At 64.0% G+C, this 51,671-nt stretch carries 49 protein-coding genes and 8 pseudogenes; 21 read left to right on the forward strand and 36 right to left on the reverse strand.

Going from position 1 to position 51,671, the window contains the following annotated elements; all coding sequences use genetic code 11:
* Together WKW80_RS31670 and WKW80_RS31675 are read right to left on the reverse strand one after the other, a co-directional pair.
* Window positions 1–127 (reverse strand): helix-hairpin-helix domain-containing protein (locus tag WKW80_RS31670; RefSeq protein WP_340367614.1); only part of this gene is annotated, 127 nt, incomplete at its 3' end.
* 173 nt (window positions 128–300) lie between these two features.
* Window positions 301–1,227, reverse strand: a complete 927-nt coding sequence (locus WKW80_RS31675) for a histone deacetylase family protein (RefSeq protein ID WP_340367570.1) — start codon at window positions 1,225–1,227, stop codon at window positions 301–303.
* A gap of 132 nt (window positions 1,228–1,359) precedes the next feature.
* Between WKW80_RS31675 and WKW80_RS31680 the strand changes: the two genes are divergently transcribed.
* Both WKW80_RS31680 and WKW80_RS31685 read left to right on the forward strand, forming a co-directional pair.
* Window positions 1,360–2,202 (forward strand): universal stress protein, encoded by an 843-nt coding sequence (locus WKW80_RS31680; protein ID WP_340367571.1) that lies wholly within the window; start codon window positions 1,360–1,362, stop codon window positions 2,200–2,202.
* 4 nt (window positions 2,203–2,206) lie between these two features.
* Window positions 2,207–2,785, forward strand: coding sequence for an NAD(P)H-dependent oxidoreductase (locus WKW80_RS31685; RefSeq protein WP_340367572.1), 579 nt, complete (start codon window positions 2,207–2,209; stop codon window positions 2,783–2,785).
* A 40-nt stretch (window positions 2,786–2,825) separates the two neighbouring features.
* Here WKW80_RS31685 and WKW80_RS31690 read toward each other — a convergent pair whose 3' ends face one another.
* Together WKW80_RS31690 and WKW80_RS31695 are read right to left on the reverse strand one after the other, a co-directional pair.
* On the reverse strand, window positions 2,826–3,617 hold the full coding sequence (locus tag WKW80_RS31690; protein ID WP_340367573.1) for a YoaK family protein: 792 nt from the start codon (window positions 3,615–3,617) through the stop codon (window positions 2,826–2,828).
* A gap of 17 nt (window positions 3,618–3,634) precedes the next feature.
* The gene (locus WKW80_RS31695; protein ID WP_340367574.1) at window positions 3,635–4,096 is read right to left on the reverse strand and encodes a universal stress protein; all 462 of its coding nucleotides are present in this window, start codon (window positions 4,094–4,096) and stop codon (window positions 3,635–3,637) included.
* 158 nt (window positions 4,097–4,254) lie between these two features.
* Here WKW80_RS31695 and WKW80_RS31700 point away from each other — a divergent pair, with 158 nt between their 5' ends.
* From WKW80_RS31700 to WKW80_RS31720, 5 genes and pseudogenes are all read left to right on the forward strand, one after another.
* On the forward strand, window positions 4,255–6,777 hold the full coding sequence (locus WKW80_RS31700; RefSeq protein WP_340367575.1) for a cation-translocating P-type ATPase: 2,523 nt from the start codon (window positions 4,255–4,257) through the stop codon (window positions 6,775–6,777).
* Window positions 6,778–6,847: 70 nt separating this feature from the next.
* The gene (locus WKW80_RS31705) at window positions 6,848–7,213 is read left to right on the forward strand and encodes a c-type cytochrome (protein WP_340367576.1); all 366 of its coding nucleotides are present in this window, start codon (window positions 6,848–6,850) and stop codon (window positions 7,211–7,213) included.
* Between the two features lies 1 nt (window position 7,214).
* Window positions 7,215–7,538 (forward strand): annotated as a pseudogene (locus WKW80_RS31710) (FAD-binding oxidoreductase); the annotation flags it as partial.
* 136 nt (window positions 7,539–7,674) lie between these two features.
* On the forward strand, window positions 7,675–7,920 hold the full coding sequence (locus tag WKW80_RS31715) for an ElaB/YgaM/YqjD family protein (protein ID WP_340367577.1): 246 nt from the start codon (window positions 7,675–7,677) through the stop codon (window positions 7,918–7,920).
* 593 nt (window positions 7,921–8,513) lie between these two features.
* Window positions 8,514–8,876, forward strand: coding sequence for a carboxymuconolactone decarboxylase family protein (locus tag WKW80_RS31720; RefSeq protein ID WP_340367615.1), 363 nt, complete (start codon window positions 8,514–8,516; stop codon window positions 8,874–8,876).
* Window positions 8,877–9,225: 349 nt separating this feature from the next.
* Here the strand turns inward: WKW80_RS31720 and WKW80_RS31725 are convergent, their stop codons facing one another.
* A complete protein-coding gene (locus WKW80_RS31725; protein ID WP_340367578.1) occupies window positions 9,226–9,852 on the reverse strand; it encodes an exopolysaccharide biosynthesis protein in 627 nt (208 codons plus the stop codon).
* 125 nt (window positions 9,853–9,977) lie between these two features.
* A complete protein-coding gene (locus tag WKW80_RS31730) occupies window positions 9,978–10,409 on the reverse strand; it encodes a hypothetical protein (protein WP_340367579.1) in 432 nt (143 codons plus the stop codon).
* A 204-nt stretch (window positions 10,410–10,613) separates the two neighbouring features.
* On the opposite strand from WKW80_RS31730, the gene WKW80_RS31735 reads away from it, so the two are divergent.
* Together WKW80_RS31735 and ftsH are read left to right on the forward strand one after the other, a co-directional pair.
* Entirely contained in the window at window positions 10,614–10,955 is a 342-nt protein-coding gene (locus tag WKW80_RS31735; protein ID WP_340367580.1) for a cytochrome C, read from the forward strand.
* The gene (gene ftsH, locus WKW80_RS31740) at window positions 10,952–12,826 is read left to right on the forward strand and encodes an ATP-dependent zinc metalloprotease FtsH (protein WP_340367581.1); all 1,875 of its coding nucleotides are present in this window, start codon (window positions 10,952–10,954) and stop codon (window positions 12,824–12,826) included. Before WKW80_RS31735 ends, ftsH begins: the two co-directional genes overlap by 4 nt.
* Window positions 12,827–12,916: 90 nt before the next feature.
* Here the strand turns inward: ftsH and WKW80_RS31745 are convergent, their stop codons facing one another.
* The 5 genes from WKW80_RS31745 to WKW80_RS31765 form a co-directional block, all read right to left on the reverse strand.
* Window positions 12,917–13,339 (reverse strand): hypothetical protein, encoded by a 423-nt coding sequence (locus tag WKW80_RS31745; RefSeq protein ID WP_340367582.1) that lies wholly within the window; start codon window positions 13,337–13,339, stop codon window positions 12,917–12,919.
* A gap of 71 nt (window positions 13,340–13,410) precedes the next feature.
* Window positions 13,411–13,581, reverse strand: coding sequence for a DUF2188 domain-containing protein (locus tag WKW80_RS31750; protein ID WP_340367583.1), 171 nt, complete (start codon window positions 13,579–13,581; stop codon window positions 13,411–13,413).
* 40 nt (window positions 13,582–13,621) lie between these two features.
* Complete coding sequence (gene groL / locus WKW80_RS31755; protein ID WP_340367584.1) at window positions 13,622–15,250, reverse strand: chaperonin GroEL; 1,629 nt, start codon at window positions 15,248–15,250, stop codon at window positions 13,622–13,624.
* Between the two features lie 22 nt (window positions 15,251–15,272).
* Window positions 15,273–15,728, reverse strand: coding sequence for a universal stress protein (locus WKW80_RS31760; RefSeq protein WP_340367585.1), 456 nt, complete (start codon window positions 15,726–15,728; stop codon window positions 15,273–15,275).
* A 55-nt stretch (window positions 15,729–15,783) separates the two neighbouring features.
* Window positions 15,784–16,350 (reverse strand): hypothetical protein, encoded by a 567-nt coding sequence (locus WKW80_RS31765; protein ID WP_340367586.1) that lies wholly within the window; start codon window positions 16,348–16,350, stop codon window positions 15,784–15,786.
* 176 nt (window positions 16,351–16,526) lie between these two features.
* Between WKW80_RS31765 and WKW80_RS31770 the strand changes: the two genes are divergently transcribed.
* Window positions 16,527–16,760: a hypothetical protein gene (locus tag WKW80_RS31770; RefSeq protein ID WP_340367587.1), complete on the forward strand. Its 234-nt coding sequence runs from the start codon at window positions 16,527–16,529 to the stop codon at window positions 16,758–16,760.
* A gap of 151 nt (window positions 16,761–16,911) precedes the next feature.
* Here the strand turns inward: WKW80_RS31770 and WKW80_RS31775 are convergent, their stop codons facing one another.
* Entirely contained in the window at window positions 16,912–17,133 is a 222-nt protein-coding gene (locus tag WKW80_RS31775; protein WP_340367588.1) for a hypothetical protein, read from the reverse strand.
* A 215-nt stretch (window positions 17,134–17,348) separates the two neighbouring features.
* On the opposite strand from WKW80_RS31775, the pseudogene WKW80_RS31780 reads away from it, so the two are divergent.
* A pseudogene (locus WKW80_RS31780) lies at window positions 17,349–17,552 on the forward strand (hypothetical protein); the annotation flags it as partial.
* A gap of 201 nt (window positions 17,553–17,753) precedes the next feature.
* Here WKW80_RS31780 and WKW80_RS31785 read toward each other — a convergent pair.
* The 4 genes and pseudogenes from WKW80_RS31785 to WKW80_RS31800 form a co-directional block, all read right to left on the reverse strand.
* The gene (locus WKW80_RS31785; RefSeq protein ID WP_340367589.1) at window positions 17,754–18,179 is read right to left on the reverse strand and encodes a VOC family protein; all 426 of its coding nucleotides are present in this window, start codon (window positions 18,177–18,179) and stop codon (window positions 17,754–17,756) included.
* Between the two features lie 156 nt (window positions 18,180–18,335).
* Window positions 18,336–21,518, reverse strand: coding sequence for an AAA family ATPase (locus WKW80_RS31790; RefSeq protein WP_340367590.1), 3,183 nt, complete (start codon window positions 21,516–21,518; stop codon window positions 18,336–18,338).
* Between the two features lie 349 nt (window positions 21,519–21,867).
* Window positions 21,868–23,802 (reverse strand): PAS domain-containing protein, encoded by a 1,935-nt coding sequence (locus WKW80_RS31795; protein WP_340367591.1) that lies wholly within the window; start codon window positions 23,800–23,802, stop codon window positions 21,868–21,870.
* Between the two features lie 493 nt (window positions 23,803–24,295).
* Window positions 24,296–24,385 (reverse strand): annotated as a pseudogene (locus WKW80_RS31800) (tyrosine-type recombinase/integrase); the annotation flags it as partial.
* Between the two features lie 37 nt (window positions 24,386–24,422).
* Here WKW80_RS31800 and WKW80_RS31805 point away from each other — a divergent pair.
* Entirely contained in the window at window positions 24,423–24,779 is a 357-nt protein-coding gene (locus WKW80_RS31805; RefSeq protein ID WP_340367592.1) for a type 2 periplasmic-binding domain-containing protein, read from the forward strand.
* 4 nt (window positions 24,780–24,783) lie between these two features.
* Here the strand turns inward: WKW80_RS31805 and WKW80_RS31810 are convergent.
* The 4 genes and pseudogenes from WKW80_RS31810 to WKW80_RS31825 all read right to left on the reverse strand — a co-directional run bounded on the left by WKW80_RS31810 (window position 24,784) and on the right by WKW80_RS31825 (window position 27,956).
* A pseudogene (locus tag WKW80_RS31810) lies at window positions 24,784–26,212 on the reverse strand (FAD-binding oxidoreductase).
* Complete coding sequence (locus WKW80_RS31815) at window positions 26,209–27,096, reverse strand: amidase family protein (RefSeq protein ID WP_340367593.1); 888 nt, start codon at window positions 27,094–27,096, stop codon at window positions 26,209–26,211. Before WKW80_RS31815 ends, WKW80_RS31810 begins: the two are co-directional and overlap by 4 nt.
* On the reverse strand, window positions 26,985–27,548 hold the full coding sequence (locus tag WKW80_RS31820; RefSeq protein WP_340367594.1) for an amidase family protein: 564 nt from the start codon (window positions 27,546–27,548) through the stop codon (window positions 26,985–26,987). Before WKW80_RS31820 ends, WKW80_RS31815 begins: the two co-directional genes overlap by 112 nt.
* A 15-nt stretch (window positions 27,549–27,563) precedes the next feature.
* The gene (locus WKW80_RS31825; RefSeq protein ID WP_340367595.1) at window positions 27,564–27,956 is read right to left on the reverse strand and encodes an MFS transporter; all 393 of its coding nucleotides are present in this window, start codon (window positions 27,954–27,956) and stop codon (window positions 27,564–27,566) included.
* Between the two features lie 176 nt (window positions 27,957–28,132).
* On the opposite strand from WKW80_RS31825, the gene WKW80_RS31830 reads away from it, so the two are divergent.
* Together WKW80_RS31830 and WKW80_RS31835 are read left to right on the forward strand one after the other, a co-directional pair.
* Window positions 28,133–28,888 carry an antitoxin Xre/MbcA/ParS toxin-binding domain-containing protein gene (locus WKW80_RS31830; RefSeq protein WP_340367596.1) on the forward strand — a complete coding sequence of 252 codons (756 nt, stop codon included), beginning with the start codon at window positions 28,133–28,135 and terminating at the stop codon, window positions 28,886–28,888.
* Complete coding sequence (locus WKW80_RS31835) at window positions 28,885–29,091, forward strand: RES family NAD+ phosphorylase (RefSeq protein ID WP_340367597.1); 207 nt, start codon at window positions 28,885–28,887, stop codon at window positions 29,089–29,091. Before WKW80_RS31830 ends, WKW80_RS31835 begins: the two co-directional genes overlap by 4 nt.
* Here WKW80_RS31835 and WKW80_RS31840 read toward each other — a convergent pair.
* The 4 genes and pseudogenes from WKW80_RS31840 to WKW80_RS31855 form a co-directional block, all read right to left on the reverse strand.
* Window positions 29,038–29,697: pseudogene (locus WKW80_RS31840) on the reverse strand (Tn3 family transposase); the annotation flags it as partial. The gene WKW80_RS31835 and the pseudogene WKW80_RS31840 overlap by 54 nt on opposite strands.
* A 306-nt stretch (window positions 29,698–30,003) precedes the next feature.
* Window positions 30,004–31,542 (reverse strand): hybrid sensor histidine kinase/response regulator, encoded by a 1,539-nt coding sequence (locus WKW80_RS31845; protein WP_340367598.1) that lies wholly within the window; start codon window positions 31,540–31,542, stop codon window positions 30,004–30,006.
* On the reverse strand, window positions 31,539–33,041 hold the full coding sequence (locus tag WKW80_RS31850) for an ATPase domain-containing protein (protein WP_340367599.1): 1,503 nt from the start codon (window positions 33,039–33,041) through the stop codon (window positions 31,539–31,541). Before WKW80_RS31850 ends, WKW80_RS31845 begins: the two co-directional genes overlap by 4 nt.
* Window positions 33,038–33,271 carry a hypothetical protein gene (locus WKW80_RS31855; protein ID WP_340367600.1) on the reverse strand — a complete coding sequence of 78 codons (234 nt, stop codon included), beginning with the start codon at window positions 33,269–33,271 and terminating at the stop codon, window positions 33,038–33,040. Before WKW80_RS31855 ends, WKW80_RS31850 begins: the two co-directional genes overlap by 4 nt.
* Before the next feature lie 1,445 nt (window positions 33,272–34,716).
* Between WKW80_RS31855 and WKW80_RS31860 the strand changes: the two genes are divergently transcribed.
* Window positions 34,717–34,860, forward strand: a complete 144-nt coding sequence (locus WKW80_RS31860; RefSeq protein ID WP_340367601.1) for a hypothetical protein — start codon at window positions 34,717–34,719, stop codon at window positions 34,858–34,860.
* Window positions 34,861–35,276: 416 nt separating this feature from the next.
* Entirely contained in the window at window positions 35,277–35,609 is a 333-nt protein-coding gene (locus tag WKW80_RS31865; protein WP_340367602.1) for a PRC-barrel domain-containing protein, read from the forward strand.
* Between the two features lie 803 nt (window positions 35,610–36,412).
* Here WKW80_RS31865 and WKW80_RS31870 read toward each other — a convergent pair.
* The 4 genes from WKW80_RS31870 to WKW80_RS31885 form a co-directional block, all read right to left on the reverse strand.
* On the reverse strand, window positions 36,413–37,432 hold the full coding sequence (locus WKW80_RS31870; protein WP_340367603.1) for an extracellular catalytic domain type 1 short-chain-length polyhydroxyalkanoate depolymerase: 1,020 nt from the start codon (window positions 37,430–37,432) through the stop codon (window positions 36,413–36,415).
* A 1,299-nt stretch (window positions 37,433–38,731) separates the two neighbouring features.
* Window positions 38,732–39,262, reverse strand: coding sequence for a DUF421 domain-containing protein (locus WKW80_RS31875; protein ID WP_340367604.1), 531 nt, complete (start codon window positions 39,260–39,262; stop codon window positions 38,732–38,734).
* Window positions 39,259–39,495: a hypothetical protein gene (locus WKW80_RS31880; protein ID WP_340367605.1), complete on the reverse strand. Its 237-nt coding sequence runs from the start codon at window positions 39,493–39,495 to the stop codon at window positions 39,259–39,261. The genes WKW80_RS31875 and WKW80_RS31880 overlap by 4 nt, the downstream gene beginning before the upstream one ends.
* Window positions 39,496–39,504: 9 nt before the next feature.
* Entirely contained in the window at window positions 39,505–40,206 is a 702-nt protein-coding gene (locus WKW80_RS31885) for a glycosyltransferase family 2 protein (RefSeq protein WP_340367606.1), read from the reverse strand.
* 282 nt (window positions 40,207–40,488) lie between these two features.
* Between WKW80_RS31885 and WKW80_RS31890 the strand changes: the two are divergent.
* A pseudogene (locus WKW80_RS31890) lies at window positions 40,489–41,015 on the forward strand (catalase); the annotation flags it as partial.
* A gap of 15 nt (window positions 41,016–41,030) precedes the next feature.
* On the opposite strand, the gene WKW80_RS31895 reads toward WKW80_RS31890, so the two are convergent.
* Window positions 41,031–41,468 carry a hypothetical protein gene (locus WKW80_RS31895; protein WP_340367607.1) on the reverse strand — a complete coding sequence of 146 codons (438 nt, stop codon included), beginning with the start codon at window positions 41,466–41,468 and terminating at the stop codon, window positions 41,031–41,033.
* A gap of 775 nt (window positions 41,469–42,243) precedes the next feature.
* Between WKW80_RS31895 and WKW80_RS31900 the strand changes: the two are divergent.
* A pseudogene (locus WKW80_RS31900) lies at window positions 42,244–42,420 on the forward strand (IS6 family transposase); the annotation flags it as partial.
* 165 nt (window positions 42,421–42,585) lie between these two features.
* Here WKW80_RS31900 and WKW80_RS31905 read toward each other — a convergent pair.
* A complete protein-coding gene (locus WKW80_RS31905; protein WP_340367608.1) occupies window positions 42,586–44,394 on the reverse strand; it encodes an adenylate/guanylate cyclase domain-containing protein in 1,809 nt (602 codons plus the stop codon).
* Window positions 44,395–44,933: 539 nt separating this feature from the next.
* Between WKW80_RS31905 and WKW80_RS31910 the strand changes: the two genes are divergently transcribed.
* Window positions 44,934–45,413, forward strand: a complete 480-nt coding sequence (locus WKW80_RS31910) for an SgcJ/EcaC family oxidoreductase (protein ID WP_422823004.1) — start codon at window positions 44,934–44,936, stop codon at window positions 45,411–45,413.
* Between the two features lie 352 nt (window positions 45,414–45,765).
* Here the strand turns inward: WKW80_RS31910 and WKW80_RS31915 are convergent, their stop codons facing one another.
* From WKW80_RS31915 to WKW80_RS31930, 4 genes are all read right to left on the reverse strand, one after another.
* Window positions 45,766–46,053: a helix-turn-helix domain-containing protein gene (locus WKW80_RS31915; protein ID WP_340367617.1), complete on the reverse strand. Its 288-nt coding sequence runs from the start codon at window positions 46,051–46,053 to the stop codon at window positions 45,766–45,768.
* A 388-nt stretch (window positions 46,054–46,441) separates the two neighbouring features.
* A complete protein-coding gene (locus WKW80_RS31920; protein ID WP_340367609.1) occupies window positions 46,442–46,771 on the reverse strand; it encodes a cupin domain-containing protein in 330 nt (109 codons plus the stop codon).
* A gap of 300 nt (window positions 46,772–47,071) precedes the next feature.
* Window positions 47,072–48,271, reverse strand: coding sequence for an NO-inducible flavohemoprotein (hmpA, locus tag WKW80_RS31925; protein ID WP_340367610.1), 1,200 nt, complete (start codon window positions 48,269–48,271; stop codon window positions 47,072–47,074).
* Window positions 48,272–48,415: 144 nt separating this feature from the next.
* Window positions 48,416–49,606 (reverse strand): NnrS family protein, encoded by a 1,191-nt coding sequence (locus WKW80_RS31930; protein ID WP_340367611.1) that lies wholly within the window; start codon window positions 49,604–49,606, stop codon window positions 48,416–48,418.
* 69 nt (window positions 49,607–49,675) lie between these two features.
* Here WKW80_RS31930 and WKW80_RS31935 point away from each other — a divergent pair, with 69 nt between their 5' ends.
* Window positions 49,676–50,221 (forward strand): RrF2 family transcriptional regulator, encoded by a 546-nt coding sequence (locus tag WKW80_RS31935; protein WP_340367612.1) that lies wholly within the window; start codon window positions 49,676–49,678, stop codon window positions 50,219–50,221.
* A 285-nt stretch (window positions 50,222–50,506) separates the two neighbouring features.
* Here the strand turns inward: WKW80_RS31935 and WKW80_RS31940 are convergent, their stop codons facing one another.
* Both WKW80_RS31940 and WKW80_RS31945 read right to left on the reverse strand, forming a co-directional pair.
* Window positions 50,507–50,746, reverse strand: coding sequence for a hypothetical protein (locus tag WKW80_RS31940; protein ID WP_340367613.1), 240 nt, complete (start codon window positions 50,744–50,746; stop codon window positions 50,507–50,509).
* Between the two features lie 308 nt (window positions 50,747–51,054).
* Window positions 51,055–51,312 (reverse strand): annotated as a pseudogene (locus tag WKW80_RS31945) (IS6 family transposase); the annotation flags it as partial.
* 233 nt (window positions 51,313–51,545) lie between these two features.
* On the opposite strand from WKW80_RS31945, the gene WKW80_RS31950 reads away from it, so the two are divergent.
* On the forward strand, window positions 51,546–51,671 hold a 126-nt coding region (locus tag WKW80_RS31950; protein ID WP_340367618.1), incomplete at its 3' end, for a transposase.

Genomic DNA, 51,671 nt, shown 5'->3' on the forward strand with positions numbered 1-51,671 from the left:
CGAGCTCACCTAGCGTGTGCGCCGCATTGCGATAGGCGCGCACGCGAAAGCTGTTGGCGCCTTGCACTTCGAGCAGATCGGCGATCTCTGTGAAGATGCGCGCGACCTCTGCATTGACGATGGGCATGTGTCAAGGCAAAAGTGCCGGCGCACTCAATGTGGCGCCGGGACGCTAGCGCGCTGGCGGGAAGAGTCGGTCATCGCGTTCTCCTGCATGGCGGTGGATCGACTGTAGGAACCATGCGCGATGCCGGTCTTGTTCTGGCGCAACGGAACCACGTCCGCACATCGCTGTCAGGCTCAGTCGGCGCCCATGAGCACCCTGACATGGGCCGCGACGCTGCGGGCGAGAGGGTCCAGCGCATAGCCGCCCTCCAGGCACGAGACGACCCGGCCGCGGCAGTGCCGGTTCGCGACGTCCATGATCTGTCGCGTCACCCATGCGTAGTCGGCTTCGACCAACCCCAGGTTGCCCATGTCGTCGTCGCGATGTCCGTCGAAGCCCGCGGAGATATAGATCAATTGCGGCGCGAAGGCACCGAGCGCCGGCAGCCATTGCCGCGTCACGGCGTCGCGGAAGGCCGCGCCGCCCGATCGGGAAGGCAGCCCCACGTTCACCATGCCCGGGCCGCTGTCGTCTTCGCCGGTGAAAGGGTAGATGCCCTTCTCGAAGATGGAGCACATCAGCACGCGCGCATCGTTGCGGAAGATGTCCACGCTGCCGTTGCCGTGGTGCACATCGAAGTCGACCAGCGCGACACGTTCCAGGCCATGCACCTCCAGCGCGTGCCGGATGCCGACCGCCACATTGTTGAAGAAGCAGAAGCCCATGGCTGCATTGCGTTCCGCATGGTGCCCGGGCGGTCGCACGCAGCAGAAGGCCGAAGGCGCGTCGCCCGACAGGACCATGTCCGTGGCCAGCACCAGGGCGCCCGCTGCGCGAAGCGCCGCATCGATGGTGTGCGGATTCATGCAGGTGTCAGGGTCGACGCTGCGCAGGCCTTCCTTCGGCGACGCCGCGATCAGCGCCCGGACATGGGCCATCGAATGCGCGCGACCCAATTGCTGCGGCGTGGCGCGCGGCGCATCGCATTGCTGCATGCAGTCGAGCAGCCCCAGCCCGAGCAGGCGGTCGCGGATGCCCGAGAGCCGTTGCGGGCATTCGGGGTGATGCGGACCCATGTCGTGCAGGGCGCAGTCGGGATGCGTGATGAATGCGGTGAGCAATCGGATGCCTCGGCGAGTTCTTTGTGACAGTTGCAAGTCTGGCGGCGTGCCAATGCAATGCCTTGATCCCCGTCAAAGCCGTGCGAAGTGGGCTGAAAGAACATCGGCGCATCTCATCCACCACCCGATGCCGTGACCTACAAGACCATCCTCGTGCACCTGGACCGCACTGGCGCCTGCCGCGTGCGCATGGACTTGGCGGCACAGTGGGCGCGGGCTCATGGCGGCCATCTGGTCGGCCTCATGTCGACCGGGCTCATCGACGGGATCATCCCGGCCGAAGAGATCATGTCCGGTGCGACGGACTTCATCGCGGAAAGCGCGCAATACCTTCGCCTGCGCGCGGAAGCGATCAGCCATGAGTTCCGGGAACGCGTGTCGGCGGGCGGGCCGATCTCGTACGAGGTCCGGCTGATCGATGCGACGACCGTCGACGCGGTCGTGCAACACGGGCGCACGAGCGATCTGGTCGTGCTCGGGCAGCGCGACGACGACGAGGTCAAGGACATCACTACGCGCGAACTGCCGCAACGGGTCGTCATGGAAGTGGGCCGGCCGGTGCTGCTGGTGCCGTACGCAGGCCATTTCGAAGGGGTCGCGAAGAACGTCGTCGTGGCGTGGGACGGATCGAGGGAAGCCGCCGTGGCTTTGCGGGCCGCCGTACCAGCCATGCAGCATGCTTCGAAGATCACGCTGCATTCCTGTCGCGGTGTCCACGAGAACCTCGTCGAGGAGCGACTGCCGATGCCGGACATCGTCCGGTACCTGGAGCGGCACGGCATCCAGGCCACGGCCGAGAGCGACGTCACCGAGATCGACGTCGGGGATGCACTGCTGTCGCGCATTTCCGACCTCGGCGCCGACCTGCTGGTGATGGGCGGCTATGGGCATTCGCGCTTCCGCGAACTGATGCTGGGCGGCACCACCCGGCACATCCTGGCGCAGATGACGGTGCCGGTGCTGATGACGCATTGATGCCATGCGCATCCTGATCATCCAGGGGCATCCGGACCGCTGCGCATCGCACTTCTGCCATGCGCTGGCGGATTCGTATGCCGAAGGTGCAAGCAGTGCCGGCCACGCGGTCGAATGGATCGACCTGGGAATGCTGGATTTCGCATTGCTGCGAAGCCAGGACGAATGGGCACATGGGTCGCTGCCACCAGCGCTGGCCAGCGCACAAGCGGCCATTGCGCGCGCGGACCACCTCGTGATCGTCTATCCGCTGTGGCTGGGCGGCATGCCCGCGGTGCTGAAGGGATTCCTGGAGCAGGTCATGCGCCCGGGGTTCGCCGTGCCGGCGGACAAGCCGAGCCTGCGGGCGAAGATGCTCGCAGGCCGCAGCGCGCGCGTGGTCGTCACCATGGGTATGCCGGCACTGGTCTACCGCTGGTACTTCCTCGCGCATGGGTTGCGATCGCTCAAGCGCAACATCCTCGGCCTCATCGGTATCGCACCGGTGCGCGATGCGGTCGTTGGTTCGGTCGAAAACCTCACCGGCAAGCAACGCATCGTCTGGCTGCGCAGGTTGCGGGCCTGGGGCCGCGCAGCGGTTTGACCGCTGCATCGCCACCGGCCCTTCCTCGATGGTCCGCTGACTACCGCTTCGCCTCGCGCGTCGTGCGTGCGGACAACCGTCCCATCAAGGCCCTCGACCTTGGCAGGTCCCGAAGCAACGGCGGCACCGACAGGCCCAGCAGCAGGGCCGCGACCGGCACCACGAAGACGAAACCCATGTGCTTGAAACCGAGCGCGCCGGTGATGCCGCCCAGCACGAACATCGCGACCAGGCCACCGCAAACGGCCATGCGTTCGCGGCTGCGCCGCACCTGCAGCAAGGTCGGCGCCTTGCCGCTTCGAGACCAGTAGAACAGCTTGCCCAGTTCCATGCCGAGGTCGGTGACGTTGCCCGTCATGTGCGTGGTGCGCACGCTGCCGCCGGAAGTCTTGGAGCCGACGGCGTTCTGCAGTCCCATGATGAAGGACAGCAGCAGCACGGTGAGCGGAACGGCGAAGGGCGTCGACCAAGTGAGCGTGATCGCCCCGGCCAACCCGAACGGAAACATGAGCCCGGCCTCCAGCAGCAAGGGCAGGGCATAGACGCTGTGCAGGCGATGCGCGCGGCTCCAGTTCACCAGCACCGCGCAAGTGCCGGCACCGGAGATGAATGCAAGGATGGCCCCCAAGGCGTTCAGCACCAGCGTCATGTGGCCCAGGACCAGGCTGTCCGCCACCTGCGAGGCGAATCCGGTCATGTGCGAGGTGTACATGCCAAGCACCAGGAAGCCGCCCGCGTTGACCGCCCCGGCATTGAAGGCGAGCAGCAATCCGAGGCCGACGTTCGTCGAGGGCGCGCGATGTCGGTTGGTGAGCAGGAAGAGGCGGCGCATCGGGCTCGGCCGAGGCCTCAGGCGCCGGCCGCCGCTGCGCCGCGCACCAGCAGTACCGGCACTGGCGCCAGGCGCAACACGGCTTCCGCGCCGCTGCCGAGGAGCATGCGTCCGACGCCTTTGCGGCCGTGGGTGCCGAGCACGATGACGTCAGCGGGCCATACGCTGGCCTGCGCCGCGACCAGTTCCGCCATCTTGCCGGAGAAGCCGTCGTGCAGTACCGACTCGGCCTCGACACCCGCGGACTGCGCCTTGTCCTTTCCGTCCTTCAGCACCTTGGCGCCGTATTCGCGCATCGCCTCGACCCATCGGCCCTGGTGGCTGTCGTACGCGTCCATGGCATGTGCCATCGACATGTCGCCAATCGAATGAAACAGGCGCAGGCGTCCTTTGGTCAGGCCAGCGAGCTTGATGGCCTCTTCGAGGCCGCGCAGCGAGGTTTCGCTTCCGTCGAGCGGAACGAGTATGTTCTGGTACATGGCAGCTCCGTTCTGGTGCAAGGTTGCTTTGAGCCAGTGTGGCGGTGCACCCGGCCAGGCGCCTTGATGTGGCGCAAGCCGTTTCCTTTCCTTGCGCGATGTCAACGCGCCGGGGCAGGCGGTCGGCCATGCTGGGCGGATCGAGGAAGGCGTTTCGCATGAACCCCACTGAATGCACGCCGGTCGAATCCCGGCTGGCTCCGACCGGACTCACCGATGCGCAGGCGGCCAAGCGCTTGCGAAGCGCCGGTCCCAATGTCCTGCCGACCGCGGGCCGCAAGGGCCTGGCGCGCATCGCCTGGGAGGCGCTCACCCAGCCGATGTTCCTCCTGCTGCTGACCACCGCCGGCGTCTACGCGGTACTGGGTGCGCTGGGCGATGCGGCGATGTTGCTGGTGTCGGTGCTGCTGGTGGGCGGCTTGTCGATCTACCAGCAGCAGCGCACGGAACGCGCGATTGATGCGCTCAAGGACCTGTCGAGCCCGCGTTGCGCGGTGGTGCGCGAAGGCCGCACGCTGCGCATCGCCAGCCGGGACCTCGTGCCCGGAGACCGGCTCATCGTCAACGAGGGAGACCGGCTGGCCGCCGATGCGCAGGTGCTGGAATCCAACGCCATCCAGGTGGACGAATCGCTGCTCACCGGCGAATCGGTGCCGGTCGCGAAGTCGCCAGGGGGAGGCGATGCCAATGCGCTGCTGCATGCGGGCAGCCTGGTGGTGCAGGGCGACGGCGTCGCACTCGTGACGTCCACCGGCGCCTCCACGGCGTTGGGGCGCATCGGCGGCTCGCTGGCGCAGATCAAGGCGCGCCCCGGCCGCTTGCAGCAGGAACTCAAGCGCCTGGTGCAGAGCGTAGCCCTGCTGGCGATGTTCACCTGCATCTTTGCTGCCAGCCTGTTCGCCTGGCGCGAAGGCTCGTGGACCGCGGGGCTGCTGGTCGGCCTCACCCTGGCGATGTCACTGATTCCGGAGGAGTTCGCCGTGGTCTGGACCGTGATGCTTGCGCTCGGCGCGTGGCGGCTCGCAGGCTCGCAAGTGCTGACGCGGCAGCCGCAGGCCATCGAGGCGCTGGGCACCACCACGGTGCTGTGCGTGGACAAGACCGGCACGCTCACGCGCAATCAGATGGCGCTCGCGGCCTTGCACGACGGCACGGCGTCGCTGCGCCTGCGCACGGACGCAGACGCGCCGCCGCAATTCCATCGCCTGCTCGCGGGCGCCATGCAGGCCAGCGTACGCGACGGCGTGGAGCCGATGGACCGCGCGATATTCCGCTCCGCGGACCAGGCGGGGGTCCCCCCGGTCGCCGGATGGGAGGCGGGTGCGCGCCGGGGCGTGCGCGAGGGAGCGCCCTACGTGGTGCAGTGGTGGCGCGAATCCGGCGGATCTCAACGCCAGCGCGTTGCCGTGAAGGGCGCGGCGGAGGCATTGCTGGCGCGTTGCGATGCCGACGCGGATGTCCTGAAGGAATTGCATGCGCAGGCAGAGCGATGGAGTGCCTCGGGTTTGCGGGTCCTCGCCGTGGCCGAAGGATTCACCGATGCCAGGTGTGACGATGCGGCGCTCCCCGACGGCCTGCGCCTGGCGCCGCTGGGGCTGCTGGGCTTCATGGACCCGCTGCGCGACGAAGTGCCTCGGGCCGTCGAGGAATGCCGGCAGGCCGGCGTGCGCGTAATCATGATCACCGGCGATGCGCCGCGCACCGCGGATGCGATCGCACGGCTCGCGGGCCTGGTTGGCGGCGACGATCCGCCCGCCGTGACAGGGGCCGAACTGGCCCGCATGCGCGATGCGGAACTGCGCGAATGCCTGCGCCGCGTCCGCGTGTTCGCACGGATGGACCCGGCGCAGAAGCTGCGCATCGTGCATGCGTTGCAGGACGCCGGCGAGGTCGTCGCGATGACCGGCGACGGCGTCAATGACGCACCGGCGTTGCGGGCGGCCGATATCGGTGTGGCCATGGGGCAGCGCGGCACCGACGTCGCACGCGAGGCGGCCGCGCTGGTGCTGCTGGACGACAACTTCGCATCGCTGGTCGAGGCGGTGCAGGCGGGGCGGCGCATCTTCGTCAACCTGCGCAAGGCCCTGGGCTACCTGTTCGCGGTGCATGTCCCGATCGTCGGCGTGGCCTTGGTGCCGGTGGTGATGGGCGGGCCGGCGCTGCTGTTGCCCTTGCACGTGGTGCTGCTCGAACTGCTCATCGATCCGGCATGCTCGCTGGTGTTCGAGGCCGAGCCCGAGCCGGCGGACATCATGCGCGTGCCGCCGCGGGCGAGCGACGCGCGGCTCTTCGCGCCGGCGGCGGCCTTGCGCGCATTCGCGCTCGGCGGCGCCGCCTTCGCCGGCGTCGCACTGGTGCAATGGGTGTTGCATCGCCGGGGCGCATCTGCGGAGGACTTGCGGCTGGGGAGCCTGTCGTCGATCGTCCTGGGCAACCTGCTGATGCTGGCGTGGTTCCGCGGCTGGCAGCGCGTTGGCGTGCGGGAGAACGTTGCCTTCCACGCCCTCTTGGTGGGCGTGTGCGCGGTCGCGCTGCTGCTGCTTGGCGTGCCGGGCGTCGGCCCGCTCTTCGGGCTGCCTACCTTGCATGCCGGCTGGTTGGCCGGCATGGCCTTGCCGGGCATCTGGGCGGGATGGCACATCTTGCGGCGCAAGCGGCCGGTCGCCGTTGCCGCACATTGATGCAGCGCAAGATGTCCAACACGGTTTCGGCCGACGATGAGATCGCCTGTTTCGCAGGCAGGAGTCACGCATGAAACGGTCGAACACGGCAGCGCATCGATTGCTCGTTGCGGGCATGGCCGCCAGCCTGGCGTTGTGCATCGGTGACGCTGCCGCGCAGGCGCGCGGTGCAATGCTCTATTTCAACCACTGCATGCAGTGCCACGGCGCCGAGGTGCACTGGCGCGACCATCGCCTGGCGACCGACTGGCGGTCGCTGAAGGCCCAGGTGCGGCGCTGGCAGTCGGTCTCGTCCCTGAACTGGAGCGAGGAAGACGTCGACTACGTCACCCGCTACCTGAACACGCGCTACTACGACTTCTCGCCACCGAGCGCGGCGGGGCCGGTGGTGCCGGTCGAGGTCGCGCCTCGCCGCGCGAAGGTGCCGGCACATTGACATGGGCGACCTCTACGAGGCGCGCGTGCTTGGGCGTGGGCGGCACTGGACGGATCGCCTCTTTTCCTTCACCGCCAGCGCGACCCGGCCTTTCGCTTCCAGAGCGGCCAGTTCACATGATCGGCCTGATGGTCGACGGCCGGCCGCTGCTGCGCGCCTTCAGCATGGCCAGCGCGCACTACGAGACTACGCTCGAGTTCCTCAGCATCAAGGTGCAGGACGGGCCGTTGACCTCGCGCCTCCAGCACATCCGTGCGGGCGACACGGTGCTGGTGGGACTCTGCTGTTTCAGAACCTGCTGCCCGGACGCACGCTCTACTTGCTGTGTGGCCGCGCTTATGAAGACGCGATGATCCCCGCATCCCTTGATCCACGTCAAGCGACTGCAAATAAGGCGCACCTAGCATGACCCCGTTGCCATCTCATCCACCAACCCCGCAAGAAAGCCCCACATGAACGATATGACGACACCGAGCACGACCGAACTGCAAAAGTCCCCGTGCGCTTCCTCTCCCTCCGCCGAATGGCTGCAGGAAATGCTGCACAAGGTGCGGGCGCAACTCGACGACCTGCAGGCCAGTGCTCGCGACCAGGCCCGCACTACGGCGCGCAACACCGACCACCTGCTGCACAGCCATCCGTATCGCGCGGTGGGCATGGCCGCTGCCGCGGGCCTGCTCGTCGGCTTCCTGGCCTCGAGGCGCTGAAGCGCTTCGCACGCGCCGCCTGGCGTATCGCCATCTCACCGTTCTGCAGCTTGCGCCATGAATGGTTCCCCAACCTTGCCCAGCGACTTCGGCAATGCACTGCCGTCGGCGATCCGCATCTTTACAAGGCTTCGATGTTCCTACCGCGGTTCGCCTGTGGGATAACTCGGTACATGCGTTCGACGCCCTGGGCGCCGGCGTTCACGCTGGTGCTGCGCAACCCGGCACTGCTCAGACGGCTCGTGATGGAACGCAGCCCCTTGCTGCTCGCGGACGCGTACTTCCGCGGCGCCATCGATATCGAGGGGCGACCTCTACAGTGCACTGCGCCTGAAGGATCACTTTGCCTCGATGGTCCTGTCGTGGCGCGACAACGTGGTTGGCTCCAGTGGTAAGTGCGATTCGGCCCCGGTCGCTTCTTGAAGGTGAAAGGCCACAAGCCGAAGCTGCATTCTGGGAAGGACCACGTCGGCGTGCCTTGCGCTGCGTCAAGGAAGAGCCGGCTTGACGATGCGTGCCCCGCCATGCCGATCGGACTCGCGGCCTTGACCTCGATCAAGCCCGCCGGCGCGTCACGGGGCTATGGTGAGACGATGAACTCATCTCCTTCGTTCGAGACTCTCACCCAGGGCGTGTCCGTGCACCTGGCCTGGCTTCGCAAGGACACGCCTGCCGTCATGAAGGGCTTTGCAGAACTGTCGCGCGCCTCGATGCAGTCCGGCGCGCTCTCCGAGAAGCACAAGGAGCTTATCGCCCTGGCGCTGGGGGTTTCCGCGCATTGCGACGCATGCATCGGCTTTCACGCCAAGGCGCTCGTGCGGCTGGGCGCGACCCGGTCGGAGGTCGAGGAAGCGCTCGGCGTCGCCGTCTACATGGGCGGTGGGCCCTCGCTGATGTATGCCGCCAATGCGGTCGGCGCCTTCGTCGAGTTCTCTCAGGCCGGCGCCGGGGGCTGATGGCGAAGGAGCGGCGTGGCGCCCGGGTCGCTGAGCGCCTGGAGTCTTGCGAAGCCCGCGTCCAGCGCCTGGTCGTACTCCTTGAAATGCTCCAGCGACAGGAAACGCACTCCGCAGCAAAGCTGTTGCCGCGTCGCCGCAGTACGCTCCAGCAGTAACGCCCCGATCCAAGCTCTTGGGCGGTCACGCGCAACTCGCTGCGCGGAATCATCAGGCAAGTTCTTCGGGCGCGGTGCATCGAATCCATGTCGACGCGACTGGGGTCTCGCGGAGTCATGAACACGCCTTTTTCTCGGGTGCAAAACTTCATTGGAAGCTTTGGTTCAACGCGTGCGTCGCGCAGTCGATTTCAGAAGTGCAACGGCGCAACGACATGGCTGCCGATCTTCACCAGGCCGGCAATGACAATGGCCGAGAAAGCGAGCGAGCCGACGCCAGCCGTCATGCCCAGCGCCATCAGCAGGCCGTCCGCTCGCAAACCGCCCAGTGCCATCAGAACGAGCGCCACGCCGATCGGCACGTTGACCAGCGGTAGCGGCAGGATGAGCACCATCGAAAGTACGATGCCCAGGCCCCCCGCGAACCGGACGGCCCTGGCGCCGGCGAACGCACCCAGCCGGGGAGACGACAGCCCGTCGGCCAACGAGAACAACGCCCTCAGGCGCTCGACGATCACGGCGAAATCGGTACGACGCACCGATTGCCTTGCAATCCACCAGGGGACACGTGGCGTCATGTCGCGCGCGAGTTGCACCGTCAGGAAGAGCAGCGGCAAGCCGAGGATCGTGGAAGTCCCGGGCAATGCCGGCACGGCATTGGGCAATGCGAACAGCAAGGTCAGCATCAGCGTTCCGCCGTTCCCCATGGCGGCCATGATGTCGCCGACGGAGACCCTGCGCCGGGTCTGGTCGGCGGCGAGCCGCGCGATACGGTCGATGTCGATACCGTGCCTGTCGGCTTCACGGGGAATGTCCAAGACGGCTCCTTTGCTGCATGCATGCGGGCCGGCATCCAATCCGCAACCGCCCCGCGTGCACCAGCGAACCGTATGGCACGTCGCACCCTTTGGCACGTCTTCCTGGCGCGAGGGGTGCCGCAGCGTCAGGAGCGGGTTCCACCAAATCGTGCCGGTGCCTGCTCCGACCCCGCCGGCATACTGAGAACGGCGCCATCGAGACACTGGACCCAATCCTCATGCGCATACAGGAAATCGTCGATCTCCTGCAAGACATCCAGCAGGAGACTGTCGCCGCGGATGTTGCTCACGAGCCTGCCGCATTGATTGTCCTGGCGCAGATTCACGCTCAGGCAGGTCGAGTCCGCCCTCGCATGGATGCGGACTTCATGGCGGCCAAGATCGAAGGGCTCGAGGATTGCACGCAAGGACTTCAGGCAACGCTCGGCACCCAGTCGGCGTGCTTGTTCCAGCGACGAATCCATCTCCGCGGCAATGCCCGACAGGGCGGCGAGACATTGGGCGCGTCCATACGGAATGTGGGAATGGACATGGTTCGAAGCGGCCAGCGAATTCATGATTGGACCTCCTTCTTGACGTTGCACGTGCTGTGTCGTGGAAATTCTTGCAGCCGGCGAGCGCCACACCTTGCGCGGGATCAAACTCTGGCGACAGCGTTGGCGATTGCGCTGCATCAAGGTGCCGGCCGAGTGGCCGCGCGATGCTGTGCTCCTGTCGTCGGCGGCTTTCCGGTTGCGGCGATTTCAAAGAGGAGCCGTCGCATGTTCATTCGACCCCTGGCAGCCTGTGTTCTCGCCGCCTCGTTACTGTCCGGTGTTTCGGCAGGGGCCCAGTCGCGCGGCGAACTGCTGTACGAGACTCATTGCATCGCGTGCCATACGACGCAGGTGCACTGGCGCGAGCGCAGGCTCGCCACGGACTGGAACAGCCTGCAAGCGCAAGTCGTTCGCTGGCAGGCCGCGGCATCGCTCGAATGGAGCGACGAGGACATCGTGGCGGTGACACGGCACCTCAATGAAAGGTTCTATGGTTTCAGGTCGCCGTCCGGCCCGCCCGTGGTCCTGTTGCCGACGGCAAGCCGGCGTCCCGGGTCCCCGCCATGAATGACTGGGGGAAGCGCCACCTGGGGTCCATCCTGCTCGCGATCGGGCTGCTCGGGCTCGCGTGGCAGTACTGGGAACAGAGCCGCAGGATCGAGATGGTCCCTTACAGCGCCTTCGAGGAGCATTTGCGGGAGGGCAGGATCGCGGAGGTCACGGTCGACGACTCGGTCATCACCGGGCGCCTCAAGACACCCGACAGCGAGGGCAGGCAGACCGTCTTCGCGACAATGATGGAGCCGCAGGTCGCCGAGCGACTTGCTGGCTTCGGCGTTCCCTACCAGCGGGTGCGCAGTTCCGGCTGGCTGCAAGCCTTGCTGTCTTGGATCGTGCCCGGCCTGATGTTCTTCGGCCTGTGGACATTCATCGCGCGACGTGCCGGCGGCGGCATGGGCGGCGGGCTCCTGGGCATCGGCAGGAGCAAGGCGAAGATCTACATGGAGAAGAGCACCGGCGTGCGCTTCGACGACGTCGCAGGCGTCGACGAAGCGAAGGCGGAGCTCCGGGAAATCATCGACTTCCTCAAGAACCCGAAGGACCACGGGCGGCTGGGCGCACGCATTCCCAAAGGCGTGCTCCTGATGGGGCCCACAGGCACCGGCAAGACGCTGCTGGCGCGTGCCGTGGCCGGCGAGGCGAGCGTGGCCTTCTTCTCGATCAGTGGCTCGGAGTTCATCGAGATGTTCGTCGGCGTGGGGGCGGCGCGGGTGCGCGACCTGTTCGAGCAGGCCCGCGCCAACGCGCCCGCCATCATCTTCATCGACGAACTCGATGCGCTTGGCCGGGCTCGCACCGCCTTCCCGATGGCCGGGGGACAGGACGAGCGCGAGCAGACGCTCAACCAGCTGCTGGTGGAACTCGACGGCTTCGATCCCAGCGTGGGCGTCATCCTGCTCGCCGCGACCAACCGCCCGGAAACCCTGGACCCGGCGCTGCTGCGCGCCGGGCGCTTCGACCGCCAGGTGCTCGTCGACCGGCCGGACCGCATCGGCCGCTGCGCCATCCTGAAGGTGCATGCCAGGAAGATCCGCCTTGACGCCGGCACCGATCTCGACCAGGTTGCCGCGATCACCGTCGGCTTTGCCGGCGCCGACCTGGCGAACCTGGTGAACGAGGCCGCGCTGATCGCCACGCGGCGCAATGCGGACGGTGTGACCCTGTCCGATTTCACGCAGGCCATCGAGCGCATCGTGGCGGGTATCGAGAAGAAGAACCGCATCCTTGGTCCGCAGGAGCGCGAACTGGTGGCCACGCATGAACTCGGCCATGCGCTGACCGCGCTATCGCTGCCTGGCGCCGACAAGGTGCACAAGGTGTCGATCGTTCCGCACGGCATCGGCGCGCTGGGCTACACGCTGCAACGGCCTTCGGAAGACCGGCACCTGCTGCGGCGGGGGGAGCTGCTCGACAAGCTGGCGGTGCTTCTGGGTGGCCGCGCGGCCGAGATCCTCGTGTTCGGCGAGCCGTCCACGGGCGCTGCCGACGATCTGGTCAAGGCAACGAACCTGGCCCGCGACATGGTGCTGCGCTACGGAATGGACCTCGGCCTCGGCCCCGTCGTCTATGCGGGGCAGCACTCCCCGTTTCTGGAATCGCCGGCCGATGCGGCAGCCACTGTCACCTCCGGCACGCTCGGCGAAAAGACCGCGCAGCGCATCGACGACGCCGTGCAGGGGTTGATCGAGCAGGAGTCGAAACGCGCGACCCGGTTGCTGGGCGACCGGCGCGAGATCCTGGACCGGTGCGTGCGCGCCCTGGTCAGCAAGGAAACGCTGGAGGAGGCCGAGTTGCTGGCGCTCGTCGGCAGACCGGATGCGCCGCGCAATGCAGTCGCGGGCGATCGTCCGCGGGCGGATCTGGCGCTGGCGCAGTGAGTCGCGGTCGTGGGCGGCGAGTGCCGCGAACTCCCCACGGCGAGGCAACCCTCACTTTCTGCTTGGAGAGGACAGGCGCAAGGCGGGTCCTCAAGGCTCGCTTTCCGCAGGCCAATAAAGCGTCGCGTGCGCCGCGCCCGCGCCAACGCGAACGATGGTCGAGCGCGTGAGCCCGGCATAGTCCGCAGTGATGCGATAGACGCCGGGGCGCAGCGCGATGTACAGCAACGGACCGCAGTCGAGGAACGGCCCGAACGAAGCGCCATTGCGATCCACGGATTCGACCTTGACGGAAACGCCTGCGACAAACGCCCCGGTCCGCGCTTGCGCGAAGGTCAACCGCAGGTTGTAGAGGTCCCGCGTCACCTGCATCTCCTGCTGGCCCTCGGCGCTGATGCCGCCGCTCGCATAGCTGCCGGGCGCCAACACTGGCGTGACGGCAGCGCCGGATGCGCTTCTGAGAACGCTCATCGCCATGACAGCGAAGAGCAACACGGGCTTGCGGGGGTTCATGGCGATCCTCTTGGAGTGATTGGGTATCCGGTCGATGCGGCCAGGGCAAAGAGGCGCGCCATTGCATCGGGTCAAGCGTGCCGCAGTGCCCATTGCTTCGCCCTGGCGATCCCGATACGGATGGCCTTGCCATCGTCCAAACCTTCGGCGAGCAATGCATTGGCGATCTCGATGGCCTTCAGCCGCACCGCGAGCGGCAACCTGCGCATCGACACGGGGTAGCGATCGGGTGTCCAGGGCATGGGATGCTGCGCAGGGTTGACGGCTGCGGGATGCGATGGGTCAGTACGAATCAGGCTCGAGGCCGATCCGCTCGTGCGGCGTCGTCTTCTTCGGTGCGTTCGCGATCATGCAGTCGGTGGTCAGCACCAGGCTGGCGATCGAGGCGGCGTTCTGCAACGCCAGGCGCGTGACCTTGCCGGGGTCGATGACCCCCATCTCCAGCAGGTCGCCGTACTGGCGTGTCGCAGCGTTGTAGCCATAGCTGCGCTGTGTCGATGCGTCCACCCGTTCCAACACGATCGAAGGTTCGTCGGCCGCGTTGCTGACGATGCGTCGCAGTGGCTCCTCGAGCGCGCGTTGCACGATCTTGATGCCCGAGGCGTGGTCCAGGCCGAGCGTCGGCAGGTCCGCAAGCTTGCGTCGCGCCCGCAGCAGCGCCACGCCGCCGCCGGGAACGATGCCTTCCTCGACCGCGGCGCGCGTCGCATGAAGGGCGTCCTCGACGCGCAGCTTGCGTTCCTTCAGTTCGGTTTCGGTGGCCGCGCCGACCTTGATCAGCGCCACGCCGCCCGACAGCTTGGCGATGCGTTCGTCCAGTTGCTTGCGCTCGTAGTCGCCGGACAGCGAGTCACGCTCCTTGCGAATCGCCGCGATGCGATCGCGAATGGCAGTTGCATCGCCCGCGCCGCCGATGATGGTCGTGCTTTCCTTGTCGACGACCACGCGCCGCGCGCGGCCGACATTGTCGGGCGTGGCCTTGGCGAGGGTCAGGCCAAGCTCGCTCGCGATGACCTGTCCGCCAGTCAGGACGGCCAGGTCCTGGAGCATCGCCTTGCGGCGGTCCCCGAAACCGGGCGCCTTCACGGCGCAGGTCTTGACGACGCCGCGAACACTGTTGATGACCAGGGTCGCCAGCGCCTCGGCGTCGACGTCCTCGGCAATCACCAGCAGCGGTGCGCCGGACTTCGCCGCGGCCTCGAGCAACGGCAGGAGGTCGTTGATCGCCGAGAGCCGCTGGTCGCACAGGACGATCAACGCGTTTTCCAGGACAGCCGCCTGCTTCTCGGCGTTGTTGATGAAGTAGGGCGATAGGTAGCCGCGATCGAACGCCAGCCCCTCGACGATTTCCAGCTCGCTGACGAGCCCGGACCCATCCTCGATCGACACCGCGCCCTCGCGTCCCACCTTGTCCATCGCATGCGCGATGAGGTCGCCGATCGACCTGTCGTTGTTGGCCGAGATGGCCGCCACATGGGCGATTTCCTGCGAGGTCGTGCAGGGCTGCGAGATGGCCTTGAGCTCGGCCACGACGGTCTCGACGGCGAGATCGATGCCGCGCTTGAGGTCCATCGGATTCATGCCGGCGGCAAGGTACTTCAAGCCCTCCTGGATCATCGCGTGGGCCAGCACGGTGGCTGTCGTGGTGCCATCGCCCGCCATCTCGCTCGTGCGGGCTGCGACCTCGCGCAGCAACTGCGCGCCCATGTTCTCGAAGCGGTCCTCCAACTCGATGGACTTGGCGACGACGACGCCGGAATTGACGATCTGGGGCGCGCCGAACTCGCTGTCGAGGATCACGGTGCGGCCCCTGGGTCCGAGCGTGACCTTCACCGCGTTGGCAAGGGTATCGACGCCGCGGCGGATCTTTTCGCGGGCATCCTGCCCGAACAGCAGCTTCTTGGCAGTCATGGCGGCCGGTCCTTTTTCGTGCTCAGGCGTGGTCCGCCTCGCCGCGAACCAGCAGCACCGGCACCGGGCTGGCGCGTACCACCCGCTCGGCATCGCTGCCGAGGCCCAGGAGGCTGAAGCCGCGGCGGCCGTGCGTGCCCATGACGATGAGGTCGCAACCGGCCTTGCCGGCCTCGTCGACGACGACGTCTGCCACGCGGCAGCGCGTGACTTCCCGCAAGGCTGTTTCAGCCTGCACGCCCGCATCGATCGCTACCTGCCGGCCGCTTGCCAGCAATCTCTCGCCGTTCACGCGGGCCTCGCGCATCAGGTTCTCGAAGCTGAAGGGCGAAGACATCTGGATCAGCAGCGGGAAGTCGTCCACGACGTGCAGCAGATGAACCTTGGCCTTTTGATCGGCTGCAAGCCGTACGGCCTCGCGAAGGCCTCGCTCCGAGGTCGGGCTGCCGTCCACCGGGATCAGGATGTGTTGGTACATGGTTGCTCCTTGTCGAGTGCGGGGGGAATGCGCGCGGGAGTCACTGCCCGGCGGGCTAAAGTGCCCTTTTGCTGGCTGCCTCTGCCGCGTCGCGCGCGGTGCGTGCGGCGGCGAGCGTGGCTTCCTGCGCCGCCTTCAACGCGTCGCGGGTCGCCTTCGCGGCTTTCTGCACTTCTTCGCTGCTTGCATCGACCGCGCTGTTGACCGCTGCGTCGGCCTTCGCAAGCGCCTCCCTGGCGAGGGCTGCGGCCTTCCTGCTTTCCTCTTCGGCCTTCTGCGCGGCAGCGCGGCTGTCGTCCATCGCCTGGCTTGCCGCGGTCGTTGTCTTCTCCTCGAACCGGGTTGTCGCTTCCGCCACCTTCCGGGCTGCGCGACGGATCGCCTCGGCCGCTGCGGTGGAGACGCTGCCGGTTGCAGCTTCGCTCGCATCGACTGCGGCCTTTGCCTCTTTCAGAGCCTTGTTGCCCGCGCGCTCAGCCTCGCTTGCCGCCTTGCTTGCCGCCTTCGCCACCTTCTGGCTCACCGGCGGCGGGCTCAACTGACCCGGTGCCATGCCTTCGGCCGCAAAGGCCGTTGCAGCGAGGGACAGCGACAGCAGCGCGATCAGGCGTCTTGATTCCATGCGATTTCTCCCGGTGAGACGAGGTGGCAAGCTTGCCGCCGGCGCCCCGGGCGGGCTTTGCGCCAGCGCAAGGAACGAACGCCCGGCTTGAAACGGTCCCATTGCGCCCGGTCAAGGCTGCGTCACGACAACCGACGTAGGGTTGCCGGATCTCCAACCCCGCCAGCGCAAACACCATGCAGGATCTGTGGCTCGGAGCCCGGTTGCTTTTGTTGCTCGCCGTGGCCAACATCACGCCCATCGCCGCCAAGGACCTGCTTGGCGCGCGCTGGGCATGGCCGCTGGATGGCGGCACGCGCGCTCTTTTCCGCCACCGGCGTCGCTTCCTTCTGCCTGCCAATCCCCGAAACGACGCCGCCGGACTATGTGGCCGCAGGCGAGCCCGACGCCATCCGACTGATGCTGCCTGACTGCGCGAACGACTTCATCGCCTGATTTCTTCTCAGGTCGTTCGCAAAGCATGCGAAAGGGCGAAGGGCAGCTCTGCGTTCGATGGGCCAAACATTCCGATTTGATTCGACAAAAGGGCGACCCAGCCTGTCACGTGCATACCACCGGCGCTCAGCTCCAGAACTTCCACCACGGCCGTCGGGCCGTTCGCAGATGCAGCGGCCGCGTGTCCAGGCGGTCGAGCACGATGGCCGCCGCGCCGAAGCGGGTCCGCGCTGCGTCATCGGCGGCCCTGATGCGGGTCTCTTCCCGGCCGTCAGGACGCTCGTCCTTGAGCGTCGCTGGGACTGGCTGCAATGAGTCTTCTTCGGAGAGCGGGCCAGGGTCGGTCATGGTGCTATTTTCGTCCTTTCCGGCGCCGATCCATTCAACGGGCAGATGTCAAAGCAAGTCACGGCCCCGGAGCGAATCAAAGGTCAGTTCAATCTCGGTCGGCTGCATGTTCGGCGCCAGGCCGCGCCCGCGATCTGGAATGCCGTGCTTTCGGCATAACCTGCGCAGCCCTCTGGAAACGTCACTTGGCTACACCGGAGCTTTGCACCAGAGCCGCATGGGACACGACGCAGATGCAGGCGGTGTTCGATCGCTGGGCCAACCGGCGCCACGTCATCCCGCCAGAACTCATCGGGCGCATCGCGCCGACGCGACTGGAGGTTGTCAATCTGCGAGGCGTCTTCCGCTTCCCGATCGAGCGCTACGTCGATCAGCTCCTACTGTCACAAACAGCAGCGAAAACGAGCACCTTGCGCTGAAATCGACCTCGCAAAGACGCCCCAAAACGCAAACTCAAGAGCGAACAGGAAGATCAATAAAATCAATGGCATAGCTATCGCTACCCCGCATGGTCGCTGGGGTTCGAAACCGTCCGTTATTGCACCGAAAACGAGTAGACCCATCTGTCATGGCCTTCTCCTTCACCGATCGGGTTGAGTGGTGCCGGTGCGACGGGACCGTCAGGAAGCGTCGCCCGGCGCCGTGCTGTCGTGCAGCGGAACGGCAAAGCTCAGTTCGTGTCCGTCCGGGTCGGTGATGTGGAAATAGCGTTCTTCCCAGGAGGCATCGCGGGGGTCGCTGTCCGGCCGCAGCCCGCAGGCGAGCGCCTGCCGGTGCAAGGCGTCGACGTCCGAGACATAAAAGATCAGCCGGCCCCACCATGACCAATGGCGATCGCTGCCCTCGGTAGTGAGGTTCAAGCGGACGTTGCCGCCTTCCAGGCTGCTGAATGATGCCCGCTCGCCGCCGTAGCGCATCGCAAAGCCCAGGGCCAGATAGAAGCGCAGCGCCCGCGCCATGTCGTGCGTGGCCAGCGTGACCGCACTCAGGCCGACGATTCGCACAGTGGGCGGACCAACCTGTGCGCTCTGGGATGGCAACGGCATGGCGGAGCTCATCGGGATAACGCCACTTTTTAGCACGCCTCCCCAACACGAAGCAACAGCGCGCGCCCTGCAGTGCGACTGCGGCGACTGCGGCGAGCAGATGATCGCTCCAGACCCCACAAGCCGGCCTCCCGCAACCGCGCGGACCATTCGCCTTCAATTGACCAACTGAGCCAGGGCCGACTCAGCTCTTGTCCGGTAGACCGTCGCCCCTTGCTCCGAGGCGATGCGCACAGCGGTACGCAGCCAACCTTCGGCGAGTGCCGCGTTCGCCGCGGAGTCCGCCAGTGCAAGCTCTGCACGCAGCCGCCACAGCTCCGAGACATAGATGCCCACTTCCGGTGAAATCAGCGTGTCGAAGGTGCGCGTCACGAGTGCCAACGCCTCCTTGCCGCGACCGGCCCGCCTCAGCGCTTCGACCATGCACAGATACGGATACACGCCGAGGAAGCTGTGCCTGAGCGCCGTGTCGTAGTTCGCCTCCATCATGGCTAGCCCGGCGGCGATGTCGTCCTGCTGTGTGCGCGCCAGACCGAACATGAATTGCCCGAGCCCGTGCTGCAGCGGCAAGTCGTATTTCTTTGCCACCTGCATCTCGCGCCCAGCCATGTTCTGACAGGCTTCGATGTCGCCAGCCAATTGCATGGCGACGCTGCCGTTGCCGAGGGCGAATGTCAGGCTGAATGGGTGTTGCACCGATTCCGCGAGCGCGAGCGCAGCATCGAGGCTGGCGGTGGCATCCTGCGCCAGACCCGCGAGGCCCAACCCGATGGCGGTGCAGCAATGTGCGCAGACACCCGGATCATGGCCGGCATACACGTGGGAAAGGCTGTGATGGCGCTGCGAGTCGTAGCGGTGAATGCCTTCGCGCGTCACCTCCAGCATCTTCCCGGTCTGGCCCGTGAAATACCAGAAGCCCCAGCGGTGATGCAGGCCTTCCATCTGCAGATCGTCATCGCCCAGCTTGCGGCTGATCTCCAACAGTTCCTCGCCCAGCACGCGGGCATCGTCGAACTGGCGCGAGTTGGCCTTGGTGATGTACAGCCCCCATGTCGCCTGGAATAGTTGCCGTTCGGAGTTGGCCTCCTTTGCCAGCGCATAGGCCTGCGCCAGCACCGCTGCCATGTCATGGCTCAGCGGCCCGGCCTGAATGTTGAAGGTCGCACCCAGCTTGAGCTGCGCTTCGATCGTGCAGCGCGCACGGGCCGCGGCGTCGGTGATTTGCTCTGCTTGCGCGAGCGCGGCGTTCAAGTTGGCGATCGCCTCGGCGTGGGCCGAGCGCCGCCCCGACGTTTCTGCGGCGAGCATCCAGTACGCGCACGATCTCTCTGGCTGCGCCGCGCGGTCGAAATGGTGGGCGACGATCTCAGGCGCGCTTGCGGCCGCGGTGTTCTGCTGCGAAGCCAGTAGTTCGGCAATGCCCAGGTGCAAGGCCTGGCGGCGGCTGCGCGACAGGCTTTGGTATGCCGCCTCCTGCACCAGCGAATGGTTGAAGCTGTAGCCACCCTGCTGCAGGTCCTCGGTGGCGAATACGAGGCCAGCGCCAATCAACCGGTCCAAGCCTGCGCGCAGCGAGGCCTCCTGCACGCCGGCAATGGCGGCCAGGAGCGGGTAGGAGAAATGGCGCCCGATCACCGAGGCGACCAGCGCAATGTCCTCGGCTTCGCCCAGGCGATCCAGCCGGGACATCAGGGAATCCTGCAGCGTCGAAGGCACAACAACGGTGTGCGCGGCCTGCATGTCGATCACCGCCTTGGTGAGTTCTTCGACATACAACGGCACGCCGTCGCTGCGCTGCACGATCTGCCGGACCAGCGCCTCGTCTATCGGCCAGGTGCCAGCGGCGCGGCGGGCCACCGCAGCACTTTGGTCGTGCCCCAGCGGCTTGCATGAAATGGCAGTGGCATTCATGTGCTCGCCCCAGGGTTTGCGGAATTCGGGCCGATGGCTGACAAGGGCCAGTACCCTGCACGATCCGATGCGCGACAGCAGCCGTTCCACCAGGATTTGCGTCGTGGGATCGCTCCAGTGCGCGTCCTCCAACAACAACAGCACCGGCACATCGTCAGGCGTGGCCAGCACGAAGTCTTCGAGAATGGCGAGTATTTCCATGTTGCGCTGCGCCGTGGTCATCTCCATCGGCGACACGCGATCGGGTGTGGGAAGGTCGAGCAATTCCGCGATCAAGAGCAGGTCCCGGCGCGATGTCCGGCCAACGCGCGTCAGCAGGGCTTCGAGCTTGCTCAGATTCTCTTCAATCGCGTGCTCGGGCTGAATTGCGGCTTCGTGCCGCAGCAACTGGGTCAGCGGGTACAACGCGCTGTTGCGGTGATAGGGAGAGCATTGGCAGCGCAACAGCCGATGCGGCGTATCGCGTACCCGCTCGGCGAGCGCCTCGATCAACCGCGACTTGCCCATCCCCGCATCGCCGCCGAGCAACACGAGGTGGCCGTTGCCCTGAACCGCACGTTGCCATGAATCGAGAAGAAAGACTTGTTCCCGCTCGCGCGCAACAATCGGCCCCGCAAGCCTGCCGCGCGACGCGGCGAACCGACTCTCGACGCGGCGTTCGCGCACCACCTTCCAGACCGGGACAGGCTTGTCAAAGCCCTTCAGCGCGTGTTCTCCAGCGGACACGTATTCGAAGAAATCGCCACTGAGTTGCCGTGTCATCGGGCTCACCAGAACGCTACCAGGTGCGGCCAGCGCCTGCAGACGGGCTGCCAGATTCGGCGTGTCGCCGACCACTGTCTGTTCGCGCCCGTCAGCGGAAGCATGCCCGACGACCAGGCCCGTGGCGACGCCGACGCGGGCCTGCAGCGCCTGGCCGTCGGGGCGCTGCAGACGAGCGACCGCCATCACGATCCCGAGTGCCGATCGGATCGCGCGCTCAGTCGCCTGTTCCTGGGCCCGCGGATAGCCGAAGTAGGCCAGTACGCCGTCCCCCAGGTATTGGGCAATGTGGCCATCGAAGCTCTCGATCACGCGGGCGCAGGCATCGCGATACCTGCTCAACAACTGGTCGAGGTCCTCGGGATCCAACTGGCTGGCGATCGCGGTGGAGCCCACCAGGTCCGTGAACACCACCGTGACCTGGCGGCGTTCGACCTCCTTGGCGGGCGCTGCAGGCGCAACAGGGCCTGCAGGCATGGCCGCGGTTTGCCGCAGCTTGGACGCTGCGGCGAGGAGCTTGCGCCGGTGGCCGAGAGACAGCCCCAGCCTTTCCAGGTCTTGCTCGGTCAGATCCGGCACGACCGCCACGTCGATGTCGTTGCTGGCGAAGACTTCGCAATACCTCTCAAGGCCAAGACCTTGGAGCCACGAGCTGATGTCTGACATTTCGAAAACCTCACGACGGTTCGTAAGGGCTCCTGGATTCCCTCGGGAAGCAGGAGTCCAAGTTGCCTTTCGTGCGCGACTCGATGCAGTGTGGGCCGTCTCGATACCGACTGCAAGGCCGTGCTGAGGTGCTGTCGACGATCGCACGCCCGGTCAGAAGGTATTGCAGTCGTAGCTCCGCGGCATCCGCCACTTTGCGGTCTTTCAAGGGCCTCGCCCATTTGTCCGTACTCGCTGCACAACGGTATTCGATAGCTCGATCTCCAAGCCGCTGCGCTGAAAGCCAGAGCCTCCGCTAAGCCGACAACCAGAGAATCCGCCGGTCAGTTGCCTGTTCGCTGCGCGTCGCCTACTTTCCGTAGCGATTCGATTCCAATACCTCGGCCAATGCTTCAAAGCTGTAGGGCTTGAGCAGCAATCGAAACTCCCCGCCGTTCATGTCCTTCGCCGATTCGGCATATCCAGTCGTCAGGACGATCGGCAACTCCGGACGCCGACGCCGGATTTCGCGAGCAAGATCGAGTCCGCTCATGCCACCAGGCATCATGATGTCGGAGAACACGAGGTCAACGGACCGCGCATTGGCCAATGCTCCCAGCGCCGCGACCGGGCTTGCAGCGTGAATCACCTTGAATCCCAGCTGCCCCAGCATCTCGCGAGTGAGCTCCGCCAGTTCGGCATCGTCTTCGACGAGAAGTATTTGGCGACCCCCAGCGTCTTGCCGACCAGGCGCATTGTTGGCGTCGACGGCTTTGGCAGGTAGTCGCATGGACCTTGGCAATCGCAGGAACACGGTGGTGCCCCGCCCAGGCTGGCTTTCAATCTTCAGTTGACCTCCGGACTGCTGCGCGAAGCCGTAAACCTGAGGCAACCCCAAACCGGAACCCTTGCCGACCTCCTTGGTCGTGAAGAACGGCTCCAGCACGCGATCGAGGACGTCCGGTGGCATTCCGATCCCTGCGTCGGTGATGGAAATCTGAACAGTTTCGCCCGAATCTTCTTCGGCAGGCGTTCTTGCCACGTTCCTCGCCTCGATGGTGATGCGGCCTCCGTTGGGCATTGCATCGCGCGCGTTCGCAACAAGGTTCAGCATTGCCAACTCGAACTCGCCCGTATCGATTTCGACTGGCCAAAGGTCAGGCCCAAGGTCGATCTCGAGGCGAATGTCTGCGGGCAGCGAATGTTCGAGCATTTCCCGCATTCCGTTGAGTTGCGCGGCCGGCTCAACGCACTCAGGGTTGATGGCCTGGCGGCGCGTGAAAGCGAGAAGCTGGTGGGTCAGGCCGGTGCCTCTCGTCACGGCGCGGCGCATCGCCGCGTAAACACGCTCCCGCTGCTCGGGCGCCATGTCCCCTTCGAGCACCTTCAACCCGTTTGCAAATACCGCCAGGAGATTGTTGAAATCGTGCGCCACGCCTCCTGTCAACCTTCCGATAGCTTCCAGCTTCAGGGATTGACGCAGCGCCTCCTCGGCTCTTTTCAACCGCTCCTGATCGCGCACCCGCTTGGTCACGTCATAAACGAACTGGTACGCACCGATCCGAAGGCCGCTGGCATCGCGTAGAGTGTTGTAGCGCATCTCGTAGAACCGCCGATCCCTCGCCGGATCGCCAAACTCCCCGATTTCCACGAACTCCTCGCCACCCATTGCGCGGGACCAGATGGCCTTGACCGCCGCCTGGTGATCGGGTTGCGAAGCCAGCAGGTCCAGCATGCTGTCTCCAATCTTGGGACGTATGCCGAAGATCCGCTCGAATTCGTTCGCCGCTGCGCGATTGATGGCAAGCCAGCGATAGTCGAGATCCGCAACCTGAACAAATGCATCCGTGCCTTCCACAATGTCGGCCAGCAGCCTGCGCTCTGCAAGCGCCTCTTCCACCCGGCGTTCCAGCGTGTCGTTCAACTCGCGAAGCCTGCGCTCGGCCAGCACCCTGCCTGTGGTTTCCGATACGGCGCAGAACATGCCCGCGACTTGGTCAGTTTCGTCGCGCAATGGCGAATAGGAAAAGGTAAACCACGTCTGCTCGTCGAAGCCCTTGCGGTTCATGACGAGTGGCAGGTCCTCTCGATAGGTCGAATGGCCTTCCATCGCAGCATCGATCAAAGGGCTGATGTCCGCCCAGATTTCCGGCCAGATGTCGTGGAACGCCATACCCAAGGCTCGCGGGTGCTTGGCGCCGAGGATTTCTGCGTATGCATCGTTGTACAGGAAATTGAGTTCCGCCCCCCACGCAACAAACATCGGGAACCGCGATTGAAGCAAAAGGCCGACGACCGTTGCCAATGGTTGCGGCCAAGACTCGGGCATGCCGAGCGCAGACTTCGACCAATCATGCGAACGCATCAATGCCCCAACGGACCCTCCTCCTTGCAGGAAAGCCACATTCGAACCTGGACGTGAAAAACCTGAAGAGGACGTCATGGATTTTGAAACCGCCCCAGCGGATAGGCCAGTCGCACTATAGAACCTAGATGAAAGGCCGAAAACAGCATAGCGATGTCTTGACCTTTTTTGAATGGAGCGCATTCATTTCGACATGACGCCCCGTGAGTGCCAAGCGTGCGCTCGCCAGCTAGCCGAGACCCCCTTCTTGCGGGAGGGGGAGGGTAGTTAAAGCTGGCCGGTCCACGCTACGTCAACGTCGCCGGATGGGATGGGATCGATCAACAGCGGCTTAGCGATAAGACTTCGGCCGCCAAGTCGAACAGCAGCCCGTAGAGCACAGCCTTGTTCTGGTACGCAAGGTCGGCCACTTGCGTCGGCAGCGTGAACACCACGTCGTCTCCAGGCGCTTGTGTCCCAGCAGGACCTGGATCACGCGGATGTCGACCTTGCGCTCCAGCAGATGCGTGGCAAAGCCGTGGCGCCTATCTCTTCAGCGACATAGTCGCCATAGGACTGATATGGTGGATGCGGCCTGGCTGCTGGACGACTCACGAGTCGGGATCAGTGAGGCGGTACGCCAATGGCTTCTGCGCGACCAAATTGCCATGCCTCGACATGTCATCGAGTGTCCTTATTCGATGGCTGCGTTCATCCTCTCGACGCAGACCGATGCCATCGCAGCGGTTCCAAAGGCCGCCCTTTCGCTGCCTTGGCTGGCCCCGCTGTCGCAGGAGATCATCCTTGACGAGCCACTTCCGACGGTGCCTATCGGCATCGTGATGCGCAGAGACAGCCGTCTGGATGCGGCGGCCACCTGGTTGGTCGAGAGGGCGCGGCTGTCATTGCGGAACATCGCGACCGGCGGTGCCACCTAGCGATTCAACAAGCGCTCAAGACGCATCCTGGGTTGAGCACGTTGAGCGGGTCGAGAGCGGCCTTGAGCTTTGTCATCAGCGTGATGGCGCTGGCGGATTTGTAGCTCCGAAGCTCGCCGGTCTTCAGGCTTCCCATCCCGTGCTCGGCAGAGAATGATCCGCCGAATCGAGCGACTTGCTCATAGACCAGGTGGGTGACGTCGCCCTGCAGCTTTCGCAACGCGCTGCCGTCGCTGTCGGCTTCTGCCGCCTGAACGTTGAAGTGCAGATTCCCGTCTCCGAGATGACCGAAGTCGATCACGCGAAGCTCGGGCGACAACCTGGCGAGTTGCCCCTCCACGTCCGAAATGAACTGCGGTATGGCTGAGACGGGCAAGGAGATGTCGTGTTTCGGATGTGCCCCTTCATCGGCCTGCGCCAGCGAGATCGATTCGCGCACATGCCACAGCGCGGGCGACTGGGCGATGCTCTGCAATGACGGCATCGGTCACCACCTCCGCTTCGAGCGCGTCGCCAAGCATCTCCTCGAGCAGCGTACGCGCGTGCGCTTCGGATTCATGGTCCGAGACTTCCAGGAGCACGCAGTAGCGCGATGACTGCCACAGTGGGACTTGCTGGTGCGGGTAGTGCCTGGCGACCAGACCCAATGCTGCCTGATTCATCAATTCGAATCCGGTGAGTGCGCTCCCCAGGCGACGTCCCGCAAGCTTGAGCAGACTCGTGGCCTGGTCCGGTGTGGGCACGGCGACGAATGCAGTCACGACCGCGGCGGGGCTGGCGTACATCTTGAGAGTGGCTGCGGTGATGATGCCCAGCGTTCCTTCGGAGCCGATGAACAGATTGCGCAGGTCGTATCCGGTGTTGTTCTTGCGCAGGCCGGAGAGGTCGCTCCAGATCTCGCCGTCCGCTGTCACCACTTCGAGCCCGAGACAAAGTTCGCGTGCATTCCCGAACCGGATGACCTGGGTGCCTCCTGCGTTCGTCGCGAGATTGCCGCCGATCGTGCAACTGCCTTCGGCACCCAGACTCAATGGAAACAGGAAGCCTTCCTGTTCGCAGTGTTCCTGCAGCACCTGCAAGATGCATCCCGCTTCGACGGTCACGCTTGCATTGACCGGATCGAAACGGCGTATGCGATTCATGTCACGCAAGCTAAGGACCACCTGCTGGCCGCTTGCATCCGGTGTGGAACCGACGACCAGCCCGGTGTTTCCGCCTTGGGGCACGATGGAGACACCCGCCTCGACGCAGGCGCGCACCACGGCTGCGACCTGTTCGGTCGAACGCGGCCGCACCACAGCGAGTGCGCGACCTTGTCGAAGCCCGCGCCAATCGCGTTCCCACGCGGCCAGATCCGCGCCAGGTTCATCGTGCGTCAGGACACTCGGTGCGCCGACCACGGCGCGCAAAGTGGTGATGAGTCCGTTCTTCATGCTGCAAGGGCTCGCGACTCGGCCCGAGTGTTGAGTTCCGGCGCGCGGAAGGCATACCACTCGCGCTCCAGCCACCCGGCAAAGCGCAGTGCGACCGGGTCCGAGAACGCCGGCGCGATGATCTGCGCGCCGAAGGGAAGTCCCTGTGAATCGCGCCCAAGGGGAATGGCCGTTGCGGGCAGACCCACGACACCCGGATACCCCGCCCAGAAGAGCGAATCGGTACTTTCCTGTGGCTGGCCGTTGACATCGATCATGCGTTCCCGGCGTTCACCTTTCTGGTTGTGCGGGAAGGCGGCGGTCGTGGCGACAGGACAGATCACCAGATCAAAGTCATCGAAGAAACTCTCCCATTGCATTCGGAGCCCGATCCGGCGCTGGTCGAACGCAAACCAGTCCCGATGCGTGAGCGTGCTTCCACGGTAGTGGCAGGCGCGATAGCTCATGTCCTGCGAGTCCAGGGCGCTGGCCACTCGCCGGACCGATTCATAGTCCGCGTCGTGCAGGAAGGCGCCGGTCGCGGCGCGTACCAAGTGCAGGTAGACGCATCGCGATTCCTCACTGTCGACGGGGCGCCGGTCTTCGCTGACATGCGCAACCTTGCTGCGCAGCAACGAGGCCAATTGTCGGAGCTTGTCGACGATGGCGTTTTCCACGCGCGCCACGCGGTCGTCCGAGATGACGGCGATGCGCAGGCGATCGACAGGCTGTTCGGCATCGCGCCACCTGGTCTGTCGCCACCCGTGGCTACCGAAGCTGCGCAGGGGAGACGTCAGGACATCCATGGCCAACTGAAGATCGGCGGCGCTTCGCGCCATCGGTCCGGCGACTCCGATGTCCACGGCATCCATGCAGGCCGATCCGGGCAGTGCATGGCCGTGCATCGGCACCACGCCTCAGGTGGGGTTGTGACCGTAGACACCGCAGTAGTGGGCCGGGTTACGGATGGATGCGCCGATGTCGCTGCCAAGCTCGAGGGGCGTGAAGCCGGCCGCCAAAGCAGCGGCGGATCCTCCCGACGAGCCACAGGGACTCGCGTCAGGTCCCAGGGATTGTTCGTGGTGCCGTAAACGGGGTTGAACGTCTGCCAATCGGCCAGCGAAACAGAGACGTTTGTCTTGCCGAAGATGATGGCTCCGGCATCCACCAGGCGCTGGACGTCGGCTGAATGATGGGCCGCCACATTGTCCTTGAACGCCTGGTAGCCCCAGGTTGTCGCCATTGCAGGATCATTTGCCGAGAAGCGCGCCAGTTGATCTTTCAGAAGCTCGACGCTCCAGATCTCTCGCTGGTCCAGGCGGCGCAAGAGTTGGTGTGCTGTCGGATGGGTCGTCATGTGCCGCTCCATCGATCAGCGGTTGACCAATCGCTTCGGAATGAAGAGCATTGAGGTGCTGCCGAGCGCGATACAGCGGGCTAGGATGCCAAGTCCGAGCGTGGCGCTGCCGGTCGACGCGAAGAGCCAGCCGAAGATAGCAGGGCTTGCAAATCCAGCGATCTGCCCGAAAGCATTGATGAAGGCAAGTCCGACGGTGGCTGCGCCAGCGGTCAGCACGGCGATCGGCAGGTTCCAATACAGCGCATTGGCAATCACGTTGCTGCAGATGGCAACGGTGCGAAGAAGTGTTGGGTCGTTCAGCGTCCATGGCATGACCGCAAGGCCGGCTGCGGATACGAAGCCGGGCAACGCACTTTGCCAACGGCGCTCGCCGGATGCGTCTGAAGTGCGGCCAAGCAGCAGCATATGGTGGCCAGCACGTATGGCGCAGCAATCATCCACCCGATCTGCACTGTGTCCTTGACCCCAGCGGTGCGAAGTGGGGACGGCATCCAGAAGGCCAGCGTGATTCCTGCCAGGAACCCAAAGTTGATGTATGCCAGCAGCCACACGATTGGCGACCTGAAGGCGCCGCGCACCCGATGGGCAACCGCGTGACGTGCATCGCTGGCTACGCGTTCCTGGAGAAGGCGTTTCTCGCCGACGCTGAGCCACTTTGCGTGGCTGATGGCGTCAGGCAGATAGCGCAGCGTGATCAGTCCAAGCAGAACTGCTGGAATTCCTTCGATCAGGTGGGGGCGCTCATCGAGCAAGTCACCGAGGACGCGGGCGCGCAGACGGCGGCAGTGCGTGAGGCCATCGAGCAGTCGAGCGTGGCGATTGCGCTTGCGACGCAGTTCGACGCCGTGTTTGCCCGGGGGTATCCGTGCAGCGCCGCCGTCAAGCGCAAGCTCAAATACAAGGGCGTCGTCGTCGCCGCAAATCGCCCGAGGATTTTCGTGGCGGTGGACGAGTTGGGACGACCGACCTTCAACATGGAGGCGGCGGCCTCGCTGGCCGCGTGCCCGGTCACCGCCGAGACGGTGCGGGTATGGTTCAACGCGACCGGATTGGAGCGGCGCAAGGACCTGTTCCAAGCGTTGCACGTGCATCCGTCGACGCTGTCGCGCGCCGGTCCCGAAAAGGAGATGGACGCCTCTGTGACCGAGCGCATGCTGCGCCACAGCGACCTGCTCGTGCGCGCGGCCGAGGTGTTCGGCGAGGGGGGCAAGACGTGGCTTACCACGCCGCACGAACTGCTCGGCGGCAAGACGCCCATGGAATTCGCCGGCAACGAGTTCGGGGCCGCCAAGGTGCGCGCCATGCTCAACGCCATCGAGTACGGCGGTGTCGTTTGAGCATCAGTGTCTGGCGCATCGGCAGCATTAAAGCCCTGACGCTCCAAACGCTGTGGATTGGCTCGACCTTCGAGGCGGGGCGCTGGCATCGCAAGCCGCCCGAGGGGCAGCCGGTGGTCTACGCTGGCAGCAGCCGGGCGCTGTGCCAGCTTGAGAAGCGCGTGCACTGCACGGGACGCGCCTGGATCAACACATCGGCGTAGTGCGAGTGCGAAGCTGAATGTGCCCCGGAAAATGATGTGCCCGAAGTGGGCCGGCCCGATGCGACGCAGCCAGTAGTCTTCGACGACTACGCCATCCCTGCGAAGACTGTCAACGACACTGCTCATGCGGCTCGTGTTCCAGGCCAGCACGATGTTCGTAAGCAGCGCGTGCGAACCGGAGATCGCCACCATCTCGTCGCGCCGCCGGCCGCGCTCGGGTGCCACCTTGCCGGTGTAGATCGCTCGCTGCAACTGGTGGACTGACTCACCGCGGTTGAGCAGCATGTGGATCTCCCGCCGAAACTCGTCGATGGCCAGGTAGTCGCAGAGGAAGAGGGTGCGCAGCAGTCGGCCCAGGTGCTCCGCCGCTCGATGCATTGGATCGCCGATCGCCGCCGATCCCAGTCTCTGGATCGCATGCGCCGCCGACACCTTGCCTGAAGGGATTGAGGCGGCGAGTCGCAGTAGATCGTCCCAACCGCGCTCGATCGCTGTCAGCGATACCTGGCGGACCGTCACCGCATCGAGGGCTGGAGGGACCGGCCAGCCACGAGGCATGAACAGCTTGCGCTCGCGCAGGTTGCGAAGCCGCGCGCACAGGTCGAATCCTCCCGATTCCGTCAGCCGACGCGTGCGGCCGCCAGTGAGGTCGACATCGCTCCGGTCCCCTCGATCACAGACCTCATGCAATGGAGATGGCGAACAGGCGCGCTCGTGAATGCTATTTCGACCTGACATTTCCGATTGCGGGACTATCGCCCGGCGTCAGCCCTTTCGGAATGCAGCCACCGGAGTGCGGCGCGGGTATCCAGCGCAGCCTCTCCAGCACAGCTGTTCCGGCACTGGATCGAGTGTCTTGTGAAAACGATCATGGAAAACGGATGCGCCGGCTGCCCGGTGAGCTTTCGCGGCCTACAGCAACGACATCAACTCAGCCACATCGAGCGGCTTGAGCAGGTGGTGATCAAACCCCGCTGCGCCGATACGTTCCTGGTCCCCCCGCTGGCCCCAGCCGGTCAATGCGATCAGATTCAGCTTTCCGCCGCCCGGTAGCGCACGCAAGTGGCGTGCGAGATCGCAGCCATCCATGCCCGGCATGCCGATGTCGAGTACAGCTGCATTGATCGTGTGCTGCGCCGAAAGACGTAAGGCTTCTTCGCCGCTATAGGCCACCAGCGGGTGCGCCCCCAACGATTGCAGCAGTTCGGCCAGGCTATCGGCGGCGTCGCGGTTGTCATCCACGACAAGCACCGTGCCTTCGATCGTGCTCGCCTCGTCACCACCGCGCGCGACAGGTTCGCGTGCGCTCTTCGCGGCCCCATTTCGCATCAGCGGCAGCCGGACGGTGAACCGGGCCCCTCGGCCCAGCCCCTCGCTCATCGCCTCAATGCTGCCTCCGTGCAACTCCACCATGCTCTTGACAAGAGTCAAGCCGATCCCGAGGCCACCCTGGGCTGCCTTTGACGTGCCACTCACCTGGACGAACATCTCAAAAATGGATTCGAGCATCTCGGGCGCGAGCCCGACTCCGTTGTCTATCACTTCGACGACGGCATCACGACCTTCTTGACGCGCAAGCACTCGCACGCTGCCACCAGGCGGCGTGTACTTGGCCGCGTTGTTCAATAGATTGGAAAACACCTGCGTCAGACGCACGCTGTCGCCTTTGACGACCAGCGCCTGCTCAGGGAGCTCTACGCTCAACGTGTGGCCGGCACCTTCAACCAGCGGCCGACTCAACTCGATCGCGTCGTTGATCACCGCGTCAAGAAGCACAGAACTCCATTGCAACTCAATTTTGCCGCGCGTGATGCGCGACACCTCCATGAGATCATTGACCAGACGCACCATGTGCTCCACCTGGCGCCCCATGAGCTTGTAATATTTTTGTGCTTCTGCGGCGGCTGGCTTCTTGCGCTCCAGGAGAGAAAGTGCGGTGCTCAACGGCGCGAGCGGATTGCGCAACTCGTGGGCCAGCGTAGCGAGGAACTCCGTCTTGCGCTGATCCGCTTCGCGCAACCCATCGAGCAGGCTGCGGATCTCGTACTGCCGCCGGCGCGCGCGCAACGCACTGCGAACCGTGCTCACCAGCGCTGCAACGCGCATTGGCCGTTCAATTACCGTCACGTTGGCGAACTCGTCCATGACGTGCGCAATGGCAAGCGAATCGGCGCCGCGGCGAGCCAAGACCAGCAATGGAACGTCGGACCACGCGGGCTGCGCCGAGAGAATCTCGGTCAACTGCGCGATCGACGCGTCCGCAATGGCTTCCTCGGCCAGCATGATCGCCCCGGCGCCCCGATCAAGCTCGCGCTTCAGTTCGTCCATGTCCGAACATGTATGGGAATCGAACTGCGCGCGCTTCAGCACGGCGCTAGCCATCAGCGCGTCCTTTGACGTCGCCGTGCGCAGCAGAATGCGATGCTCGAGGTTCGCAACGACATCGGTCACGATGAAACTTGCACCACGTCGATCGGGACTGGAACGCCCGTCAGGATGCCGCGGAAGTTGCGTAGCGGCGCGCCCACGTGAATGCCGTTCGAGCTCATCGAGAACGCGCGGATGGTGCGCTCGTGCGCCCCCCCGCGCTTCTTCAGAACCGAAATGGCCTGGCGCACTTCACCGCCGTCTTCAAAATATCGCAGCAGTACGACCGAGTCCGCGAGATAGCTGGCATCGACGGGGGTCTGCATCTGCATGCCGATCAAGCCGTGCTGCGCGCCAATCAGCAGTGTGGCCACGCCGCATTGGCCAAGATAGGTCAACAACTCGTGCAGCTGCACGATCAAAAAGCGCTCGTCGGGCATGGCATTGAGATAGCCATTCAGGCTGTCGATGACGACGACCTTTGCGTTGTGTTCGGTCACGGCGCAACGGATTGAATGCACGAACTCGCCTGGCGACAACTCCGCCGGGTCGACCTGGCGCAGCTTGATGGTGCCGGCCTCGAGGTAAGGCGAAAGGTCCATGCCCATCCCCTCACAGCGCGTGCGCAAGGTGTTGGCGCTTTCGTCGAAGATGAAAAGCGCTGCGCATTCACCGCGTTGTGCCGCCGCGACCGCGAACTGCACCGCGACGCTCGACTTGCCCGTACCTGGCGCGCCGACGAACAATGTGCTCGTCCCTTTCTCGACACCGCCGCCCAGAAGGTCGTCCAGCGCATGGAGCCCACTCGGGATGCGCGTCTGTGTCAGCGGCGGCGTGTGTTCGGCCGCGACGAGGCGGGGAAACACCTCCAGCCCTCCGCGCCCGATCTTATAGTCGTGGTAGCCGCCGCGATATTCCTTGCCCCGATACTTGGTGACAATAAGGCGACGACGCGAAGAGCCATAGTCTGAATTCAGCTGCTCCAACCGGATTACGCCATGAGCAATGCTATGGACCTGCAGATCGTGCTGCACCGCGGTCATGTCGTCGAGCAGCAGTACCGTGCATTGCCGGCCGGCGAAGAACTGCTTCAGCGCCAGGATCTGCCGCCGGTAACGCAGCGACCCGCCCGCCAACAGGCGCAGTTCCGACAATGAATCGAATACAACCCGCGTCGGCTTCAAAAGGTCGACGTCCGCCAGGATCTTGAGGGTCGTCTCACCCAGCTCTACTTCCGATGGATGGAAGAGCGTGGACTGCTCGTCGGGCTCCAGTGCGTCCGCTGCTGGCAGCATTTCACGCACTTCGATGCCCGATAGATCCCAGCCGTGCGAGCGCGCCGTGCCGCGCAACTCGCGTGTGGACTCGGACAGAGTGACATAGAGAACCTTCTCACCGCATTTCGCACCTTGGAGCAGGAATTGCATGGCCACGGTGGTCTTGCCCGCACCAGGAGCCCCTTCCAGCAGGTAGAGCCGATGGGCGGTCAGTCCGCCTCCGAGCACATCGTCGAAACCCGGCACGCCTATTTGCAACAGATGTTCAGGTTCGTCGTCGTCCCTGGGCAAAGCAGGCTTGCTCATGCAAAACTCCAAATTTCGTCCGATGGCGGCGGCACAGCACCTCGATTCGCCCACGCCGAGGGCAGGCCCGATCCCACACCGAACCTCAGAAACAGTAGCGGCAGCGTTGCCACGCCGGCCGCGCCCGCGGGAAGTGCGCGCCAGGAAACCAGCCTGGCTTGCGTGCCCGCCATTGTCCTCGTTCCCAGTCGTTCGACGTGCGGACCTTCGGCCAAGACAGCGGTGTTCATGGAGGTCTCCTGTTCACAAACGCCAATGTGGAGACCTGGCTTGAGATAGGGCGTAGGAAGGCCACCCGTCGCTGTCGCGGAGCGCTCTGACAGGTGAGGCGGAACTCGCATTGCGCTCATTGCCAGGCCCACGCTGTACCGCAGCGCGCGCTGCCGGCGCCTGCCGCCCGGAGGCCTCTTTGGCTTTTCTGGCCCCCCTCTTATAGCCCTGTCGGTCCGACTGTCGGCGCGATTCGATATTGATCACCCGTGCCGCATTGGGGTCACAGTGTTTTCCTGATCTTCGTCAGCCCCGGCGCACATTCCGCAACGGATGACTCTGCCGTCGCAGCCAGCGTCGAGCAATGGGCGGCATCCTCGCTCCGCTGGGCTCCGCGCCGTCACCGCGACAGAACCCTTTCCCGACGCCGCGAAATTGCTTCCTGCCGAGGCCTTCGAGAAGCGCTACGGCGGGCAGTTTTTCGACGAACTTTGTGGCTTGCGTCTCCAGCGCCCAATGCGACATGAGCAGGGGCCGAGACGCGAACGCGCGATCTCGATGTCGTGGTACCACGCGACCTTAGTCACCGCCCAAAGTACTGCGCGTAACGACCACGTCTTCAGGGGACCCGACCTACGGTCTCATCACGCTCCGCGAATGTGGTTCCGACTTCCCCGGCAGAGGAATGGGTTGGTGCGCTCGCTTTGGAGCAAGAATTCAAGGGCACTAAGAATACTCGAGCGCGCCGCCGAGGAGCTTAGCCAATGCGAATCACTCCATCGGATCCGCACGATCGCCCGCCAGCAGGAGTTGTGGAATCTGGGTCATGAGCCAGCACGTGCCTTGCGGATGGACCGCCCATGCCAGGTCGTATCGGTCTTTCGGCCAACATGCCGGCAAGCTGCATTCGAACCGAGCAGCAGCGTTCGCAATGGTCAGGATAGCGTTGTGTTCCCAGGCCACGAGCGCGCAGCCGTCGAGCGATCGCAGCCTGCGGACCAGCCCTGCCTCTTCCCCCACCGCGAATTCCACGACCGCGAGACCGGGTGGCTAGTGGCTGAAGCGTCCGGATCGGGCGCGCACTGGGCTTGTCGGCCGTCGGTCGCACGGCGATCAAATAGCGAGGCTGCTCCAGTCCGCTTTCCGCCAGTCGCTTCGCGATGCCGAGCAATGCCGCGAGCGCGCTCGCGCGCCGCCAGCCCAGTACGCTCAGTTCGTACGGACTTCGAATCGTCCACTCCCCGGACGACATCGTCCGGCGTCGCCTTTTCCGCATGGCGTATGACGAAGATCGATGGCGAATTCACTTGCCTGCATCTCCAGATCCGAGAGCTTCGTGCAGCAGCGACAAGTGGCTGGCCAGGTCGGAGTTCAGCGGCGCTGGATCCAGCCTCAATGCCTGCATTCGCAGCGACACCAGTCAAGCGTGCGTCTCGGCTTCGCCCGAGGCAAACCAAATGACTTCATGCCCTTCAGCAACCAGCGCATCCGTGAGATGGGCAACCGCCCGTTCGGTGCCGCCATACAGGCGCTGCAACGCCCGCCGGGGCCGGCCACGGCATCTGCGCAGAAGAAGTTGTCGCTGACAACAGTCCCGGTGGTCGATTGAAATCATCGGGCACTACTAAACCCTGTCTGTGACGAGCGGACGATGCAATTCCAGAGGCAATCCGGAGGCTCAGCCGCCGCGATCGGGTCGCGACTCGGGTTCGGGCTTGAGGCGATCGAGTGAGGCACGTTGGCGCACTGGCCGGGTGCGGCGCCATGGCCCAGTTCAGTCATGGCGAATTTGGGGGGCAGCGGCCAGTCGGGCGTGGTGGCATGTCGCTGAAACGTGACATGTTCAATCGGCCGCTCGCCGCGCGCGAGTGTGTTGTACGACGACCTTCACTTCGGCTGGCGGGCATCCTACATCAAGACGATCATGCCACCTATGCAGACTTGGCATTGCGGAAACGAACCATAACTGGCTGGGCATTAGCATGTAAGCCGGCATTCCCCAGCCGTGTCGGCACGGAGACTTTCATGGCTTCTGATGTCATTTCTTCCGAACGCGTCGAAGGGACCAACGTCTACAACGTAGCCGGAGACAAGCTCGGTTCGATCGACGATCTCATGATTGACAAGCAGTCGGGCCAAGTGCGCTACGCGGTCATGGAGTTCGGCGGTTTCCTGGGCATTGACACCGACCGCTACCCCCTCCCGTGGAACATGCTCAAGTACGACACTGCGAAGGGCGGCTACGTGGTTCCGCTGGACAAGCGCCAGATCGAAGGGGCGCCGCGCTATGCGAACGATGCCGTGCCGGATTACGACGACACGTATCGCACGAACATTGACAAGTACTACGGCCTCTGACGACCGCACGGGCACTCTTCGGAATTATTCCCTCGCGCGAGACCCGCCGCATCCTCGCGCGCCTTGAGTCATGGGTGCATTGTCGCTGCGCCCGGGGCCTGATCGGTACTGTGATCCGGCGGCGGCTATTGGCCGAGGCCGGGTCCGGTCTTCGCTAGACCACATACATAGATCTCAACGCCTGTCCGGCCCGACTTGTGCAACCTGTCGTTCGCTTGGCCGCACGGTCAAAGAAGATTGTTCCAGACGGTCGGGTCGTCCGCGCCATGCTCGCCCCAGGTACAGCGCCCGCAGCGCATGCTGCGGTAGACGGTGCGGCCGTAATTCACGCACGCGTGGCACACGCCGCTGGAAGTGTTCGCACCAACACTGGCATCGTCCCATCAACCGCCCGCATCAATTCAGTTGCGTTTCAGCCTTGAAACCGCCAAGTCAACAGGTTGCAGACGGGTCACCATTGAACCTTGGCGCACCGCATAACAAAGCCAATTCTCAAGTGAGGACCGGGCTCCCGCGACTGCTAACCGCCACAGAATGCACCGAAACCGCGATCACCCCGTTCTTGAATGCCGTGCTTTCGGCATAACCTGCGCCCCTCTGGAGACGTCACTTGGCTACACCGAAACTTTGCACCAGAGCCATCGTTTCAATGTGTCACCACCTTGGCGGGCTGATTGTTCGGCGCCGTCACGCATTGGCTTCATCGCGCTCTTAAGTGACGGGTGCCTTAGCGTGAACTGGCAACGCGCGCGCCACCTCTGAACCGCTACCGGAACCGAAACAAGCGGGAGCGACCTGTGGACTCATGGCACATCTATCGGCGCTGCGACCGCTCCGAGCTTCGCTGATTTTGAGGGAAGGTCTATTGAACATTTGCCGCCTCTCGGCAGTCGCTGTGCCTTGAAAAAGCGAAGCATCTCCTCGCTCGCATTCGGGCCCGCCGGATCTGCAAAGGAGCCCGTGGCGCTTCCACCTGACCACGCATGCGATGCGCCATGCAAGGTCCAATGCTCCCCGCGCACCAGTTTCGATGCGCGATGGAAGTATCGCCGCCGAGTGACGCGGCGCCCGTCTCCACCGACGCGTTCATCGACTCTGAACGGGTAGTCGATGCCGAACGCGGCCTCGATCACCTGAATGCCGTTGATGGGATTGACGATCGTGTCCTTGTCTCCATGAAAAACGATGGTAGGTATCTCGCTTGGCACCGACGGGGGACGCACGGTGCCTCGCATCGAGGCCAAACCCGATGACAAGTCGTTGGCAGCGAACGAAGCCAGGCCGGAATGCACGCCGACGGCGGCGTAGATTTCAGGGAAAAGTTCGCCGAGCAGGCAGGCCATGGCCCCGCCGGCCGAAAGGCCCGCCACATAGATCCGCTCCCGGTCGACGCCATGCTGAGCGGCCACGTGCTCGGTCAGCGCCGCAATGCGCGCGGGTTCTCCGTGGCTGCGGTGCTGGTGCGCCGGGTCAAACCAATTCCAGCACCGGTATGCGCTGGCTTGTTTCGACTGGCCGGGATACAGGACAACGAAACCATGATGCTCGGCTGCATCGTTCATCGTTGTGCCCGTTGCAAAATCGTCGAGGTCTTGCCCGGCCCCGTGCAACATCACGACCATCGGCCTTCGTTTTTTCGACGCCCCGGAGGGAACGAATACCGCGTACTCGCCGTGAACGGTTGGGCTGGCTGCGAGACCTTCACCGGGAGCGGCAGGCGGTGGGCTCGCGTTGCCATTGGGGATCGCGGTATCTCTGGATGGCGCTGCCAGCCAGAACAATCGATTAAGGAACACTTCGACGGAGGGTGAGAGGTTGAGCATCACCTCTTATTCACCAATCACCGTCCAAATCCGCCGCGGCTGCCGCCACGATCGAGCGTAGGCAAACAGGCCTTGTCGCGCCACAAGGATTGAAGGTTTGCCAGATCCAATATTCCTGCCGCGAAGCGGATGCAGGCAAGCTAACCGCGTCGCCTTGCTGGATGGGTTAGGCGCTTTTCACCGACGAGCTCTTGTCGCTGCTCGGACAGTATCGAGCGAGGGCACAGCAGGTCCACGGTGCCTGGAGCGCCGGGCGCTTCATTTCTGCAATCGTTTCGGCGGTCACGAACGTGCAGAGCGCAGAGGCGCCGACGCGACCGGTGCCGCGCCGGCCGGTGTGGCGGCAGCGCCTGCTATGGCGTCAGCCAAGCGGCGAAAGTCACTTCGCCATGCCATGCCATGGCATCGCCCACTTTCGCTTGCATTTCGGCCAAGAGCGACACGTCGTCACTCCTGAACCTCCGTGCGCTGGCGCGGCGTCCTCCTCGCCCGACGCGCGCGGGCCGGTTCGTTCGTCCTGTGCGAGCCGTGCAGGTGCAGCATCCCGACCGCCACTGGAGCCGCCCATGACGGGGACGCCAGTTCGTTCGCTGGACTCAACATCCGTCCAGACGTACGCATAAAAGCGGTCGTCCTCAACGCGAAGATGACCGCAGGTTGATGAATCGCCTCCACGCACGCAGTCCGGATTCAATGCCACTGTGCGTCGGCATGCATTTTTCATCGATCGAAAGGGTTTCCTTTCGCGGCCCGGCATTTTTGCGCGTTATGCGAGTCGGACATTAAACTCCGCAACTTCTCGCAAATCCTGCTCGTCGAGGGCTTCGATCCCGATGGTCTCGTTGCTCGCGCTGCGGCTGGAGGCCAGCGGTTTACAGATAGAGCGCGACGCTGTCCTTGTTCTGCAGTTGCCAGTTTTCCGAGGAGCCAATATCTAGTCTGCGCCCCTCCGCCGGGCGCCACTCCAACCATGGCAAACCGGGTCGGCCAGCACGCCGCCCAAGCGCCACCTTCCGACCAATGCATCGACTCCCGAGTGAGCCAGCGGGCATGACGCGGCTCGACCGTCACCGCTCCCTCGTAGCGCCGGCGCAGCGTCGCGCCGAAGCGGCTCGCCAAGGCGCGCGCCCTACGCCAGGCTGGGCGTCAACTGGATCAGCACGCAGCATGGTTGCTTGCCGAGGCCTTGGACCGGATCCCTGGAGGAATCGAATTCGGGCGTCGTGCAAACGAGGCACAACTGTCGAGCCCAGCGGGAACGAGCCGTTGCATTGCGGGGGCGAGTTTCCATGGTGGCATTCACCGACCAGGCGGCCCGCTTTCCTGCACGTCGTCGCCCGGCTTGCGCCCATCGACGGTGAAGACGCTCAGCTTGCCGTCGCTTTCCAGGCGTGCAATGCGGACCTGGCTGAGCGATTCAACGCCGCCTTCGCGCAGCTTGCCCTCGAGTTCCTCCATGGTGATCATTTCGCGCTTCATCGCCTTGCGGTTCACCCGGCCATGACGGACCAGCACCTCGGGCTGCGGCTCGAGGAATTTCGCGAACCACGCGAACCTGTAACTCAGCCAGTCCAGGCCGAAGTTCCACGCAATGAGCGTCGTGAGCAGCACGAGTCCGTCGCTGATCGACTTGTACTCGCCCTGCATGGCGTTGCTCGCGGCGTCCGCCACCAGCACCACGAACAGCAGGTCCGCCACGCCCATCGATCCGACATCCCGGCGCAGCACGAAGCGAAAAACGAGAAGCAGGAACCAGTAGACCACCGTGCCGCGCACCACCATGTGCCACACAGAAAACTCTCTCGCAAAGAGTTCGGTGAAGTCCGTCATGCAGCCGGCTCCGTCTTGACCAGGCCGCGGATGTTCAGGGCCGCCAGGCACACCTGCAACGCGATCAGGGCCCACGCGCCGGTATGGAGGCCCCAGGCAACCCAGAGCAGGTTGCTGAGCAGGAAGATCCAGAACCCGGAGTTGCGGCGGCCCTTGGCATTCGATCCGATCAGGTAGGCCGCTGCGACCGAGGCCGCGAAGGCAGGCCATTGAATCATGTCGAGAAGGTCCATGGGGGCCGATCAGGTTGCGGGCAACACGGCGGGGAAGGTGCCGGTTCGAAGCCGATCGGCCACCGCCTCCATCAAGGCGTCAGCAAAGCCTCCTGGGGCGCGCGCAATGCGCCGTGCGCTCGTTGAGACGCGCGGTCGCGCGCTCCAGGCGATTTGGGCTCCCGAGGCCTCCAGCGCGGCGATCAGTGCGACGTCTTCGCTGCAAGCCAGGTGCTGGAAGCCGCCGGCGCGAGCGTACGCCGCCGCGGACACACCCACATTGGCGCCATGGATGTGCCGGTGATGGTCCGAATCCGTGTAGGTCACACCGAAGTGCCAACACAGCAGGTCGGCGTGCTCGCCGTGTGGCGTCCAGTCGTCCACCCCTACCGTGCCACAAACCGCATCCGCGTCGAGAGCGAGTTGTTCGGCCAACCAGTCGCGCGACACCAGCGCATCGGCGTCCGTGAAGGCAAGCCAACGCGCACCGCGGGCCAGAAGCAAATCCGCACCCATGGCGCGTGCGAGGCCCACATTGCGTGCCTTGATATCAAGGGTCAGCGCGCCGGCTTTCGCGGCCAGCAAGGCAGTAGCATCCGTGCAGGCATCGGCGACCACGGCCAGCTCCACGGTTTCACCATGCAAGCGTGGGTTGCCCGCGCACTGCTGAATGCGACGAAGGCACTCACCGATCTGATCCGCTTCGTTGTGGGCGGGCACGACACCGAGCATGGTTGGAACTGACTCTGGCCAATGTAGGTGAGGCAAGCTAGGGCGCAGAAGTGGAGCGCCTCGTCGGCGAAACGTGCGGGTCGTTGTAGGCGTTGTGGCGCGCTGGTGGCGGAGCCGAACGCCGAGGCGTCGCGATGAGGCGATTGACATCGCGCGCCCTGATGGCTGCGCGCTTGCGCGAGAAGCCTACGTGCATTGCCGCTGCTTTCTGGAATGGCACGTTTCCTACAAACGAATAGGTGTCGTCGGGTCTAGCCGCGCACCCCCACTGTGAGAGATGTCATTGCCAAGAAAACCACACCTTCTACCGCGCAGCTTGACGCCGCTCACGCGGCTGCACGCAATGCCGACAGCGCGCCAGCGCCTCCCGAGGCCGGCAAGGGCGATTTGCCGACGCAGAAGTCCATCGATACACAGTCGCTCGCAAGCGCTATTCCCGTCAATTCCAACAAGCCGCTGGAGCATGGCGAGGCAAACGCGCCTCTGACCCCCGAGGGCCTTAGGGCGCATCCGCCGTCGAGGCTGCCGGGTGCAAGCACCTTGTCCGAAGAGAACTTTTCCGGCAAGACGGGCACCGTGGCAGCGGAAGGCTTCAACGCCTCATCGACACGCTCGATCCTGTGCGCGTCGATTCGAGCGGCCCACGGCTGACGACGAACCAGGGTGTCCCGGTCGCTGACAACCAGAATTCGCTCAAGGCAGGAGCGCGCGGACCGGTGCTCCTGGAGGACTTCATCCTGCGCGAGAAGATCACGCACTTCGACCACGAGCGGATTCCCGAGCGGATCGTGCATGCGCGCGGGTCAGGATGATCTGGCGCTTTCTCAGGAGGTGCACGAGAGCTTCATGGACTCAATGCGTCCGCCAAATCCCAGACGCTGGACCAAGCCGCCGGCGCGAGTATTCGGCGCAAAAGTTGCCGTGCGATCGCGGAACATGCTGTGCTCGTAAACCTGCAAAGTAGCCTTCGGACCCACGGAGACACTGTCAATCGCGCGCTTGAGCGCCTTGGCGGAATCCTTGTCCACGGTCTCGATGACGGCCGGGCCGACCAGGGTGGCCATGTCACCCTGGAAGTCGCGATCCGAATAGAACTGCGCCCAGCATCCCGTCGCCAGCGCCGGGTCGTTGACCTGCACCGGAATCAAGAGGATTGTTGGGTCGGGCTGATTCGCAGCGGTCGTGACGGAGGTCGTGCTGCACGCGCCAAGGGCCAGCGTGACCGAGACAAGAGCGGCGCCGAGGTAGGCAGTGTGTTTCATGGTAGTGGATCTTTGTAAGTCAGGGAAGCACAGTAGCGTGTACGGCTTCGCTTCGAAAGGTCCGCTTGCCCAGTATGTCGTAGGAAGAAGCCGCTCGGAGAAGGTGATGCGACCCTGCGTTGGGAGCCCCTCCGTGCCCAGTGGTGCATGTGAGGAGCCGGCGCGATTCGAGGAGCGCTGACGGTCGTACGCGCCGCATCGTGACAATTTCCTGCAACAAGGTCGATCGTCCTTTGCAACGACAAACTGCGTTGCCGCCGGGGCTCAGCACGTGAGTAAGACAAGGAACAACAGCGGCACGGTGCCCGATGCCGATGAGCGTGACGAGTTTGAACGAACCCGGCGCTCACGCACCTGGAGGATCGACATCCAAGTGTTTGTTATCAACCTTCGATTGCGCTGCGTGCAGAGCCGCCGCGCCGCCCAGAACAATCGCCGGGGGTAATCATCCACGCTGGCGCTCAGTGAATCCGCCTCTGGCACAGCGTCTCCTGGGGTCACGTGGTCAATGACGTCAGGCAGCAACTCGGACAGGCCCGATCGCACGTCGTCATGCTGATGTGCCTCGTCACGTAGTTCTGCTCCCGCCGGACAATCCGACGGGTAGCAAATTACGTGAGGCAACAGGTCAGCACGGGTAGCAGTTCTGATGAGTCAATGCGCGGACAGGGTAGTTGACGCCGGCCAGCTGGGTTCGGCTCAGCGAGAAGGGCCAGCCCAAGGACGCTTGCGACAAACCTGTGTCGCAGTAAGCCCGCGCCGGTACCCTGAGGCGATGCAGGCTGAGAAGAAATTAATGATCGATGCGCTGGGCAAGGTGCTCAAGCGGATGCACTACCCATTGGAGGTGACCTACCCGCTGAGCCTGCGGCACATCGAAGAGATGATGGCCGAGCGCGGAGTCTTCGTCGATCACGCCACTGTGCACTGGTGGTCAATCAAGATCCTGCCGAGTGGGCATCCAAACCAACGAAGAAATTGATACGCTCGTCCATGGCTCGTCTCTATACGGTTTGCGGCTGGGAAACCCGCCGCATGTGGCTCGGCACACTCGCAGAGTGCGCAATCCACGATACCGGAGACGAGCCTTCCTTCGCCTATAGAGCGACCATCATGTCTAGTTCGGAATCCCCGCCGCGCTCAGTATTCCAGCCACCTTCTTTCGCAACTCGGGGTCCCTGATCGGCACTACGCTGATGTAGCGCGATACGGTGAACTCTGGCGCCACCTCGAGCAGGCGCGCAGCCGCGAGCTTTGCCTCATCAATCCTGCCCAGACATGCGAGCGCAACGGTCTTTGCCCGATGAGCGGTCGCAAAATTCGAGTTTTCGCGGATCGCTCGCTCCGCCGCGGCCAGCCCTTTTTGATACCTTCCGCAAATAGTGTGCGCCATCGCCATGCCGGCGAAGAATGCGCTCATTGCCGGGTCCAACGGACTCAGGAGCATGGTGCGCTCGAAGTGTGTAATGGCCGCGTCTCCATCGCCCGCAAGAAGTCGGACCATTCCAGCCGCATAGGTTACGAACGCCAGGTTGTTGCTCAAGCTCAAGGCGCGATCGATCGCGCGCAATGCTTCGTCGTATCGAAACCCAATCACTGTCACGCCCTGGACGCGGTAGCCTAGTGTGGCCAGTGCATATGCCGCGAAGGCCAGGGTCATGGGATTGTCCTGGTGGTCCGCAAGGGCCTCGTCTGCCAAGCGCAGACCGGTTCTCACGTCCTGAGCGTCTCCTTGACCGTCGATCAGGCGGTGCATGCACGCAAATGCCCCGAACGCTTTCGCCAACGAATAGCGCGGGTCCAACTGCAGCGCGCGATCGAGCAACAAAGACGCTTCATCCTTCTGTGCCTTGCTCGCGCCTGGCAGGATCCCAGGCAGCGCGCGCAGCACAAGATCGTAGGCCTGCAGATTGCTGGTGGGTTTTACTCGCGAGAGTTCGATCTCGGCGCGCTCCACGCTGGGCACAATCGCCCACACCACGTTCTCGGTGATGCGATCCTGCAGATCGAACACATTCTCCAGCGCGCCATCGAAGCTGTCGGCCCAGATGTGACTGCCGCTCTCGGCTTCGATCAACTGGCCGCTGATTCGGATCTGGCTGCCCGCCTTGCGTACGCTTCCTTCGAGCACGTAGCGCACCCCGAGTTCGCGCCCCACCTGCTTGATGTCCACGGCCCGGCCCTTGTAGACAAAGCTCGAGTTGCGGGCGATAACGAAAAACTGCCCCGTGCGCGCGAGGGCCGTGGTGATGTCCTCGACCATGCCGTCGGCAAAATACTCCTGCTCCGGGTCGCGGGTTATGTTGGTGAAGGGCAGCACCGCAATCGAGCGGCGTTCTGCCAGCGCGTGCGCTGGCGATTTAACCGCGGCGGCAGGCGCAACCTGCCCGTCGCGCGCCGCATCGACTACGACACGAAACACACGCACGGGCTCGGCAATGTTCTTCACCGCCTGTTCGCCCATGTCTTCGAACTGCAGCGCAAGCCGGTTCCTGACCTGGTCGCGCACTGCTTGCGACACGCAGATGCCACCGGCGGCGGCGAGCGACTCCAGCCGCGCAGCGATGTTGACGCCGTCGCCGTAGATGCCATCGGAATCGGCCAGCACGTCGCCGAGGTTGACGCCGATCCGGTAGCGCATGCGCCGCGATTCGGGCAGGCCAGAGTTGGCTTCTTCCATTGCACGCTGGACGTTGACCGCACATTGCACTGCGCTCACAACGGAGGCAAATTCGGCCAGCATCGAGTCTCCGGGCGCATTGACGATGCGCCCGCCAGCGGCTTCGACGTGGACGGCGATCAGCGCCCGGCGTTCGGTCAACGCCCACACCGTCGCCTGGTCATCCTCCTGCATCAGTCGGCTGTAGCCGACCACATCGGCTGCGATGACCGCTGCAAGCCTGCGTTCGCCGTTTGACCGATCCATCGCGTTCCTTATGATCGATGGATGTTACCGACTCACCGGCGCGATGGATAGGGATCGAGTCGGGTCACGGAATACCCGTCCCAAGTTAATCACACGGTCGGGCGGCTCCGTTGTGGCGCGAGCTCGAACCAATCTTGCGGACGAGATGAGGCTGTGCGACGACCGTCTTACGCTGCATAGCGGGTGCCCAGCAGCCCTAAAGCGGGCAACAGCAATGGGCCCGGACTAGCACTCCGGCGATGTGAAAAGCGCCCGTTCGATCTGGCCTCGAACCGGGTTGGCGCAGTCGGTGAGAGGGCGCAGCTCGGGCGATGCCCGTAATACCTTGGAAGCGCCAGTTCGAGCTTGGGGGTTGAAGTGAAACACTCGGGCCAGACCCGCCATTCGATGCTCGATAGCCGACGTTCGCGGCGTGCACACAACAAGCGCCTGAGGAGCTGAGCCGACTTGCCGACGTGCCTGTTTGGGGGTATATCGGCATCCGTGAGGCATCCACGCTGTTTTCTTACGATCGAGTTGCAGACCGGAAAGGAGCGCCCGTGAAAAAAGCTGCCGTGTTTTCGCTTTTGGCCGCGAGCACACTGCTCGCCGGTTGCGCCTCGAATCCACTGGGTTCCACATCCGGACGCACCGAAACCTGCAAGGCAACCAGCGAGAAGGAGGTTGCCGCGCTGTTTGACCGCTGGAACCAGTCACTGCAAACCGGCGACCCGCGCAAGGTGGTTGATAACTACGCGGATAAATCCGTTCTGCTTCCCACCGTTTCCAACACTCCGCGTCTCAATGCGGCGCAGAAGCAAGACTACTTCGAGCACTTTCTTCAAGACAAGCCGTTTGGTCGCATCGACTCTCGAACCATAGAGATCGGTTGCAACACGGCCGTGGATGCTGGCCTGTATACCTTCACCTTCGCCAAGACGGGCGCCGTCGTCAAGGCGCGGTACACGTACACCTACAGATGGGACGGTAGTCGGTGGCTGATCACCAGCCACCATTCTTCAGCCATGCCGGAGAAGTAAAGGCTGGCAGTTGTGCAGCGGGAGCTGTCTTTGAGGGTTGCTCGACCAACTCACGCTGTGGAGCCGATTCCTGTCATTCCAGGACGAGGAAGACCTCGGCATCAGCGGCCGGTGTTGAAGTCAGCTTCTATGAGGACTCTGTTGTCAAGCCTTTTTGATAAATGAATCGATGACCGAAGTCTCATGGCGGCGCCTTTGTGTTGCTGAGCCGTGTGGGACAGCGGGGGCGACGCATCCTGATCCGTGGTCGGGGTATGACGAGCGTTCGAGCCAACGCGCTACGTCGGCGACGCTCAGGCGCGACAGTGGCAAGCCCAAGGTGGCCGGCAACTCGCAGGCGAGCGCCTTGATCTCAACCGTGACCTGTGGGGGGAAAGACCCGAGGACGTCCCGGGCGGGCTCTCTCTTCGAGACCCGCCAATCGCTCTTTGAAGAAGCGCTGGCGCCACTGACTGACCACCTCGCGCCGGGTGTCCAGCCGCGCGGCAATCTCGTCGTTGTCCATGCCGTTGGCGGCCATCAGGATCATTTTGGCTCGAACAACCTCGAAATACGGCAACGTATATCTGGTCGCGCGACGATTCAACTCCGCCGACTCGGCCAAAGACAACTCGCTAGGAAACGGACTCTTCCTTGGCATCTGCAACCCCCGGTTGAAGGATCGCAACAAGATGCCATACGAGGCAGAAAATATCAAGACAATACGTGACCGTATTTAAGAAACCGCCTACTTAGGCTCCAAAGACAGCAGACGTAACCTCCGTCCCTACCGCGATCCCCAGTCTGTGCACCGAAACGAGTAGACCCCTAATTGCGCACCACAATCGATCAAAGTCCGGCGTGGTCGTCGGATTTCATGTCACTGACAGACCCGCACCACTGTTCAACGAAAAGCATGGCTTGATCAGCCTTGCCCTAGCGCCAAGAGAATGCCGCTGACGCGATGCTCAATCGACGTGACCGCACCCACGGGCATCCGGATCTGGGTCAGATTGAAGAAGATGACGCGGCGCATATGGTTTCACCAGCTATGCGCCGTGCAACAACACGGTGACGATCGCCGAGGAGTCGTCAATGGCCTTGAGCGCGTGAAGCTCGCCGCCGGCCAGACAGATCAGGTCGCCGCCGTGCATCCGCTGCATCTTGTCCGTGGTGAATTCGATGCAACCTTCCAGGCACTGAACCGTGATTTCACCGGCCACGCGGTGCGCGGGCATGGCCTTGCCTGCCCGCAGGATCACCCGGAAGACTTCCAGGTGTTCGGTCTTGTAGAGCGTCCGGGTGGTGGTGTTCGCGAGTTCGTCTCCGAGAGGGCGAACATCAATCAGTTCGCCCGATAGCGCGTGATGAATGGCCATAGCTGCGATTCGCTTTTAGCTTGTAGTTAGAGTTGGTGACAAGTTTGCGCACCAGTCCTGTGCGCAGTCTGTCTGCGGCCGCACAGAGCAGGTGCAACCACTAGCCAGAGGGTCTCCCCGGCCCCAGCCCCGAGCAGCCCCAGCGCTGCGTCGGTGGTCGCCCCTGGGGGGCGTCGCGTCGCAACAGTCCGAAACGACACGTCGAATCCACGTGGCCCTGGGCTCGCAGTACCATTGCCCCAGCCTCCGATGCGGCGCCCGGCGGCGGCAAGATGTGAGCCATCGCTCGACCCAGGCCGATCAATCCAAGGACGAGGCCGGCCCAAAGAATTCATAGCGGATCTGATGTTCGGGAACGCCCAATGCTCGCAGCGACCGCTTGACCTGCTGCATGAACGGCTTGGGTCCCAGAAAGTAGGCGTCGACATCGCGCACGTCGTCCGTGGAAGGTGGCATCCATTGGGCGAGCATCTCCACATCGAGCCGTCCCACCGCGTGCGGCTGCGCGTCCGTGTCGGCGTGCGGTGCTTCCTCGTAGCAGTAGAAACGCTCAAATTGCGCGTGCTTCTCGGCGAGCGCGTCGATTGGCCCACGGAAAGCATGGACGTCGTTTGAGCGCGCACAATGAATGAAGTGAATCGGGCGCTCGGTCTCCAGCGCCGCCTCCAACATCGCAAGGGTTGGTGTGATCCCGACGCCGCCGCTGATCAGGACCAAGGGCCGCTCGCCCTTCGACAGCGTGAACGCACCCGACGGCGGGAAGACCTCCAGCGTACTGCCTTCGTGCACGTGATCATGGAGGTGATTGGAGACCGCACCGCCCCGTTCGCGTTTGACACTGATACGGTAAGTACGCCCGTTCGGCGCAGCCGAGAGCGAGTAACTGCGCCGAACCTCTTCGCCGCCAACGTCGAGTCGCAGGCTGATGTACTGCCCCGGCTCGAAGTCAAGGACCGGTTGCAGATCGACCGGCGCGAGGTAAAAGGAGGTGATCTCGGCGCTTTCCGCTTCCTTGCGCTCAACACGGAAGGCGCGAGCGCCGCGCCAGCCTCCTGGCGCATTGGCGTTCTGGTCATAGACTGCGGCTTCGGCCCCGATCAGGATTGTCGCCAGTTGGTCGTACGCGGCCGCCCAGGCATCGATCACGGCGTCGGTGGCGATCTCGGCGCCCAGTACTTCCCGAATCGCGCGCAGCAGGCAGGCGCCGACGACTGGATAGTGCTCAGGAAGGACTTGCAACGCGACATGCTTGCTGACGATCTGCGCCGCCAGGTCGCCGAGCGCGTCGAGCCGGTCAATGTGACGTGCATACATCAGGACGCCATTGGCCAGCGCGCGCGGCTGTTCGCCGTTGGCCTGACTCGCCTGGTTGAAGAGGGGGCGCACTTCGGGGTGCTCGTCGAGCAGGATGCGATAGAAGTGCGTGGTCAGTGCTTCGCCGCCGCTTTCGAGCAGCGGGACGGTGGCGGTGACGATGGATTTTTGCGCGGTGGTAAGCATGAGTTCTTTTGAATGGGTTGGAAAAAGTTGTCGTCGCATGCGACGCTGCATGGCGTCCAGGGGGGATCAGGAACGATTCGACTGAATGCTCTTCTCGCAAGAAGAAGGGCAAACCTTGTCTGCGACGCGCGTCCCTCTGCTGTGTCAGCCATCGCGGCCATCCAGTCTGGGGGTCGTGAGCCAGGTTGAAAAACGTGCAAGGTAAAGCGCAAACGCAGCCGTCCAAGCGCAGCCTGCCAGCAGCAATGCTGCTGCTTGGGCCTGCGAGGGCAAGAAGGGCACCCCGACGCGGGCGAGCGCTGCGACGCCGACCAGTACATAGCTCGCGACTTCGACGGCGGACGCGTGTAGCGAACGGCCTGTGTGGCCACGCGCTGTGCGCGTCATCATCCCCAGAATGAGTCCCCCGAAGCATCCGACGGCCAGCGCATGTATCCCCGCTGAGATCGAGACCCAGCCAACCTCTGCTGCGGCCAGCAGGGCCAGTCCGATTGGCATCCACCCGTAGGAAAAGTGAAGGATCCAGAGGATCGGCCGCCAAAGAATCGGCGCACTCCGCCAGTGGATCAAGCGTGTGGCCTGCAAGATTGCGGCGATGGCCAGCGCCGTGGCCGAGGGCACAGCCGGCGCAGCGCCGAGCCACAATACCAGGCCGATGGCGGTCATGGCGATGGCCACTGGGGACAGCCATCGCGGCTCGTGCGCCTTCCACCCTGGCGACACGCTCTGTGTGAACGCCGGAATCACCCGGCCGCCGATGGTGGAGGTCAGCACGACGATGATCGCCAAGCCAGCACGCAGCGGGGTCATCGGCGACACCGGCAGCACCTCGACCGACGCTAGATGAAAGGCGAGATTGGACGCTGCGAGCAGGACAAGGATCCCGGCAATCGGGAGATTGCGCAGATTGCCCGAGCGGACGATCAATACCCCGAACAGCAACGCCATCGTCAGCAGGAACGCGCTGTCGACTGCGGCGAATACCATCGGCGGGGCTGCTATGGAGGCGATACGCCCCGCCAGCCAGAGCAGCCACAGCATGGCCAGCGAGTTGCCCCGAGCGGTCGCGCGTCCTGTCCAGACCTTACCGGCGGTGAGCAGAAATCCGGCCACCACGGCGGCCACGAAGCCAAAGAGCATTTCGTGTGCGTGCCACAGCACTGGCGGAAATCCACTCGGCAGGGAGACACGTCCCGTCAACACCGCCCCCCAAACAGCCATCCAGACCACGGCCGTTGCGGAAGCGCCGAGGTAGAAAGGTCGAAAGCCCAACCGCAGCACTGGCATCCCTTTTGGGGCGCAAGCGTCGGCGGGGATCGTACTGCTCGATGTCATGGAGATAACATTTATGTTGTATGTATCTTATAGGACGCGCGCGTAAAAGCAAGAGATAAAATATTGGTTATGCGTCTCACCCTGTTCACCGACTACTCCTTGCGCGTTCTGTTGGTCCTTGCGACACGCACAGAATCATTGGTCACCATCGGCGACCTTTCCAGGGCGTTCGACATTTCAAATGCCCACCTGATGAAAGTGACCCACATGCTGGGCAAGTCCGGCTGGGTCGATACTGTACGTGGGCGCAATGGCGGCATGCGTCTTTCGGTCCACCCTTCGAAGCTGATGGTTGGCGCCATCGTTCGTCGACTAGAAACCGATTTCGCGTTGGTCGAGTGCTTTGCCGAGGACAACCGCTGTGTGCTGACGGGAGGCTGCGAACTGGCGGCCGTTCTCGCACGGGCCATGCAGGCCTTCCTGGATGAGCTCGATCGCTACAGCCTTGCCGATCTTGCCAGCGCAAGCCCCGCACTGATGGTGTTGCCCATGTGGCAGCAAGTGACCTGGCACGACCGGATAAAACGCCCGAGCCTTGAGGTGGTTCCCGGCGTCGCGGATGCCCTTCTCAGTGACCCGGCCACCAAGCGGGCTTCGAAAGCGCGTTCAAGTTGAGCCTTGTCGGCGCAGTTGCTCGCGGTGGCGCATTCAAGAAAGTCGCGAGATTCGACACACCGCTCGGTGAGTCGGACTTCGCACGCCTGTGCATGGCGTCATGCCTGGAACAGGCGGATCGCTCGTCCCGATTGCCCCCGACGAGCCATTACTGTTCCGTCGATCCAAAGAAGCTTTCATATTGCGAGGTAATGAATACGATCACCGCCCAGTCGCGCAAACCCACCGATCCAGATCTGCAGTCGGGCGTTAACACCAACATCGCCCAGTGCGTGGATACGTAGGTCAGGCGTCCCCACGACCGTCGCCGCTGCGCTCCTGAGCCCACTTCATTGCAAGCTCTTTTGCATGCTCGAGCGCTTGCTTCGCGACCTCATGCTTCGCGGGATCGAGCACCAAGGTTCGGACCTGGTCACTCGGGGGTGCCTTGTAGCGCACCACGGCCTGGAACAGGCCCGAGGGCAGCTGCTCGCCGCTGCACAGGAATTGCCAGCCCTGATAGTCGAGCGTTTCCATCTCGTCCATACTTGCCTTCCGGTCAAACATCTTCATCCACAAATAACGCACAATTGTCCGTCTTAGAAATGCAGGGGCTTCCACAGCGCGTGTAGCTTCGCCGCATTAACGACGCATCATCGTACGGTTTGCTTTCGCTCATCTTCTCAACACCCACCTGCCATCCTGATGGATGACTTTTCCACGGTCGCTCACCACCACGCCTTTTGAACGCAGCAGCACTGGGCGGTTTGAAGCCTGCTCCTGCAAGTCGGCTTCGGGAGGCCTACTCCAATCTTCAGCACAGCACCACAAGCTCTCGCCTGTGTTCGTGACACACTCTCATCGACGCGCCAGGATCGGCCGGCCTTGCGAGCAAAACGATTCCAGCGCTTCTCGAACTCGGGCACGAAACGTTGGACCCAGCGCATGATGGTTGTGTGGGCCAAGACCAAGCCGCGCTCGGCCATCATCTCAACCAAGTCGCGAAGGCTGAGCTTGTAGCGCAGGTACCAGCGCACGCACAGAACGATGATCTCGCGCTCGAAGTGCCGACCCTTGAATAGGTCGTCCATGCTTTGAACCTTCTTCGCCATCGAGCTGCCCGCACTTCACAAAGGCGGTAGCGTACCGCACGCACGTTTGCACCAGAGCCAAAATTCGCACCAGAGCCCTCACCTCGAGTTGCCCTGGCGGTTAAGAGAGAAGGGCTCGCGGTGCCCCAGTGAGCCGTTGCGTCATCCTCAACGATCCCCGTCGGGATGAGTGACCTTGCCCTCGAAAAACGTATCCCTTGCTGAGTGTTTCAATGCAAGCAAGGAGAACGGTTATGACGAAGACGACGAGAGCGCGCTACACGCTGGAGTTCAAGAAGGAGGCCGTGCGGCGGGTCGAAGGTGGCCAGAGCATCGCGGCGGCGGCGCGCACGTTGGGCGTGGTCGAGCAGACCCTGTTC

This window comes from Variovorax humicola (genome assembly GCF_037889915.1).
GTDB classification, from domain to species: Bacteria; Pseudomonadota; Gammaproteobacteria; order Burkholderiales; family Burkholderiaceae_C; genus Variovorax; species Variovorax humicola.

Bases quoted from the DNA above. Each gene is read 5' to 3' on its own strand.
- WKW80_RS31760 (WP_340367585.1), bottom strand. From the start codon at position 15,728: ATGTACCAACACATCCTGATCCCGGTGGACGGCAGCCCGACCTCGGAG.
- WKW80_RS31705 (WP_340367576.1), top strand. From the start codon at position 6,848: ATGAAACGGTCGAACACGGCAGCGCATCGATTGCTCGTTGCGGGCATG.
- WKW80_RS31775 (WP_340367588.1), bottom strand. From the start codon at position 17,133: ATGACCGACCCTGGCCCGCTCTCCGAAGAAGACTCATTGCAGCCAGTC.
- ftsH (WP_340367581.1), top strand. From the start codon at position 10,952: ATGAATGACTGGGGGAAGCGCCACCTGGGGTCCATCCTGCTCGCGATC.
- WKW80_RS31870 (WP_340367603.1), bottom strand. From the start codon at position 37,432: ATGCTCAACCTCTCACCCTCCGTCGAAGTGTTCCTTAATCGATTGTTC.
- groL (WP_340367584.1), bottom strand. From the start codon at position 15,250: ATGACTGCCAAGAAGCTGCTGTTCGGGCAGGATGCCCGCGAAAAGATC.
- WKW80_RS31735 (WP_340367580.1), top strand. From the start codon at position 10,614: ATGTTCATTCGACCCCTGGCAGCCTGTGTTCTCGCCGCCTCGTTACTG.
- WKW80_RS31915 (WP_340367617.1), bottom strand. From the start codon at position 46,053: ATGCCAAGGAAGAGTCCGTTTCCTAGCGAGTTGTCTTTGGCCGAGTCG.
- WKW80_RS31865 (WP_340367602.1), top strand. From the start codon at position 35,277: ATGGCTTCTGATGTCATTTCTTCCGAACGCGTCGAAGGGACCAACGTC.
- WKW80_RS31825 (WP_340367595.1), bottom strand. From the start codon at position 27,956: ATGCTGCTGCTTGGCCGCACTTCAGACGCATCCGGCGAGCGCCGTTGG.
- WKW80_RS31895 (WP_340367607.1), bottom strand. From the start codon at position 41,468: ATGAAACACACTGCCTACCTCGGCGCCGCTCTTGTCTCGGTCACGCTG.
- WKW80_RS31690 (WP_340367573.1), bottom strand. From the start codon at position 3,617: ATGCGCCGCCTCTTCCTGCTCACCAACCGACATCGCGCGCCCTCGACG.
- WKW80_RS31730 (WP_340367579.1), bottom strand. From the start codon at position 10,409: ATGAATTCGCTGGCCGCTTCGAACCATGTCCATTCCCACATTCCGTAT.
- WKW80_RS31715 (WP_340367577.1), top strand. From the start codon at position 7,675: ATGACGACACCGAGCACGACCGAACTGCAAAAGTCCCCGTGCGCTTCC.
- WKW80_RS31685 (WP_340367572.1), top strand. From the start codon at position 2,207: ATGCGCATCCTGATCATCCAGGGGCATCCGGACCGCTGCGCATCGCAC.
- WKW80_RS31720 (WP_340367615.1), top strand. From the start codon at position 8,514: ATGAACTCATCTCCTTCGTTCGAGACTCTCACCCAGGGCGTGTCCGTG.
- WKW80_RS31785 (WP_340367589.1), bottom strand. From the start codon at position 18,179: ATGCCGTTGCCATCCCAGAGCGCACAGGTTGGTCCGCCCACTGTGCGA.
- WKW80_RS31860 (WP_340367601.1), top strand. From the start codon at position 34,717: ATGCCCTTCAGCAACCAGCGCATCCGTGAGATGGGCAACCGCCCGTTC.
- hmpA (WP_340367610.1), bottom strand. From the start codon at position 48,271: ATGCTTACCACCGCGCAAAAATCCATCGTCACCGCCACCGTCCCGCTG.
- WKW80_RS31880 (WP_340367605.1), bottom strand. From the start codon at position 39,495: ATGGACCTTCTCGACATGATTCAATGGCCTGCCTTCGCGGCCTCGGTC.
- WKW80_RS31850 (WP_340367599.1), bottom strand. From the start codon at position 33,041: ATGAGCAAGCCTGCTTTGCCCAGGGACGACGACGAACCTGAACATCTG.
- WKW80_RS31805 (WP_340367592.1), top strand. From the start codon at position 24,423: ATGGTGGATGCGGCCTGGCTGCTGGACGACTCACGAGTCGGGATCAGT.
- WKW80_RS31885 (WP_340367606.1), bottom strand. From the start codon at position 40,206: ATGCTCGGTGTCGTGCCCGCCCACAACGAAGCGGATCAGATCGGTGAG.
- WKW80_RS31875 (WP_340367604.1), bottom strand. From the start codon at position 39,262: ATGACGGACTTCACCGAACTCTTTGCGAGAGAGTTTTCTGTGTGGCAC.
- WKW80_RS31790 (WP_340367590.1), bottom strand. From the start codon at position 21,518: ATGTCAGACATCAGCTCGTGGCTCCAAGGTCTTGGCCTTGAGAGGTAT.
- WKW80_RS31765 (WP_340367586.1), bottom strand. From the start codon at position 16,350: ATGGAATCAAGACGCCTGATCGCGCTGCTGTCGCTGTCCCTCGCTGCA.
- WKW80_RS31750 (WP_340367583.1), bottom strand. From the start codon at position 13,581: ATGCCCTGGACACCCGATCGCTACCCCGTGTCGATGCGCAGGTTGCCG.
- WKW80_RS31820 (WP_340367594.1), bottom strand. From the start codon at position 27,548: ATGACGACCCATCCGACAGCACACCAACTCTTGCGCCGCCTGGACCAG.
- WKW80_RS31905 (WP_340367608.1), bottom strand. From the start codon at position 44,394: ATGGATCGGTCAAACGGCGAACGCAGGCTTGCAGCGGTCATCGCAGCC.
- WKW80_RS31770 (WP_340367587.1), top strand. From the start codon at position 16,527: ATGCAGGATCTGTGGCTCGGAGCCCGGTTGCTTTTGTTGCTCGCCGTG.
- WKW80_RS31695 (WP_340367574.1), bottom strand. From the start codon at position 4,096: ATGTACCAGAACATACTCGTTCCGCTCGACGGAAGCGAAACCTCGCTG.
- WKW80_RS31815 (WP_340367593.1), bottom strand. From the start codon at position 27,096: ATGCACGGCCATGCACTGCCCGGATCGGCCTGCATGGATGCCGTGGAC.
- WKW80_RS31700 (WP_340367575.1), top strand. From the start codon at position 4,255: ATGAACCCCACTGAATGCACGCCGGTCGAATCCCGGCTGGCTCCGACC.
- WKW80_RS31935 (WP_340367612.1), top strand. From the start codon at position 49,676: ATGCGTCTCACCCTGTTCACCGACTACTCCTTGCGCGTTCTGTTGGTC.
- WKW80_RS31830 (WP_340367596.1), top strand. From the start codon at position 28,133: ATGGGCAACCGCGTGACGTGCATCGCTGGCTACGCGTTCCTGGAGAAG.
- WKW80_RS31920 (WP_340367609.1), bottom strand. From the start codon at position 46,771: ATGGCCATTCATCACGCGCTATCGGGCGAACTGATTGATGTTCGCCCT.
- WKW80_RS31940 (WP_340367613.1), bottom strand. From the start codon at position 50,746: ATGGACGAGATGGAAACGCTCGACTATCAGGGCTGGCAATTCCTGTGC.
- WKW80_RS31745 (WP_340367582.1), bottom strand. From the start codon at position 13,339: ATGAACCCCCGCAAGCCCGTGTTGCTCTTCGCTGTCATGGCGATGAGC.
- WKW80_RS31855 (WP_340367600.1), bottom strand. From the start codon at position 33,271: ATGAACACCGCTGTCTTGGCCGAAGGTCCGCACGTCGAACGACTGGGA.
- WKW80_RS31930 (WP_340367611.1), bottom strand. From the start codon at position 49,606: ATGACATCGAGCAGTACGATCCCCGCCGACGCTTGCGCCCCAAAAGGG.